Origin of the sequence: Rubripirellula obstinata, from assembly GCF_001642955.1 — a bacterium.
GTDB classification, from domain to species: Bacteria; Planctomycetota; Planctomycetia; order Pirellulales; family Pirellulaceae; genus Rubripirellula; species Rubripirellula obstinata.
Map to the genome: position 1 here is coordinate 1 of NZ_LWSK01000031.1, position 53,000 is coordinate 53,000.

The following is a 53,000-nucleotide window of genomic DNA, read 5'->3' on the forward strand; positions in this document are numbered from 1 at the left end:
GTTGCGCACATTGCCGTAACTCGCTATGGCTCGCTACGGCCTACGTGCTGGCGATCAGGGAAATGTGCCGTTGCCACGATGCTTCACAGCATTCCAGTTTGTGTTGTCTGCCATGGTGCAGCTTGCCCAATTTGCTGCGTTGAAATGACTTTCATCAGGCCAGGCGATGCCCACGCGGCTAAACGAACGAATACGTATTTTCCGGCACCAAAACTCTTCGCGGCGCAGACGAGTAGCCTGCAGCGAAGGCGTTAGTTTTGGCCCCGCAAAATACACTTCAGTTCGTTAGGCCGAGTTACCTGACCAGGAAGGTTTCCTTGAGTTCACTATCGAGCGAACCGCCGACGGTGAGCTCAAATTCGCCCGGTTCGGTGACTCGTTCCATCTCGATTCCGGTGAACGACAGGTCGATCTTTGGCGAAAGCTCAAAGGACAGTTCTTTTGTTTGGCCGGGTTCCAAGAACACTTTTTGGAATCGAACGAGAAGCTTTTCTGGACGCACGACCGAGGCGACTTTATCGCGGAAGTAAACCTGAACCACTTCGGCACCGGCGACCTTGCCTGTGTTTTTGACTTGGACGGAAAACTTGACGGGTTCGTCCATCGCGAACTCTTGGCTTGCCAGTTTTAGATTCGACGTTTCAAACGTCGTGTAAGACAATCCGTGTCCAAACGGAAACAAAGGTCGCGAGGTTTCTTCCCAGTAATCCTTGTAGAACGACGTTGCTTTCTGCGAATAGTAGACCGGCAATTGGCCGACCGATCTTGGCACGCTCAACGGCAACTTGCCGCTCGGGTTGACTTCGCCGAACAACACTTTGGCGACCGCGGTGCCGTTGGTTTGCCCGAGATAAAACGTGTTCAAAATAGCACAGGGCTGCTCTGCGATTTCCGGGATTGAAAAAGGCCTGCCGCCCATCAAGACCACGACGGTTGGTGTTCCTGTTTCGATCACTCGCATCACGAGTTCTTTCTGGTTGCCCAGCAAACCCAGCGTCGATCGGTCTCCGCGAACGCCGGGTCGGTAAAAAGCTTCGCGGGCGCTTTTTGTGTCGCCTCCGACGCAAACGATCGCCACGCCCGAATTCGCTGCCAACTTGACTGCTTTTTCAATCATCGGAAGTTCATCTTTCAAGCTGGCCGACCGGTAACCGGACTTGGGATCAAACGTTCCCAATCCACAACCTTTTTGATATTTGACCGTGGATGAATCGGACGCAAAGTCGGTAATGCCTTTCAGTAGGCTGACCACGTAGTCGTTTTGCATGGTGTAGTTGCCGATCAACTCAGAGGCAGCATTTGGGCCGATGACGGCGATTTGGTCCAGGCTGTCTAGCTGAAGCGGCAAAATGTTTTCGGGGTTCCGTAGCAACGTGATCGACTCAAGAGCCAACTGTTCGGCCAGTGCGACGTGCGATGGTTGTCCAACGATTTTTTCGGCGACGTCAGCGTCCACGAAAGGGTCTTCAAACAAACCCATCATGAACTTCAGCCGCAAGATCCGTGAGACACTTTGATCCAGATAGGATTCCAATTCGGGTTCGTTCTTGATAACGGCAGTTAGTTCCTGGTAGGCGACGCCATCGGGCAGATCCAAATCCATGCCTGCAATCAGCGCCATGCGAGCGGCGTCTTGAACCGTTGCCGCGACGTGGTGGAATTCTTCCAGCCGTTTGATGTCCATGTAATCCGAAACGACCATGCCTTTGAAACCCCATTGGTCTCGCAGCAACTCGGTCAACAACCAGCGATTTCCGTGGGCGGGAACTCCGCCGACGTCACAGTGCGATGCCATCATGCCTTGCGCACCGGCGATTTTGACAGCGACTTCAAACGGCGGCAAAATATCGTCCATCAACGTTTTGGTTTCGATCGGGGTGGCGGCAAAGTTGCGTCCGCCAACCACTTGGCCGTAACCTGCGAAGTGCTTGGGTGCCGAAACGATGTGGTCGCGCCCCGGATCGCCGCTCTTCCCGCCCTGCAAGCCCGACACCACCGCGAGCGCCATTTGGCTGACCAGGTAAGTGTCTTCGCCATAGGATTCTTCGATGCGTCCCCAGCGAGGATCGCGGCCCAGGTCCAACACGGGCGTGTGCGCTTCGTGCGATCCGCGAACTCTCGATTCGATGCCGATCGCGTTGAACGCTTCGTTGACCAGTTCGGGATTCCAACTGGACGCCATGGCCAGCGGAACGGGGAACACCGTGGAATTGTATCCAGCATGACCGTGCAGACATTCGCTGCCGATCAAGGCGGGGATTTTTAGGCGGGTGTTGTCGATCAGGTACTGCTGCATTTTGTTCACCTGTTCGACACTCTTTCGCGGCGGACGGGGATCAAAGGTATTTTCGATCTGGCCGATACCGTTATTCAGTCGCTCCGTGATGGTCTTCTTCATCACGACAAAGCCTTCTTGGGTAGCCGCCGAACCGCGAATGCTGATCGAATTCAATTGAGCAACTTTTTCCTCCAGCGTCATCCGGCCCAACAGATCTTCGACGCGTTCGTCGATCGGCGCTGACGGATCTTGGTAAGCTAACGGATCTTGGTAAGTCAGTGTGGCAGTTTCAGCAGTGGCAGTTTCGGTCTGTGCGTCAGCAACAGTGATCCAACCGGCCAGCAATGCGGCAAGGATTGGCAGGCGTGTGTTGTTCATCTAAGGAAGATTCCCATTTGATAGTTGAGCTCGAAGACGTGGGTATTAATACTAACCAAAACTCGCTTGCTGCTGCCGTTGCCTACACATTCATTGTTCGCATTTTTTAGAATTTTGCCGAATGGCAATTGCGAATTGGCCACGAAGTATTTTTTCGGGAAAAACCGTGGGCCACCCCCAAATTCCGGGGTGATATTTCCACGCATTTAAAAACGCAATCTTGCATCAATGCAGTGCGGTGGTTGGCCCCGTTTGCTTTGCTGGTCTGTTAGAATCTTTTCAATACAAAAACTCGTTGATCAAACGAGTTTGGAATTCTCTTTTCTTACCGATAACTACCATGACAAAAAACGATTCAACCAACGTCGGCTTCGTCATTCTGATCAGCGTTGTGACGACCATCGGTGGCTTCCTGTTTGGGTTCGACAGCGGGGTCATCAACGGCACGGTTGACGGGCTGAAAACGGCGTTTAATTCGGACAGCGTTGGGACGGGTTTCAATGTGGCGTCGATGCTTTTGGGATGCGCCGTGGGTGCGTTCTTCGCTGGCACGTTGGCTGATAAAGTGGGACGCCGTAGCATCCTGATCGTTTCAGCCCTGTTCTTTACCATCAGTGCTTGGGGATCGGGGATCGCCGAATCGTCGGGCGAATTTATTGTCTACCGAATCCTTGGCGGATTGGCCGTCGGTGCCGCCAGCGTTTTGGCACCCGCCTACATCAGCGAAGTCACGCCTGCCAGATTTCGCGGGCGGATGTCATCGATTCAGCAGATTGCAATCATCTCGGGTTTGTTTTTTGCCTTCCTCAGCAACTATGTGATCGCCGGTAAAGCGGGTGGTTCCACGATGGAGTTTGCGATGGGGTACGAAGCTTGGCGGTGGATGTTTTGGGTGGAATTGGTTCCGGCAATCACTTTTTTCATCGCTCTGTTATTCATTCCCGAAAGCCCAAGGTTTTTGGTCGCCAGTGGGAAGAAAGACAAAGCGTTGACGGTACTGAAAAGATTGATGGGCGACGATGCCGAAGGCATGCTGAAACAGATTGACGCCTCGCTTGCGGGGGCCCAGCATCGGCCAAGCTTGAAAGACATTGTCGATAAAAAACTTGGCGTGCGACCCATTGTTTGGGTTGGTATCGGGCTGGCCACTTTCCAGCAACTCGTCGGCATCAATGTCGTGTTCTACTACGGAAGCGTGCTCTGGCAATCCGCTGGGTTTTCGGAAAGCAACGCGTTGTTGATCAATGTCGTCAGCGGAGCGCTTAGCATCGCGGCCTGTTTGGTTGCCACGTTTTTGATTGACCGAATCGGTCGCAAGCCACTGTTGATGATCGGTTCGGTCGGGATGTCGATCACGTTGGCGGTGATGGCGTTTGTGTTCGCACAGGCTCTGGTTCAAGAAGGTGGTTCGCTGAAACTGGAAGGCCGCAATGGTCCGATCGCATTGGTGGCTGCGAACTTGTACGTGATCTTCTTTAACATGTCCTGGGGCCCGGTCATGTGGGTCATGCTTGGTGAGATGTTCCCCAACCAAATTCGCGGGTCAGGATTGGCCGTCAGCGGGCTGGCGCAGTGGACCAGCAACTTTGCCGTGACGATGACGTTCCCGATTTTGCTGGCCAGCATTGGGCTGGGCGGTGCCTACGGGCTGTATGCCGTGTGTGCGGTGATTTCCATCGTCTTCATCGCAAAGTTTGTGCATGAGACCAAAGGCCGAGAACTGGAAGACATGCAAGGTTGATCGAAAGAATCTGTAGCATTGGATCGAACAACAACGAAACACTTTTTTCATAAGTACAGCATCTGGAATCTCCATGAAACGATCACGTTTGACCCATCTGGTTTGCCAACTTGCCGTTCTCTGCACCTGCGCGGGTTTGTTTTGCAGTTCGTGTAGCAGTGTCTACGCCGACGGCATCGCTCCGCATCGATTAGTCGTGGGCGCAGGTTTCGTGAACCCGCTAGGCTTCCACGACGCAACGCCAACGTTTTCTTGGCAATTGCCGGATGGCACCGAAAGCCAAACCGCTTATCAAATTGAAGTTGGCGATGTCCGCAGTGATGAAACGATCTGGGACAGCGGTTGGGTCGATTCGGATCAATCCGTTTTTGTTCCCTACGGTGGTCCGCCGCTAAGTTCGCGGCAACAACTCGATTGGCATGTTCGTTTTCGTGATCAGGATGGCGCTGAATCCGATTGGAGCGTTCCTGCCCAGTTTGAACTTGGTCTATTGTCAGCCGATGACTGGAATGCAAAGTGGATCGCAACGGCCGATGAAAAAGACGCGGATGAGAAAAACGCAGAGCAGGAGCCCGTTGCGTATCTGCGGCGAGATTTTTCCGCGTCGGGTGACGTTAAAAGTGCTCGGCTGTACGTGACAGCACGAGGGCTTTATGAAGCGTATCTCAATGGACAGAAGATTGGCGATGACGCTTTCACGCCTGGATGGACTTCGTACTCAAAGCGAATTGACACTCAGTCTTACGACGTGACCGAGCTGGTCCAAAATGGCGGAAACACTCTGGGTGCAACGCTTGGTTATGGTTGGTACGCCGGGCATTTAGGTTGGAAAGACGGACGAAACTTTTACGGCAAGTCGCCGCAGTTGTTGATGCAGTTGGAAATCACGTATCAAGATGGAAGCAAGGAAAGAATTGTTTCGGACGAATCTTGGCGAGCAACCCTGGATGGACCAATCCGCGCCTCGAGTATCTACGATGGTGAGACTTACGATGCAGCGAAGGAAATGCCAGGCTGGAATCAGTTCGGGTTCGATGAAGCTGAATCCACCGCGCAGTGGAACTCAGTTGTTGCCAATGATGACCTGGGTTCCGCTCGATTGACTCCCAAGCCTTTCGCGGCGGTCGGCGCGACCGAAACATTGGCGACTCAGGCGATTACCGAACCAGAACCCGGGCGTTTTGTATTTGATCTGGGGCAAAACATGGTGGGCTGGCCGCTTTTAAACATTCCGGTCCAGAAAGGCCAAGTCATCACGATGCGGTTTGCTGAAATGCTGAATCAAGACGGCACGATGTACACCGAGAATTACCGATCGGCGAAATCGATCAACCATTACACCGCCGCTGAAACGGGCAACGTCCAGTGGCAACCGACTTTCACCTTCCATGGTTTTCGATACGTTGAGCTATCGGGTTTTCCCGACGGCACTAAGCCCAACGCTGATTGGGTGAAGGGCATGGTGCTGCATTCCAAGCTAAATCAGATTGGCAACTTTGAATCGTCGCACGCCAAGCTGAACCAATTGCAGGAGAACATTGTTTGGGGACAGCGCGGCAATTTTCTTGACATTCCGACCGACTGTCCGCAGCGTGATGAACGGATGGGATGGACCGGCGACGCTCAAGCGTTTTGCCCAACAGCCATGTTCAATTACGATTGCCACGCTTTTTGGAAAAGTTGGCTGGAAACGATGCGAGACGATCAGTTTAGCGACGGTCGCATTCCGCACGTCATTCCTGATGTATTGAACAACCGCGGCGGAAGTCCCGGATGGATGGATGCGGCAACAATTGTTCCGTGGGATGTTTACGTGCGAACTGGCGACACCGAAGTTCTGTCGGATAACTTTGGAATGATGGAGCAGTTGGTGCAGTGGTATCGCTCTAAATCCAAGGGCGGCATTGTGGTCGGCGTCAAAGGTTTTGGCGACTGGCTTCAGCCCTACGCTGATGATAACAAGGGCGACACGCCGCACGACTTATTGGCGACAGCTTTCTACGCCAACAGCGTCCGAATTCTCGCTGATTCTGCTCGCGTGCTGGGTAAGACGGCGGAGGCAAAAAAATACGATGAAGAAGCGGCATCCGTTCGCGACGCTTTTGCGAAGCACTATTTCGACAGCAATGTAAAGCTACAGAATGCACCGGAAACCCAAACGGCTTACTTGTTGGCGATCACGTTTGATTTGATTCCACAAGATCAGCACGAGCAAGCGGCTGAGCATTTAGTTCGCTTAATCGACGAAGCAGGCGGCCACTTGCGCACTGGTTTCTTGGGCACGCCGTTCATTGCCAGCGTGCTTGAACAAACCGGTCATGCTGATATTGGTTTTTCGGTCTTGTTCAAAGAGAGCTATCCGTCTTGGTTTTATTCGATCAACCAAGGTGCGACGACGATGTGGGAACGCTGGAACAGCTACAGCCATGAAAACGGCTTTGGCAACGTCGCGATGAATTCGTTCAATCACTATGCCTACGGCGCGATTGGTCAGTTTATGGTTGAGCGGATCGCGGGAATTGCACCCGATCCCGACCATCCCGGTTACAAGCACTTTTTTGTACGGCCGGTCGTCGGCGGGCCGCTGACTTCCGCCAAAGCGGAGTTGGAAACCGCTTACGGCAAGGCTTCGAGCGCTTGGACGCTGAACGGAAACGCGTTGTCGATGATCGTGACCGTTCCGCCGGGCACCACCGCGACGATCGTCTTCCCGGACGGAACGCCGGCAAAAACCGTGTCACCGGGAAGTCACCAGTTTGAGTGTGAGGTCAACACCGCAGACGCAGCGGCAGCCGAAACTGCTGAACCGGCCGTGGTTCCGTAAGCCGGTTTTCGCGACGAGGTGAAAATTCAACGTGTAGCATGTAGGCCGTAGCGAGCTTCCAGCGAGTTACGGCATTTTCGGGCATTGCCGTAACTCGCTAAAAGCTCGCTACGGCCTACTTTGGAAATGCCAGTTAGGGTTCGGCTCAACGCCGTGAAGAGTTTTGGTCCCGGAAAACACGTGTTAGTTCGTTTAACCGCGTGGGCATCGCCCCGCGCGTTTCGCCCGGCATGAACGCGCGGGGCGATGCCCACGCGGTTAAACGGTTTAGAAACCCTTCACGGCGTTGGGTTCGGCCCGCTGAAAGTTGACACCAACACATCGCCATCAGGCCAGATAGAAGGTGTGTTCGGCTTCGCCCTTCGCCATTCGCTGTACGTAGAGCGCGGCTTCGCGAATATGGTAGTCGCCCCACATGCTGCTTTCACCACAGGGGATTTTTTGTCCTGCTGGAATGTTGTCCCAACCACCGGGGCGATGGTAGATCGAATGCAGGATCAATCCTTGGTGCGAGTCATCGGTGCTGAGGTACGGTTCGTCCAGCAGCGTTCGCAAGATGGTTAGTCCAGCGGCGGTGTATTTGATTGCCGCATCGCTGTCGCCGCGATTACCAAGGTAGGCACCCAAACGCAGAAGTCCTTGGCAGCCGATCGCGGCGGCTGAACTGTCAACGGGTTCGTGTTCGTTGTAAGGATCAGCGGCGCGGTCGAGGTATCCGTCACCCAAGCGATGGAGTTGTGGCGCGCCGGTGTCCCAGTACGGAATCCCATCGGCCGCAGAATGATCGATGTAGAAATCGCAGGTTGCTTGAGCAGCTTTTAGCATGAACGATTCAATCGCCGCGCGGCCGCCGACCGGTTCAAGTTCTGAATCGTCCAGCGTTGCCAGGAATTGCAATTGTTCAGGGAAGCCGACCATGATCCACGCTAAGCCGCGGGTCCAGGTGGAAAACGGAGCATAACCTTGCTGTGAATTTGGACAGCGATACTGTCCGTCGTTCAAGTTGAAAATACTCTCGTGCGCCGTCCGACCAGGGATGTCGTAGGCGTCGCGACCTTCGCCGTAATAGACCGCGAACTCGGCCGTCGTTCGGGCGTGCTGGATCACTCGATGCAATAAATTCACCTTGCGATCGTTTTCTTCCATCAAGTTGTGGCCCAGTTGATGGGCGACCGACAACGATCGAAGTGACCGAATCGTATCAGCGAACAGGGAATGAGGCCCATTGAATGAATAGATGTATCCGGCATCGTTGTTATTCTCCGCTGGGCCGTTGGCTGCGGGAAGCGTCGTCCAACGCTTGGCTTGCACCGCGCCGGAAGCCATCAACGCCATTTCATAAAACCGCTGCTCCCAATCGTTTTGCTCGATCCGACCTTCCTGCATCAGCCGAAGCAGGTTGCCATACGTGCTGACGTTGTTAAATCCGTGATCGTGAACACCAAAGTGGGTGACGTGCGGAGCCATCTTTTCCAGCGTGTTGTTTCGTCCACGCTGAAGCATTTCTGGGTCGCCGCATGCATCGAACTGCAAGATCTCGCTGCCGTATTGGAATCCTTGCGTCCACTCGGTCCATCCGCGTGTTTGGTAGCGTCCATCGACGGTGAACACGGGCGAACCAGCAGAGGGATCGTAATCACGTTCGATGGATTCGATCTTGGATGCCGAAAGATCCCAAAAATGGTCCAGAGATTTTTGTAGCGATACAGGTGTGATTTGATCGTCAATTTTCATGTTGAAATTTGTTTAACAGCGTTGGAGTGAGCTTTGCGTGAAGTTGGGTAATTGGGGGTGTTGGTTTGGAGTCTAATCGATCAGAAGTTGCGCATGTTATGCCCCATCACCGCACATTCCCCTTTGTTCCGTCGGCATCCAGAGCTATATTCCCGCGATATTATTCGCCAATCGAGATGCAAAGCAGGACGCTGATCTTGAAATATGTTGTCACACTAGGACTGTTGCTGCTTGCCAATTGGCTGCTGTGGTCTGGCCACTTCGAAAGCCCATTCCTGATCGGTTTGGGTGTTCTCTCATGCCTTGGTTGTCTTTTTCTCGGCGTGCGAATGCAGATCATTGATGAAGAAGGTGCGCCGGCACAGTTGGGCATTCGGCCCTTCACTCATTACGCACCATGGTTGATCAAAGAAATCGCCGTGTCGAACTGGGAAGTCGCCAAAATCGTGATGTCACCACGGATGCCTCTGAAGCGAAATTTGATATTGGTAAACGCAAAGCAGCAGACGCCATTGGGGCGAGTGATCTATGCCAATTCAATTACGTTGACCCCCGGGACCGTGTCCGTCGAAATGCTTGGCGACAAAGTTCGCGTTCACGCGTTATCGCTAAAAGAAGCGGCCGATGAAATGTCCAGTGACATGAGTGATCGAGTGTGCCGATTAGAAGGATCAAGACCTTCTAGCGACGAATCAAGGAAGGACGTTTAACGATGGTCTTTCTGTTCACCGCCTGTGTCGCCATTTTAGTGACGATGTCGTTCGCGTTGGTTCGCGCGATGTTGGGGCCAACGGTTTTTGACCGCGTTTTGTCGCTCAATATGTTTGGAACCAAAACGGTTTTGCTGATCTGTGTCGTCAGTTTTTTGCAGGGGCGAACTGATTTCTTGGACCTCGCGCTTCTGTACAGCTTGATGAATTTCATCGGCGTGGTCGCTCTATTACGATTCACGACGCAGGGTGAATTTGGCGGGCAAAACCCCAACGTTGATACTCCCTTCGGTGATAAATCGATTGGGAATACGGCACTTAAAAGTGGTGGAGACTAATTCCAATGTTTGGGGGCGAAATCTACGAAACGATTGTGTGGTTGATCAGTGGCGGATTGCTGATCAGCGGCAGTATCTTTGCAATCATCGGGGGCATCGGAATCTGCCGTTTGCCCGAGTTCTTTTCTCGGATGCATGGTGCTGGTTTGACCGACACGATGGGGGCCGGATTGATTTTGGCGGGATTAATGGTGCAAGCCGGACTTTCGTTGGTGACATTCAAACTGGTGATCATTCTGTTTTTTGTCCTGGTCACCAGTCCTTCGTCATGCCACGCATTGGCCAGATCGGCGATCGCACACGGGCTGAAGCCTCAACTAGACGTGCCAAATTCCGACAACCAAAACTCGAATCAAACGTCGGGAGGCGAGTGAGTGATGACCGCCATTGATGTCGCTATTCTGCTGTTCCTTGCAATCACTGCAGTCACAATCGCTCGGATTCGTGACTTGTGGGCCGCGGTCATGTTCACGGGCATCTATAGCTTTCTTTCGGCTAGTTGGATGCTGTTGCTCGATGCACCCGATGTTTCGTTCACCGAAGCGGCCGTGGGTGCAGGTATTTCAACCGTGTTGATGCTTAGCACGCTTGCCTTAACTGGCACCACCGAAAAGGCATCCGGTGCGAAGTTCCGCCCGATCCCCTTTATGGTCGTTGTCTTGACCGGTTGCATGTTGATCTACGGCACGTTGGACATGCCGCAGATTGGTGACCCAAGTGACCCGATCCACATCCACCCAAGCCCCAGTTTTGTTGAACGCACGCAGGGCGACATGCACGGATTACCCAATGTTGTCACCGCTGTCTTGGGCAGCTATCGAGGCTACGACACATTGGGCGAAACGACCGTCGTGTTTACCGCCGGGATCGCCGTGTTGTTGATTCTTCGACGTGGAAAAGAGGAAGACAGCAAGACTGGTGGCCGACCAGGAAGTGCTGCTGCATCAGGAGACAACGCATGAAGACGTTCCCCATCATTCGTGTCGTCACGAAAATTCTGATCCCCTACATCCTGTTGTTTGGCTGTTATGTCCAATTTCATGGCGACTATGGTCCGGGTGGCGGTTTTCAAGCAGGCGTTATTTTTGCGTCCGGTTTAATTCTGTATGGACTGGTGTTTGGGCTCGATGCTGTTCGCACCGTTGCACCGCCACGAGTGATTGAAAAGCTAATGTCGTTGGGCGTCTTGATTTTTGCTGGCACGGGTGTGTTGACGATGTTGTTGGGAGGCAATTTTCTTGATTACGACTATCTGGAACATCATGTCTTGCCGGGCATTTTACCAACCGGCCAGCACCTCGGCCTGTTCCTTGTCGAACTTGGTGTCGGTGTGACGGTCACGGCCGTTATGACGATGATTTTCTATGCGTTCGCTGGACGCGTCCAGGCAAAACATGTCCAGGCAAAACAGGAGCCCACGCCATGACCATGGTGCAAGCACTGGGGCTCTATAATTACTGGGTCGTTGTCTTCTTGATGATGACTGGGTTCTACATCGTTATCGCTCGGCGAAACCTGATTAAATCAATTTTGGGTCTGAATATTTTTCAGACTTCGGTGTTCTTGCTCTACATTTCGATGGGCAAGATTGACGGAGCGACCGCACCGATCGTGCCACCCGATATCGCTGCGGCAGCCGCGCATCACGGCGACCATCACAGCGACCATCACGGGCACGGTGAACACGCAGGTCATGGCGTCGTTGATCACGGTGTCGATCACGGTGTTGATGGGGCAACCGAGATCGCACACGAAGCTGCCCATTCCGCAACGGGATACGTTGCGATGACGGGAATCGATGCTGAAAACATCGTTTACTCCAATCCGCTTCCCAGTGTTTTGATGCTGACCGCGATCGTCGTTGGTATCGCGACCACCGCATTGGCGCTCGCGTTAATTGTTCGGGTCCGCGAGGACTATGGCACTGTTGAAGAAGATGAGATTTTGCAGATCAACCAAGAAGAATGGGCCGCTGGACGAGAGCGGGCGGCGAAGAAGAAAAAGGCAAGTCCGGGGGTATCGGCAAGGTGATCGAAGCAAACCTACCGGTCCTGTTGATCGTGATCCCAATGATCACCGCGCCGCTGTGTGTCTTGGCAGGTCGCGGGCGTATCGCCTATGCGATGTCATTACTCGCATCCGTGTTGGTGTTCGCGATCGCCGTGGCTTTGGTGATCAAAGTGGGCGACAGCGGAACGATTCGCTATGAGCTTGGCGGCTGGGAACCGCCTTACGGCATCGAGTATGTCGTTGATCGCTTGAGCAGCTTTATGGCGATGTTTGTTTCAGCACTTGGAATGATCGTGCTGTTCTACGCTCCGCATAGCGTCAACAAAGAAATACAGCCATCAAAGCACTATCTGTTTTACGCGACTTACTTATTGTGCATGACAGGATTGCTGGGCATCTGTGTCACGGGCGATTTGTTCAATGTCTTTGTGTTCTTAGAAATCTCGTCGCTATCGTCGTACGCGTTGATTTCACTCGGGCGAACTCGCCGCGCACCCTTGTCGGCGCTTCAGTATTTGATTGTCGGCAGTATCGGGGCAACGTTCATTCTGATCGGAATTGGGTTGCTGTATCAGATGACCGGTACGCTGAATATGGCTGACATCGCGTCGCGAATCGACACGATTGATGGTCCACGCACGATCATGGTTGCGTTTGCTTTTCTGACGGTGGGATTGTGCGTCAAGATGGCGGTGTTTCCGCTGCACACATGGTTGCCGGGTGCTTACACGTATGCACCGTCAGTCGTCACGTGTTTCATCGCTGCCACCGCGACCAAGGTTTCTGTTTACGCGTTCATCCGTTTGGTCTACGGCATCATGACGCCGAAGTTTGCCTTTGAATTGCTACCGCTCGATTCGGCATTGATGGTGTTTTCGCTGATCGGAATTTTTGTGGCTTCGACCGCGGCGGTTTTCCAGGACGATGTCAAACGCTTGCTCGCCTACAGCAGCGTCGCGCAAATCGGTTACATGTTGCTTGGCGTCAGTATGTCCAACATTGATGGATTGACCGCCGGGATTGTTCACATGTTCAATCACGCGCTGATCAAGGGTGGTTTGTTTATGGTCGCGGGTTGTTTCATCCTGCGACTGGGTTCATCACGGCTAAGTGATTGGGCGGGTGCCGGTCGAACGATGCCGTGGACCGGATTCGCTTGGGCGATCGGTGGGCTGGGTTTGATCGGAGTTCCCATGACGGCCGGCTTCATCAGCAAATGGTTGCTGTTGACTGCCGCGATGCAAAACGGATGGTGGCCGGTGGCAGCCTTGATGCTGCTTAGTTCTTTGTTGGCAGTGGCCTATGTTTGGAAAGTTGTCGAGACACTGTATTTCTCGGAACCTTCGGATGCGGTCGTTGCGTCCACTGAGGCACCGGCAGGAATGCTGATTCCGACCTATGCGATTATCGGTTGTGTGGTTCTGTTCGGAATTTGGACGACTTATTCAGCGGGTCTTGCCGCAGCCGCAGCCGCTGAATTGTTGGGAGCGACACCGTGACCGATCCCGTCAACTTGATTGTCTTGTCGCTCGTCTTGCCGCTCGTCGCGTTCGTGATGAACTTCGTGCTGGGCAATCGTCCCAACGCACGCGAATGTTCAACGGTCGTGATCGCCACGATTTTGTTCGGTGTGGTTGGCTTGTTGGCCAGCAGCGTTTTTGACGGTCAGCGCCCCGAGTTGTTCGTAAGTGAGATGTTGCCTGGGTTCTCGATTGCATTTTCAGTCGAACCGCTTGGGATGATCTTCGCTCTGGTGGCGTCGGGGTTGTGGATTTTGACCACGATCTACGGTGCGGGCTACATGCGTGGCCATCACGAAAAACACCAGACACGATTCTTTGGCTGCTTTGCCCTCGCGATCTTTGCCGCGATCGCTGCCGCGTTTTCATCAAACCTTTTCACGATGTTTGTGGCCTACGAATTGATGACCGTTTCGACTTATCCCTTGGTGACGCATCATGGAACCGCGGAAGCAAAGTCGGGCGGGCGGATCTATTTGGGGATCCTGCTTTCCACCTCGATCGCGTTTTTCATGATGGCGATCGCCTGGACTTGGTCGTTGTGCGGAACGCTGGATTTCAAGCAGGGCGGGATCCTAAATGTGCCCTACGAAGCGGGTGAGATTTCGACGCTTGCGCTGGGTGTTTTGCTGGGGCTGTTCGCATTCGGTATCGGCAAAGCTGCGTTGATGCCGATGCACCGCTGGTTGCCGGCAGCGATGGTCGCGCCGACGCCGGTCAGTGCTTTGCTGCACGCTGTGGCCGTGGTGAAGGTCGGTGTGTTTTCGCTGCTGAAGGTCGTTGTCTATATCTTTGGCATCGATTTGCTTCAGGCGACGGGCGTCAATCTTTGGCTTGCGTATGTCGCCGGGTTCACGATTGTGGTCGCGTCGATCATTGCGATGACGAAAGACAACTTGAAGGCTCGGTTGGCTTATTCAACGATCGGGCAATTGGCCTACATTTCATTGGGTGCGGCACTGGCGACGCCCGACAGCGTGATCGGTGGCGGAATGCACATTGTGATGCACGCTGTCGGAAAGATTACGTTGTTCTTCTGTGCCGGAGCGATTTATGTCGCCGCTCACAAAAAGAACATCAGTGACATGGCTGGGTTGGGGCGACAGATGCCATGGACGTTCGGTGCCTTTTTAGTTGCTTCGGTAAGCATCATCGGGTTACCGCCCGGCGGTGGTGCGTGGAGCAAGTGGTTCCTGGCGGTCGGCACCGCGGAAACGCATCAGTACGCGTTGACGGCAGCACTGATGATCAGCTCGCTGTTGAACATTGCCTACCTAGTCCCGATTCCAATCCAAGCATTTTTGAAGCCGCGACCGGACCGTGATTCCAATCACGATTCAGACCATTCGCACGACCACGGCGAAGCACCGCTTGCGTGCGTGATTCCGTTGGTGATCACAGCAACACTTTCGATTGTGCTGTTCTTTGCGGCTGAACCTATTTATCAAGCTCTTTTGCCGATCGTGTCCGAGTGAGTCAGCCCGCATGAGTCAAAACGAAGAATCATTGGGCGAACACGCCGACGCCAATCCCGGCTTTTTTGAAAAGCCGCGGAACATCAACGCCATCATCGTTGGATTGGTGGTCCTGTGCGTGCTGCTGGCGTTGGCGGATTTGTTCTACACCAATCCGCATCCACATTTTGCAATCGAAACGTCGTTTGCGTTTCAAGCTTGGTTTGGGTTTGTCGCCTTTGCGTCAGTGGTTTTCCTTGGGCGTTTACTTCGAGTGTTTGTGATGCGAAGTGAAGACTATTACGAACAGTCTATTGATGAAGCGGTTCAAGGCAGCAAGTCGCCAGAGACAAACAAGAAGAACCGGAAGAAAGCCAAGAAGGGGAAACGGCGATGATCCAAGACATTGCACAAAGTTTGCCGCCTGGCATGATCATGATGGTCGGTGCGTTGCTGTTGCCCTTCGTTGGCAAACGCGTGGCACCACCGGCGGCACTGCTGTTGTCCGTGTTAAGCCTGATTCATTTCTGCTTGATTCCCGACGGCAACCACGGGCAGATCGATTATTTGGGCGCGACGCTAAACATCACTCACATTGATTCGATCAGTCGAGTGTTTGGGTTTGTGTTTCATTTGGCTGCCGTGATGGCGTCGATCTATGCGTTGCATGTGGGCGATGTTAAACAACATGTCGCTGCGATTTTGTATGCGGGTGCGGCCATCGGCGCAGCTTGCGCGGGCGACCTGATGACGCTGTTCGTCTACTGGGAATTAACGGCTGTTTCGAGCGTTTTTTTGGTTTGGGCTTCGGGCACGCAGCGTGCGTTCCGATCGGGAATGCGATACCTGGTCATACAAGTCACCTCGGGCGTCTTGCTGCTGACCGGTGCGATTTTGAGGTACGTGGAAACCGGCTCGCTTGAATTTGGCAATCTGCTGGTCGAAACTTCTGCCAATGACAGCGCGTTTGCCGCTCTGACGCCTGCGACATGGTTGATCTTGATCGCCTTTGGAATCAAGTGTGCTTTCCCGTTGCTGCACAACTGGTTGCAAGATTCCTATCCAGAAGCAACACCGACCGGGACCGTGTTCTTGTCAGCGTTCACGACCAAGCTGGCTGTCTATTCGTTGATTCGCGGGTTCGCCGGTTTTGAACCATTGATCGCGATCGGTTGTGCGATGACTTTGTTTCCGATCGTGTTTGCGGTGATTGAAAATGATCTGCGACGAGTGTTGGCCTACAGCCTGAATAACCAACTCGGGTTCATGGTGGTTGGCATTGGCATCGGATCAGAATTGGCGATCAATGGAACGGTGGCTCATGCGTTTTGTCACATCATCTACAAGTCGTTGCTGTTCATGTCGATGGGCGCGGTGTTGCATCGGGTCGGAACCACCAAGGCGACCGAATTGGGTGGGCTGTATAAGTCGATGCCTTGGACCACGGTGTTTTGCATCATTGGTGCGGCGGCCATTTCGGGTTTTCCGCTGCTGAGTGGTTTTATCAGCAAGTCGATGATCATTTCAGCGGCGGCGGAAGATCACCAGTTTTGGGTTTGGATCATTTTGTTGATCGCTTCGGCAGGCGTGATGGAACACTCGGGAATCAAGATTCCGTTCTTCGCGTTCTTTGCCCATGATTCAGGAAAACGAGTCGAGGAAGCGCCAACGAACATGTTGGTTGCGATGGCGATGGGTGCCTTCTTCTGTATCGGTTTGGGTGTCGCCTATCCGTTGCTGTACAAGTGGTTGCCAAATCCAGCGATCGATTATCACCCCTACACAGTCACTCACGTCGTCACCCAGATGCAGTTGTTGATGTTTGCGGCACTGGCGTTCGTTGTGTTGATGAAGTCAGGTTTGTATCCCGATGAAAAGCGATCGACCAATTTAGATACCGATTGGATCTATCGTCGATTGATCCCCAAGATCATGGGCGGCGTCGGCTATTGCGTCAGCAGCATCGATGGGTGGATGCGCAAAGATGCCTTGCTGGTCATCGGGTCAGTCTTAAGCAATGCGAAAAAGAACTTTGACGAAAACGGGTTGTTTGGTCGGACTTGGTCCACCAGCACGATGACATTTTGGTCAACGTTGATGTTGGCCGTTTATCTAATGATGTACTACTTGCAGCGATAGGTTATTCGTAGGACGCCGCTGCGAACCAAGGCGGTGATTTCGAGAGTGGATGGGGTCGAAGCAGGCGGAGCGGATTTTCGGCAATCCAACTTTGAACGACATCACTCTGGATTAGCGGCTGGGCTGATAGAAATGTCCGGGCCGGTTACCGTCGGTGGCTTGTAAACGCTTGCCCCGCTTCAAAAAGTCAGTCGCTCTGTCGCTGATCGCTTGTTATCTGCACTATCGTGCTAATTCAGAGCATAATCGTGAAGGTTTTCGCGATATCATGGGCATACTCTGGTAAGAGCGTTCGATTCTCGCCCCGTATTCGATGATTAGGGGGGCGTGATTCGGCGAAACCCACCCCGCTTATCCCGCCTCTGAATTGACGAATCGTGAAAACTACTTACTGCTTGACCCTCTTTGTGTTTGTCCTCGCTTCCTGTTTGTCGAAGGAAGCAATGTCGATGACAACGTCACAACTACGTTGCGAATACCTGCAAAATCCTGAGGGAATCGACATCCAAAAGCCTCGGCTAAGCTGGCGTGTTGAATCGGACCAGCGAGGCCAAATGCAGACGGCGTATCGATTGTTGGTCGCATCGTCTGCGGAAAAACTCGCCAGCGATGTGGGCGATCTTTGGGATTCGGGACGAGTGGATTCGGATCAGACGCTATTTGTGACGTACGCGGGGCGGCCGCTCGAATCGCGGAGTCAGTGTTTTTGGAAAGTCAAAACGTGGTCGGCCGACGACCAAAATCCAAGCTGGAGCGAGCCCGCGTCTTGGTCGATGGGTTTGCTAGACGAAGCGGATTGGACGGCTGACTACATCGCGTACAAAGATCCAGCCCCCGTTTATGACGATCCAAGATCGTTGCATCTGCCAGCGGCACGCCAATATCGAAAAGAGTTTCCAGCGAAGAAGCAGATCGAGCGAGCGACGATTTATGCGACTGCCTTGGGCATCTACGAATTGCATCTCAATGGCGAACGAGTTGGCGATGCCATGTTCGCGCCGGGTTGGACGGACTACCGGCAACGTGCTTATTACAACACGTACGACGTTACTGAAATGGTTCAGGAAGGTGACAATGCCATCGGAGCTTGGGTGGCCGAAGGTTGGTACAGCGGGTATGTGGGATTCGGTTTGCTGACCGGCATTGGTACGGAAAAGACCGGCCGATCGACTTACGGGAAAACCCCGGCACTGATGGCTCAACTAGAAATTCAGTACACCGACGGAACGCGAGACACGATCGGCACCGATGACACATGGAAAGTGTCCGCCGATGGTCCGATCCAAGAAGCGGATTTGTTGATGGGCGAAGCCTACGACGCACGCAAAGAATTCAAAGGTTGGGCGACGCCTGGTTTTAATGACTCCGATTGGCAGCAAGCGATTTTCGCCAAAGACAACGGCAGCTTCAAAGCTGATTTCTACCAGTTTCGTAATCCTGAAAAGCCGGGCCAAGGAGTTCCCAAGCGTGGTGCCGAAGAAGAGTTCGGGTTCGTTCGCCCCAAGCTGGAATCGTTCCCTGGCGTGCCCGTTCGGGTGACCGAAGATATTTCGGCGAAGAAGATAACCGAGCGAGAACCGGGTACTTACATCTTTGATCTGGGGCAGAATTTTGCCGGAGTGATTCGATTGAAAGTCAAAGGACCGGCCGGTCAGCGGATTCAAATTCGTTACGCCGAAATGCTGCATCCCGATGGTCGGATGATGACGGAGAATCTTCGCAAGGCTCGTGCAACCGATTTCTATACCTGCAGCGGCGATGCAAATGGTGAAGTCTACGAACCGCGTTTCACCTTCCACGGTTTTCAATTCGTAGAAGTGTCAAACTTCCCCGGCGAAGCGACGTTGGATACCGTCACTGGATTGGTCGTTCACAGCGACACGCCGATGACCAGCACATTTGAGTGCAGCGATCCGATGGTCAACCAACTTTACAGCAACGTGCTTTGGACACAGCGATCCAATTTCCTGGATTTACCGACGGATTGTCCGCAGCGAGATGAACGAATGGGTTGGACCGGCGACGCGCAAGCCTACGTCGCGACCGCGGCCTACAACGCTGACATCGGCGCGTTTTATACCAAGTGGTTACGCGAGCTGATGGAATCACAGCGCCCAAGCGGTGTGTTCCCCGGGTACGCGCCCTATCCGTTTCAACATGGATGGGACTTCGGTACCGCGTGGGCTGACGCGGGCGTGATTTGTCCTTGGACGCTTTGGCAAGTCTACGGCGACACCGAAGTGATCGATACTTGCTGGGAACCGATGACCAAGTTCATGCAATGGCGAGAACAAACCAGCATTGACGACTTGGGCATTTCCCACGGGAATCCATGGGGCGATTGGCTCGCGCAGGGTGCCGAAACGCCGTTGGATTACGTCGATACGGTTTACCTAGCGATTTCGGCAAAGATGATGTCTGAAATGGCTGCAGCGACGGGCCGCGATCAAGAAGCCGCCAAGTACCAGGACCAGTTCGACAGGACCAAAGCAGCCTTCGCAGAGAAATACTTACGGCCTGATGGCAGCGTCAACATCAACACGCAAACCGCGCAAGCTCTGGCGTTGCAAGCTGACTTGATTCCCGAAGAACTACGCGATGCAACGGGGCAACATCTTGCCAAGATGCTTGCAGAGAATGGGAACCACATGGCGACCGGTTTCCTCGGCACACGTCCACTGTTGCCAGTGCTGTCTGCATCGGGCCAGCACGACTTGGCAACGTTCTTGCTGCAGTCACGCGAATTTCCATCTTGGGGTTACGAGATCCGAAATGGAGCAACCACGATCTGGGAACGTTGGGACAGCTACACCAAGGAAGATGCTTTTGGACGCCATAACGCCGCGATGAATTCATTTTCGCACTATGCGTTTGGTGCCGTTTGCGAATGGATGTTCCGTACCCTGGCCGGCATCCAATCGGACGGTCCTGGATACAAGAAAATCATCATTCGTCCGACACCTCCCGCGCCGGGAAGCAATTCCATGCACGACCCGATTGATTGGGTTCGCGCTTCGTATGATTCCATTCGCGGAACCATTCGCAGCGATTGGAAACTGGTCGGCGATCGTTTTCATTTAACTGTCACCATTCCAGCAAACACAACGGCAACGGTCTATTTGCCGACCCAAGATGCGTCCAGTATCACTGAGGGCGGAAACGGAATTGATGACAACAGCCTGATTCAAATTGTTGGGAAGGAAGGTGACTACACCGCGCTAGCCGTTCCATCGGGAACTTACGAATTTGTTTGCAACAGCGGCATTGAACCGGCTTCGGTATCGCTGAAAACGTCCAAGCCGAAAGACAATTCCGTCAACCCTGATTCGATCGACTTGGCGGACGCAAAGAAGGTTGTGACTTGGGATTTTTCCAGCCCAACGGATCTTCAAAAATGGAACGAGCGTGAAGATTTGGAAGTCGTCGTCCGCGACGGTAAGACGGTTTTAATTGCAGCAGGCAGCGATTCGCAAATTGCAACAACGCTAAGCGAAAGCGTTTCTGGGAAATTAGTAATCGAGCTTCGCGCCGTGTTTGATAAGGGCGTCACCAGTCAATTCTTTTGGGCACCGCCTAACCAAGGATTCAGCGAGGGCCGTCAGTCGATTCGTCGGCTGAAATCGTCTGAACAAATGAGGAGCTATTTGTACTTGATCAAGGGCGATGGGCCCGTGCAAAAGATCCGTTTTGATCCGTTCCAAACCTATGACGAGTACGCTGATAAAGGGGAAATGGAAATCGAGTCCATTTCGATTTATCAGCTAGCGGAGTAGTAAATGTCGCCTTTCGCTCCGCGAAAGTACGTCAGAGCACACTTTCGCGGAGCGAAAGGTGACTATAAAAAACGATCTGGAATTTCCCTCCTTAGATGTACCAACGATGAATTCAACCATTAAAAGAATCCAGAATTTTTTCCATTGCATGCTGGTGCCGGTCGCGGTGTTCAGCCTGTTGCCTTTTGCGTTTACCTGCGAGGCGAACGCAGCCGAATCGAAACCCAATGTGGTCTTTATCTTGGCGGATGATCTTGGCTTCAGCGACACGACGCTGTTTGGGACGACGAAGTTTTATCGAACTCCCAACATGGAACGGCTTGCCGCTCGCGGGATGTTGTTTTCGCGGGCTTATTCGTCCAGCCCGTTGTGTTCTCCGACGCGCTCGAGCATTTTGACGGGGCTCAGTCCCGCTCGCACCGAAATCACCGCTCCGGTTTGTCACGTGCCAGCCGTTTCGATCAAAGCAACACCGGGTGTGGGGGCACCGCCCAACAAGAAAGCGATCCTGCCAAAATCTGCAACGCGATTCAAAACTGATCACTACACGCTTGCTGAAATGTTTCGGGACAATGGTTATGCAACAGCACACTTTGGTAAGTGGCACTTGGGGCCGGAACCGTATTCTCCGTTACAACACGGGTTTGATATCGACATTCCCCATTGGCCCGGTCCCGGACCCGCGGGCAACTACGTCGCCCCTTGGCGATACGTCGATTTCGATCCGCAGACGCCGAATGAACACATCGAAGATCGCATGGCCGAGGAAGCGGTCGCCTACATGGAAGATCACGTCGATGAACCCTTCTTCCTGAATTATTGGATGTTCAGCGTTCACGCTCCCTTCAATGCGAAACAAGAGCTGATCGACGATTACAAAACCAGAGTCGACCCAAACGACCCTCAGCGAAGTCCGACCTATGCTGCGATGGTCGAGAGTATGGATGATGCCGTCGGAACATTGTTGGATGCATTGGATCGATTGAAGCTGGCTGACAACACGATCATCGTGTTTGCGTCGGACAATGGCGGCAACATGTACAACGAAGTCGATGGTACCACCGCGACCAGCAACGCGCCGTTGAAAGGCGGCAAGGCGACGATGTACGAAGGTGGCGTTCGCGGCCCTGGAATCGTCGTCTATCCCGGTGTCGTGCAAGCGTCATCTAAAAGCGATGAAGTGATTCAAAGCAGCGACTACTACCCAACCCTGTTGGAACTGCTGTCGATTGACGCGCAGCCTGATCAATCGTTCGACGGAATCAGCATTGTGCCAGCGCTTCAGGGTGGTGAATTGGACCGTGAAGCGATCTACACTTTCTTTCCACACAGCCCTGGAATTCCCGACTGGTTGCCGCCCGCGGTCAGTGTTCATCGATCCAACGAAAGCGGTGATTGGAAACTGATTCGATTGTTTTACAACGGCGAAAACGGCAAGCACCGATACAAGCTGTTCAATTTGAAAGAAGACGTTGGTGAATCGAAAGACGTCTCGGCTGAGCATCCCGAAATGGTTCGTGAGCTTGACGCGATGATCGAAGAATTTTTGGTGGATACCGGTGCGGTATTGCCGCGTCCCAACCCCAAATTTGACCCTTCAAAATATGATCCAAGCAAGGAAGGGAAAGCGTCGCTAAAGGGCGGAGCGAACAAGAAACCGGCAAAACAGAAAGGCCCGCCAGCAAAGCCGGTCGCCGGCTGGCAACCGCAAGGTCCGTGCAAGCTTTCATTGGCAGATGGAAATTTACTGGTCCACAGTTCGGGTGGTGACCCACATTTTGTTTATTCGCTGCCGGATTCAGCAGTCGCGAAGAGTTCAGCGGAACGAGACCTAATCCTCCGCTTTTCCATGACCTCCGACTCGAACGGTCAGGGGCAAGTTTTTTGGAGTGAACGGGGCAGCAGACCGGCCTACATCGGCAAAAGAAGCGTTAAGTTTGACGTTGAACACGATGGTGAGTCACATCAATACGCAATTCCTTTCAGCTCGAAACAACCCGTTGTCGGAATTCGGCTTGATCCTTCCGAGGCGAAGGGGAAACTTCTAATCTGCGACATGACTTTGACGACAAGCGATGGAGAGGTTCTTTACGCTTGGAGTTTTTAAAAGACGTAAACTCTTGCCTTGGTAATGTATGACCATTCGACTTATACGCCCGTCGATCGTGCTGGCCGCGTTTATTTTCGCTTCTAGTTTCGTCTCGGCAGCAAAGCCCAGTGTTGCTAGGCCGAACGTCATTGTGTTGATGGCTGACGACTTGGGCTATTCTGACTTGGGTTGTTACGGCGGAGAAATTGAAACTCCCAGCATTGACGCATTGGCGGAGCAGGGAGTTCGATTCTCGCATTTTCGCGCCACGCCGATGTGCGTTACTTCTCGCATCGCACTTCTTTCTGGCATGCCGTTTCATCGGGCGGGCGGAAATGCCTACTCGCACTCGGTGCCGCTGCCTGCGTTGTTGCAGGACGCTGGCTATCGGACTTTGATGACTGGTAAATGGCATGCAGGAACCCCGGATCCGCGATCGCCTGAATTGTTTCATCGCTCGTTTGGTTTTTTGAGCGGCATGTCTGATTGTTTCATCGGAGCGGATGACTGGTTCGAGGGTGACAAGCCGTTTAATGATTTCGATCCTGGCTTTTATTCGACGGATGCGTTTGCGGACAAGAGCATTGAGTTCATGAAGGAGTCGGCGGAGATGGACCAGCCGTTCTTTATGTACGTTGCATTCAACGCTCCTCATCATCCCTGCCAGGCTCCCAAACCCTTGGTGGAACAGTATCAAGCAAGGTACGAGCAAGGTTACAGCAAGATTCGTCAAGCACGGTACCAGCGACAAATCGAAATGGGATTGATTGAACCGACCTGCGAACTAGCGGAAGTCAAGCAAGATGCACGTCACTGGAATGAACTGACCTTGCACCGACAGAAAGTGGAAGCCAGTCGGATGGCGGCTTATGCAGCAGCCGTTGACGGTGTTGATCAAGCCGTGGGGCGGATCATGGATTTTACGAAACAGTCGGGACTTGATGACAATACGCTTGTTGTTTTCTTGTCGGATAACGGGGGCGATTACAACAACGGTGGAATCAACCAGGATGAAAAGCAGATTGCTTGGGCTCCGCATGGAAATCCTTCGTCGAGCAACGGTTGGGCATCCGTCAAAGCAACGCCGTTTAAGTACTACAAACATTCGTGCCACGAAGGCGGTATCGCGGCACCGATGATCGTTCGCTGGCCCGCGGAAGTTCAGCGAGAAAGCGGAACCATCGTTAGAAGTCCGGCGTCGATTACTGATTTCTATCCCACGATTATGGAGCTTTCGGGTGCTGAGTATCCCGAAAGTTTCAACGACCACCAGGTTCGATCTTTGACAGGGACTTCACTAATTCCGCTACTGAAAAATGATGGAAGTCGCAAAGCGAAACCGGATTTCCAGAACTACGACTTTTCAAGAGCTTGGGTTGAAGATGAATGGAAGGTCGTCAGTCTTTACGATGGTCCGTGGGAATTATTTAACTTGAAAGACGATCGAAGCGAGCGACATAACTTGGCTAGCGAAGAACCGCAGCGATTGAAGGAACTGTCGGATCGCTGGATCAAGGAAGCCGTCTACGCCGGTGTTCCCAACGCCTCAGCGGCGCGTCTTTCTCATCAGCATGGTTGGGGATGGCATCGGCTGAAAATGGTTTGCCCTCACTTGGTTTCTTTAACTCCCGAAAATTCTAGCGAGCTTGGATCGACGAAGACTTTCATCAAATTGACGTTCAATAAACCGATCGATTTTACGGCGACCGAGGGCAAGAGCTTGCGTTTGTATTCGGTGTCCGATGAGAAGAATCCCATTTGGCAAGCGAGCCCCGACACTAACCACTCATCCCAGGGAACGATGGAATTAAGCTTTGATGACGTTCCTGAATTGGATCCCGATCAAGCCTACTATTTTCTTTGGGACGCCGGCTGGATCAAGGTTGGTAATCGCCCGGTTGGACGACTCAATGACGGCGCTTTCTGGTGGCGGTTTAGAACACCGGTGCAGTGAAAACGCAGACGTAGCCCGGAACAAGCGAAGCGAAGTTCCGGCAATCCGAGTGCATCTTACGGTTTGCTGAGAATGGCGGTGTTTGCCGGAGTCTAGCTGTGCGGGCTGCAAGCCAAGAAGATTGCAAAGCAATTGCCGGAACTTCGCTTCGCTCGTTCCGGCCTACATCAATCGATCGATCCTGCTAATCCAACGTTGCGACGAACTGTTCTAATTCTGAAACATCGACGGGTTTGACGATGTGATGCGAGAATCCGGCGCGGTCTGTTTCGTCTTGGTTGTCGCGTCCCGTTAATGCCACGAACACCGTGCTGGATTTTCCTTGGGTTTTCTTGATCGCCTCTAGCACCTCGAAACCGGTCATGTCGGGAAGCCCCAAATCCAGCAGAACGATATCGGGACAGAAGTCTTCGGCTACCTCAATCGCGGTTGCTCCATCGTACGCTTTTTCAACGATATGGTCCTCGCATTCGAGCAACATCGCCAGCGAGTCAGCGGCCTGCACCAAATCTTCGACGATCAAGATACGACGGGGTCGCGAGATGCCTGAATCAGTCACCGCGGCTTGGTACGACGCCAACAGATTCAGCAACACGATTCTGTCCAGTGGTTTAGTCAAATAGTCGCTGCATCCAGCCTCGATGCATTTCTGACGATCGCCTCGCATCGCGTGTGCGGTTAAAGCGATGATGGGTTTGTCGAAACCGATTGAACGCAGGTGCCGAGTTGCCTCGTAGCCGTCCATGATCGGCATTTGCATGTCCATGATGATGGCGTCGAAGGGGTCATTTGACGCCTCGGCTTGATCAACCAGTTCAAGTGACGCCCGACCATGTTCGGCCTCTTCGACTCTTGCCCCGGCTGTTTCAAGGATGTGCTTGGCAATGTGGCGAATATCACGACGATCATCGACGACTAAGACTCTTCCAGCCACTTTGGGCATTTCGATGAACGTTTCTTGACTTGGCAGCAAGCCACGAACCGACAAATTTGGTGTGACCATCGGAACGTTCTTTGTCGAGCCAACTGCAATGTAAAGCGAGAACGTGCTGCCTTTTCCTGTTTCACTTTGCACTGAAATTTCACCGCCCAGCAATTGTGCAAGACGCTGGCTGATGTTCAGACCTAAACCAGTGCCGCCAAATTCTCGGTTCAGCGAAGAATCACCTTGCGTGAACGCCTGGAACAGTTTCCCTAATAGTTTGGGATGAATGCCTATCCCTGTGTCCACAACATCAAACGCCAGTAAACCTTTTTCGTCGAGATAGCGAACTCGTAAATCGACGGTTCCGTGTTCGGTAAATTTGATCGCGTTACCAATCAGGTTGACCAGGATTTGCTTTAAGCGTTTGTCATCGCTGCGGATGGTTCGAGGGATTTCGGTATCGAAGCTGATGTCAAGCTGTAATTCTTTTTCGGCGGCTCGCACATCCATCAGTGACCGTACGTCGGCCAACAATTTTTCAGGCTGAAAACGTTTTTTGTGGAGCACCAATTTGCCGGCTTCAATTTTTGAAATGTCAAGAATGTCATTGATGATTTCAAGTAGGAATCGGCTGTTGTGTCGAATGATTGACACACACTTTAAGTCTTCCGGCTGGGTCAAATTTCGAGCCAAGATATCGAGGTACCCAATGATGGCGCTCATTGGCGTACGAATTTCGTGGCTCATGTTGGCCAGAAATTCGCTCTTGGTTTTGTTGGCTGTCTCCGCCAACTTCCTCGCTTCATCGAGCGATTGCTGGTACCGTTTCTGCTCGCTTAAATCGACCAAGAACACCACGTGCTCCTCTTCATCGACGCTAACCGAACGCGAACTGATCTGAACCGGTTGCACGTTTCCGTTGCGGTGCCTGAGAAACAATTCCTGCGGCGGCATGCGTCCAGTTTGGCGAAGTTCGTCGATGATCGCTTTGGCTTTCAGTCGATCGGTTGGACGAATAGAAGTTGTCCAGTTGAAGCCCTCGCGGTCGAATTGCGACCGGGTGATGCCTAGCAGTCGCAGGGCCGCGCCATTGGCCGTCAGCACCTGTCCACGAGTATTGGCAAATGCAATTCCAACGCTGGCCCCATCGACCACACGCTGTAATCGGTGTTCATTCTCAGCGAGCTTCTGTTCGGATTGTTGCTGTTGGGTTACGTCAACAACCAACATGTGAAAACCGACGACTTGCCCTTCATCCTTGATGTCGGGCAGGTAGGTGACTTCTTGAAAAATCTTTGATTGCCGACGACGGTCATTCAGCACGAGATCAAATTCGCATTGCTGGCCGCCGATTGCCAATTGGATCTGCTGTTCGATCTGCTGGTAGTGTTCTTCGCCCAGAATATCTTGAATCGAGCTGCCAAGAATTTCCTCGGCTTCCATACCGATTTCTTCCGCATAGGCTTCGTTGATGAATTGATAGCATTGGTCGGTGTCGATGTACGCAATACGAGTGGACATTGCGTCGGTAATCGCGTTGATTTGCCGTCGTCCGCGATCTAATTCAGATCGTTCAGAATCCAATCCATCATAAATAAGGCCTGTTTGGCTAAGTCCAGTTCGGCTGGTTCGTGAAGACGCACTGTCAGGTGCCGACGAAGGTAATTCTAAATAAGCAACCGTGATCTCTTGTTGGTCATCGCGGCGTTTGATTTCGCGAACAAAACTTTGTCCGTTGATACCTCGCAAAACATGCTTGCTGGGTTGCCCATCCGCACTCAGCGAATCAAGAATCAGCGGCAAATCGGTTCCAGCAAGCGGTCTAAGTTCGTCCAGGCAACGTCCAATATCACAACTCCTAAGGCCGTAAAATTGGGTTGCACCTTCACTGAAGCGAACGACGAGGCCTTCGTCGTCCAAGATAATTTCACCTGCGATTGATCCCATCTGCATTCCCTCGCTCGTTGTATCCGTATGCCGAGTTCATGGCATTTTATCGCATCGATTGTCCTTGGGTATCCATGCCCCAATTAAATCAATCCGAGTTAAATCAATTCCATTTAAATCAATCCGAGTTAAATCAATCCGTGGGGCAATTGCCTGAAATTGACTCACATGATCTGTTCCATCTTCGACAAGTAATCCGAAGTTGGTATCCTTCGGCCCCGGGTATTCAAGCACCTCCAAATTATGGCTAAACGCACCACAATGCCAGCACCATCTCCCAAGCAGATTCCATGCACCGGCCCATCAGTCGATTCTGAGGTCGGTGAACAAAATGAGCAAGAGGACATGTCGCTGCGGAAGCGTAATCATGATCTCCGAAATGAGATTAATTCAGCAAGCCTGGCGATCCATTTGTCTCAAAAACAAATGCAGATAGGGCGAGTTAAGGAAGCGGAAGAATCGCTAAGCTTAGCGATCGAAGCGTTGACCCGCTTGGACAAGTTGATCGACCAACCGAAATAAGAGTGGCGTTATGTCTAGCTTGGTTTTCGGGTAACGGAACTCGCCAAGAGTTTCGGCTACGAGGGGGGGGACGCTGGGCCGATAAATCTTTGGGGTTAAAGTCATTCTTGCTTGCGCTACTTTCTTTCTCTACGCCAACGGCGTTAAACAACATAGCCCAGGGTTAAAGTCGTCAATCGCCTTGGCGATTTGACGCTGCAACCCTGGGTCACGGAGCACCAGCAGCCCCCCTCCCCCGTCCCCGATTTTGACGGCTTCGCCGTCAAAATCGGGGACGGGGGAGACTAATTCGTTAACGTCATCAACCCAGGGTTGCGGTTTGCTTCGCTACGCTCGCAAAACCTTAACCCTGGGCTATGGTGTTCAACGCCGTTGGCGTACTTCGGTAGGGACGGAACAAAACTTGGACCTCCAATGTCCGCGTCAACGCCAAAGATTTAGCGGCCCAGGCGGTGGCCTTCTTGGTTCGCTTCGTTTTGTCATCGCCGGCGAAGGCGGTTTGAATCGCTCCATCGGGATTTTGGAAGTTGGGACGTAGCCAGCGGACGACGCTTCGCGATTCTTCTTTGGCTCGCTCGTGGTTCAGGTCGACTAGTCGCTGCAGGATCGCTTCGTCGTCCAAATCCTCAGGCCATCCGAAGGTGTTGACCACGGCGGCGTCCAGACAATCGTGAATTTGCTTCAGTACCGACACGATCCCTTGTTCATGAATCGTTTTCTCTTTCGCCGTCAGCGTCTCGCCGGTCCGCAGTTTTTCCAGCACGTTGTACATGCTCGTCATCGTCAGCTTCGGATGTTGTTCCACCTCTGGATCAGGAAGTGTACAATGGTGAGACCTTCCCGCTCAGCAGAGACAATTGAATGCTGCACTATACCGACCAAGACGGTTGGAACGCAATTCGGTCGCAAGTGGACTGGATGTTCCGAGCTCAACAGCCACCAAGCGATCATCCATCTGGAGCGTACTTCACAACCCTTCCGCCCGATACAACAAACCTCGCAAAGAAACTTAGGATCCCGCGTCGAAAGATTGAGTTTGTGTTTTGTTTTTCACGAACCGACGAACTCTCGCAGATCGCTGGAGGGCGAGGAGACTTTATTTGGTACTCGCCAAATGACTACGAGGTTAAAAAAGAACAACAAAACGACCATGGCAAGTCAGATGAAGGAGCATGCACATGATTGGTGGCAGTGATCAAATCATCAATACCTCTTTCCCCGCCGAAATCGCCGAACACCTTTTGCGAATTATTCGGATGGAATGGAGTGAAATGGTACTAGAGAACGCGGAGACCGGAGACGATATCGAATTTCTATTTCTTGGATTTCAAAGTCTGCCAAGGGAACTGTTTGTTTATGAGAACGCGAGAATGAAACAACACTGGGATGAAGAGGGTGCCTGCGAAGTCAATGCGAACAAAATGTTCCATATCATTTTGAAGGATCAACAGGTGACTGTTGTGGTCGATGATCCATCGGCGGCAATCAATCAAAACGTGGTCAATGCGGCGGTGCAGCTTTCAAAGGATCTATCCCTTGGTCGTCAGGAGTTTGCTGCGTGACTGAAACAATGGAAATGGAGAAACTCTTAAAGGCTCGTGGTTTTGAGTGGGCAATTCGTGCTTACTCACCATCGGATAAGGCGGTAGCTCACTATACGGAGAAGTTTTCAGAGATTGAGAAATTTATGGTAGATCGGGGAATTGGAAATAGCGCGCCGACGTTGGACGACCTCGCGTCACTGCAAGACTCCAACCCGTTCAAGCTCGATGCTTTTTTGGAAGCGTTGGTCTCCTTAAGATCCTCCGAAATGATCGTGGGAGCCTGGAGAATGATCCAAGGAATGCAACTTCAGTCGCTTGAATTGACCTATGAGAGCGCAGCCAGTTTTGCGTTGAAGGTCTCGTTGAACTCACCGTATGGCGAAACAGAAGTTTATTCGACGAATGATATCGACGACATGAATTTTGTTCGTCACTTGATGAAAAGCAAATCGGGCGATCGGCCAATCATTAACGGTTTTTTTGCGCTCCGCCGACCAAAACCCTGATCCTGCATCGCCGCTGCGTAGGTTGCGTCCCATTGTTGTTGCAGCAATTCGATCACCTTGGGGATGACCAAACGCTCAACGTAAGCCCACGGCGTGTAGTGTGCGCCGGAACTGTGAGTTACAAGTCGAACTCGCAGTAACGCTTACGCAGAAGTGTCCTGCGATCCGGCGTCTAGTGCTTCGGCCAGTGCGACGCACAATGGACCGTAGGTGGCTGTCGCTACTTGCAACTCCGCGACATTGAGGTGTTCTTGGTTGGTGTGCGCGAGGCGGTCATCGCCTGGGCCAAAGCCGACGACGGGAATGCCGGCTTTCATTAGGTGGCCGCCATCAGTCGCGAATTGCCAAACATCGCTTTGCTGATTACCAGTAGAACTTGTGATGACTTGCCCGGCCACTTCAGCCAGCCGGTCGGACGGTTGGGTGACGAACGGTGGGAAGATCGCGGCAAAATCGCGACTTGCACCGGTGTAAGTCTTGAACATTTTTCGTGTCACATTGACAACCGGCGGATCTGAAAAGTCGGCGGTACATGACTGAGCCAAAGTGTCAATTGCTTGCTCGGCTAATTCCGGTGTTTCCGAAGGTGCATTCCGCCAATCAAGAAACAACGTCACTTCAGCGGGGATCACATTCGCACTGACTTGATCGGTCTTGTAAAGGGTTGGTGCAATCGTCGATCGACCAAGCACGGGATCATCGGCAAGCTCGATTTCGCCAAGCCGCGATAGAAATTCAGCCGCGGCAAAATGTGGATTGATGCCCAGGCTTGGTGCGCTAGCGTGTGCCGAGCGTCCAGAAAACTTCACCTGAATTTCGATGCGACCACGATGGCCCAGTCGCAGTTGATTGCTGCTCGGTTCGCCAACAATCCCAGCATCGGCCGTGGTTTCGGTGACCAGGAACTGACTGCCTAAACCGCCAATCTCTTCCATGACCGCGACCGTCATCAAGACATCGCCGATGGGTTTTTTACCGAGTTGTTTAAACTGCGCGGCACCATAAATCATCGCAGCGACCGGCCCCTTCATGTCCACTGAACCGCGTCCCCATAGATTTCCATCGACGATTTCACCACCGTAGGCGGCATGTGGCCAACCGTCGTCGGGACCGGGATCCACCACATCCATGTGCCCATTCAACATGATCGTTGGCCCGCCGTCGCCGTTGATTTTTCCGACCAGGTTGCCGACTTGATCCGTCCAGACTTCGTCATAGCCAAGCGATTTCATTTCAAGCAGAATCAACTTCGCAACCTCACCCTCACACCCCGAAAGGCTTGGCGAGCGAACGATCGACTGAGTAAACGAGACGAGGCGGTCCGAACGCTGCTTCGTCGCCTCTTTTGACATTTCAAGTGTGATCATAAAACTGCAATCTATGAAAATGGGTTGTTTGACCGCGTGGGCATCGCCCCGCGCTCTCGGTTGCCAAACTTGCTGGGCGTCGGCCAGGATCGTGTAGGCCGGAACAAGCTTAGCGCAGTTCCGGCAATTTGCTTGGTACTGCATTGGATTGCCGGAACTGCGCTACGCTTGTTCCGGCCTACATCAAGGAGCCCTATTCTTTGGCAATGGCTCGGTTGCCTTGTGTCGCAGAGCTCTACACGGCCTACTTTTGTGAATCGCCAAAGAATCAGCAACTAAAAACGACGAATCAACCTTCGCCAAATTTCTCTCGCCACTCGGCACCAGTCTGTTCCATCAAAGACTCCGCGCCGGTGCGACGCATACGATGCAACCGCGGCATCCCCAGTTCCCATTCCTGCATCCACCTCGCTGCAAACTCACCTCTTTCGGTTTCATCAAAGATGTTTTGCACCTCGTCATAGTTGACCACTCGTGGCCCGTTGGTTCGGACCGCGAATTCGCAGGTTCGGCTGGACCGGTTCGAGATGTATTCTTCGATACCGATTTCGTCCATCACGTCAACGACCGTCCGCAATGAACGAATGGCTTTGGCATAAGCAAAGTGCGGCGGGTAGCCTCCGGCGACCATCGTGTCGAACGTTGCCTTCATCAGATGAATCACGCCGCCGTACAAAACTTGCTCTTCAAAATTATCGCCTTCAGTTTCCTGTTGAAAGGTCACGCCAACCGAACCAACTCGCAAGCTGCCGACTGACTTCGCCAACGCTAAAACCATGTCAAGGGCGTTACCGGTCACGTCTTGTTCCACTGAAATCGCGCCGTAAATCCCTGACCCGTCAAGGTACTTTTGACGCACGGTGTGCCCGGGACCATTGGGAACGAACAACACAACGTTGACGTTCTTCGGTGGCTTGATCGCGCCATAAAGCACATTGAAACCGTGACAGAACGCGAGCGTGCTGTTGGGTTTTAAATTGTCGTGAATCGAGTCGTAATAGATCGCGGGTTGCGGCGGATCGGCAAGCAAGATGTAAACCAGATCGGCGGCCGCTGTCGCCTCGGCGATCGAAACAGGCGTAAACCCATCGTCAATGGCCGCTTGCCACGATGGCCGAGTCTCGGACCCAATTCCGATCACAAGATCTACACCGCTATCACGCATGCACAACGCCTGCGGACGGCCTTGAATGCCGTAACCAATGATTGCAACTTTCTTGTTCTTCAAAACGTCAAGACTGACAGCATCGTCTAAAAAAATCTGATTTTCCATTTCACCGTTTCCATCAAGTGGTTTGTTAGCGTCTGTTTGTAAATGTTTCGATTCAATCAGCTACCGCGGTACGTCGAATAGCCGAACGGATTCAGCAAGAGAGGAACGTGGTAATGCTGGGCCGGATCAAGCACTGTGAATTCAATCCGAATGCTCGGGTAAAACGCAGTTGCTTGCTGAGACTTGAAGTATTCAGCCACCGCAAAACTGATTCGATAATCCCCCGCCACCACGCCATCTGCAGCCAAGTCACCAACGCGTCCGTCATCGTTGGTAATTCCTTGACCGACATCAATCCAATGCGACGATGGCGCATCCATTCGTTCCAACGTTATCGCAATCCCTACGCCGGGCTTACCTTGCGAAGTATCTAGCACGTGTGATGTGATTCCAGTCATACGATCAATTTCCCCAATCGAAGCTCAGTGATTTTCAGTTGTTCAGCGGCTGCATTCTTCAGTTCTTGATCACGCGATAATACCAAACGTTCTTCGAGAATTTGAAGCATCTGACGCGATGTCTTCCCCGTGGCGCAAACGATAAAGATGAATCCAAACTTGTCGAAGTACTCGTCATTGGCAGCGGATAACCGTTTTAGCACTTCTTCATCAGCATCCTTGACGCCGGCTTGTTCGTTTTCGGCGATGGACTTGGTATTGGCAAATTTGGCACGCAGCGAATCGATGTCGCCGATCCTCGGGTGTGCCGAAAACGCTTCCAGCAGGTCGGGCTCACGCAAACCTTCCCAGGCTGTCTTCGCACGCAGCAGCAAGTCACTGTCGCTGGTAAACTTGCCACCGCCAATCATCCGGTTAACCCATTCCCGCGAACCACAGCATGTTTCAAGCGTCTGAAACAATTCTTGCTCTTCCAACGAATTGAGAAACCCAGAAAGAGGTTGCGGTGATTCGCGTCGAACAAATTTTCCGATTCGATCGCCGATCAAAGATCCGTCTTCATAAATCAATGTCCCACGAAGATAAGTGTGTTTTACGATGCCCTGTAAATTGCATCCTTCGTACGCCGTGACATCACCACGATGAAAAAGCTTTGCTCCTGAAACTTGGAACGTTGCCGAAGGATCCCAAATCACGAAGTCTGCATCGTAACCGGCTTCGATTCGTCCTTTGCTGGACTGTAAACCAAAAATCTGTGCAGGTCGCCAAGACAATCGCTCGGCAAGCAATACGGGTGACCAGCCACGATCCAACGCGATCGTCCACATCACACTCTGTGTCAATTGCAGACTCGCGATACCGCCCCAGGCTTTTGAAAAGTCACCTGAATCGATCGCCTTCAACTCGGATGGGCAAGGCGAGTGATCCGAACCGACGGTTTCGATAATCCCTGCCTCGACCGCGTCTCGTAAGGCGTCTCGGTTTGCCCGATCTCGGATCGGTGGCGCGCATTTGAAACGTGTTTCGCCGTCCTGGATTTGGGCAGAATCGAAATACAAATAATGCGGACACGTTTCGACGGTGATCGGCAGTCCTTCCAATTTCGCATCAACGATCACTGGCAACGCCTTGGCCGTCGCCAGGTGAACGATATGAATCGGGGTTTGGTACTCGCGACACAGATCGATCAACAACTCGATCGCAGCGAGCTCGAATTCGGGCGGCCGAGAATTCGCGTAATCGTGATAGGCTTGTGGATGATCGATTTGGATTTGCTTGCCGACGATCTCAGCATGAGCAAGCAGCGGCACTCCGGTGGACTGCAACTCGCGCAGCCCTTCTCGCAAATCGGACTCGCTAGACGCTGGGAATTCATCCAAGCCCGAATCGCATAGAAAAGCCTTGACTCCCATCACTCCTTCCTCCACGAGCGAAGCGATTTCGTGATGGTTCCCAGGAACAAGACCGGCATAAAACCCCACGTCAACGGCGCACTTCTCCGATGCAGCGGCCTGTTTTTTCTTCAACGCTGCTTTCGTCGTCGTTACCGGGCTACTGTTTAGCGGCATGTCGATGATGGTGGTGACTCCACCGGCCGCCGCGGCAGCAGTTGCCGTTTCAAAACCTTCCCATTTCGTTCGGCCTGGTTCATTGACATGAACGTGTGCATCGATGATTCCCGGTGAAACGACAAGGTCACCCACGTTAATGACCTGCAATCCCGCAGGAACTTCCGCGGGATCCACGACGGCCCGAATCACTTCACCCTCAACGATAATTGCAGCGTTGATTTCTCCCGATGCCGTTACCACTCGCGTGCTACAGATTGCAAAGACAGGTTTCGATACCGCCGGTTGTTGTTCACCCATGCGGCTCAACCATCCCTGCGAATCGTCGCTTCGATTACGCCAAAGGGTTCGGGCGTCGGGACAAAGATGTCGTTGTGGTTCTGCAATCCAAGCTTGGCGATGTCGGCCGGAATGTGGTGCTGATTTGGCATGTTGAGCGTAATTTCGCTGATCGCTGGGCAAGAATCCAAGACGGCTTCCGCCATTTCGTGCAATGTTCGTTGGACCGAGGGGCTGTAACGGTGCGCGAAAATTTCCAGCAATTTCGATCGCACCAAAATTCGAATGGCGGTCCAATCTTCAGACACATTCCCGCAATCCCATTCGGCGGTGATCGTCGTTGCAAAGATCCGATCTTTCGTTTCGGCAAGCGTTGTCAGTTGATCTTTCGAGTAGCCTTCAAAACCAGACTCGGTTGTCTTCAGCACCTTCAATCCCTTCAGCCCGGAATGCATCGTGATTGAATCCGCGGAAGCACTGACGCAACACGTATTCTGTTCGCTTCCACCGCCAGTAAACGCATGTCCGTGCGGCTGACCATCGCAATCAATCCGAGTCCACAATTGTTCGGACACCGACACGGTTGCCGATTCGACCTGGTCATAAGTTTGACAGAAATGAACTGCCAAGTTTTTTGCAAAGTCCTCAATTGAATCAACGCCATGCATCCGAGCGATCGCATAGACGGTGTTCTTCATCGTATCCGTTGGCACAACCTTCGAATTGTCATCGCTCGTGTAGGCGTCGTCGAACTTACCCTCCAGCGATATCTCTGCAGAGAGTTGAATAAAATCATGACGGTCTTCCTTGCGTGAAATATACGACAGACAGACGTGTGATTTTCCGTAGGAATGTTTGCTAAGAGTAACAGCCATGATGAATCCTAAAGCAGTGAAATTTCTTGAAAGACTAGCCGGAGGTGGGCATTGAGAGAGTCGGTTTTAAGTCTCGCTCAATCGCTCGCGATGAATGTCTTTGTAGTACAGATAGCTGGCTGGTTTCTTGCCCATCGCAACGAACCATTGAGGGCAGAAGGATCCCATCCAGATCACATCGCCTTTGGCGACCGGGAAATGATCGGCCCCAAGCCGATAAATACCCTGGCCATCCAGCATGATTAACCCATGCTCCATGACGTGAATTTCGACTTGCGGCAACGTCGCGCCGGGTTGGTAAGTAAACAGATTGACCGCCATGTCATATTCAGGACTGATCGGCAAAAACGTTTTCAACACCGCGTCCGGGTCGCCCATGAACGCTTCGCCGGAGGTTTCATTTGCGTTGCCAACCACCATCGCTGGTGTTTCAAAATCGGGATGCGGCACATACCGTTTGTCAAACATCACCAAGGTCGCGGACTGATCACAAACAATGCGATCTTGGGTGTCCGCAGGCAAAAATACAAAACAGCCCTCGGTAAGTTCACGCTTCGAATCCGAACTCAGCCGAACCGAACCTTGTTGAACGTAGACAAACCGCTCGATTCCCGGACCAGCAGATTCGCTTCGACCGCCGGCCGTCATGAACACCGTGAACTGGGAAAAACGAGCTCCCATTTCAGGCGAAATGTGATGGACCGCTGTCGTGTTCTGCCAACCAACCAGCGGAGAATTGACGTGCGTGTCAGGCGTGATCAGCGCGTAGTTGTGGGTTACACGACTGCGAGTGTTGCCAAAAAGTGGGGGATCGGACGCTTCCATGAAGGTTTCCGTAATAGAACTTTAGTAGGTGGCAATCGAAAAAGATGAAATGGATTAAGCAGTACTCGAAGCACCAACCGAACAACGATGGCCGACTCTTAGAATCGTTTTCACCATCACGTTGATTGCGACTTCGATATCGTCTAGCGAAACGGTCTCGTCGGGATGATGACTGATCCCTTGATGACAACGAATGAACAAAAGACAGGTTGCCGTGAGCTTGGTCAAGATCATCGCATCGTGACCAGCACCGCTGACCATTGATTTCGCTTCTGAAACAACTTCGACCACTGATTGCGAAAGCTCACTCGTTAACTCTTGATCCATTTGAACCGCTGGCGTGTGTTCAACGTTGTCGATACGCCCAGCCAATTGCCGATGACCCGCGATCTCATCAACCAAGCGTTGGATTTGATCAAACGCAGCTTCCCGAACTGGATCAACTTCGTGTCGAAGATCTAGACGCAATTCCGCCGTCCCGGCAATCACGTTGGACAGTCCAGGCTTGGCATCGATGCAACCAATGGTGGCGAATAAGCCATCAGTGTTTTGTCCGAGTGATTCGATTTTCAGAATCAATTCAGCCGCCGCGGCGAGCGCGTCCCGGCGACGATCGTGCGGCACTGTCCCGGCATGTCCGGCAACTCCGTCAAAAACAATGCGAGCTCGAGTTTGCCCGGCGATCGTCGTCACCACACCGACCGGCAAGGAAGCCTCTTCCAAGACGACGGCCTGTTCGATGTGAGCCTCCATGAAGCCAACCAAACGGCAAGCTTCGTAACTTGCCGACGCAAGATTGCCACAACCGCAACCGAACGAATCAAGCGCCGAGCGAACACTGCTGCCATTGGCATCGACACGATCCAGTTCTGATTCAGGCAACGACCCTGTGATTCCGCGTGAACCGATGAAGGGGAAACGATATCGCACCCCTTCTTCTTCAGAAAACCCAATCACTTGCAAACTAAACGGAAGCTCAATTTTGGCCTCATTGAAAACCTCCGCTACGGCCAGCCCCAGCAGGACTCCCAACACGCCGTCGAATCGGCCAGCATTGATCACAGTGTCCAAATGCGACCCGATCAGAAACACTTCGTCGCTCGCGGTCGCCGGGCTCTTGCCGATCAGATTACCAACGGCATCGACCTCGCACTCTAACTTTGCGGCGGTCATCCAAGCTGAAAGCTCCGCATGAAGTCGCTCCATAGCGGGGGAGCAAAACGTCCGCGTGATTCGGCCTTCTTCATCAGAAAATTCCGCCAAACGATCGCAACGGTTCGCGGTTCGTTTCGCAGCGTCTCTTAAAAGTTGCGAATCAATGTCACATGGAGTTAGATTAGCCATCGTTGGATTGTATCGGACACTCCAAAAAGTTGCTCGTTGATGTTCGCAGTTCGCTTGCACTATACCTATAATCAAAGTGCGGTTCAGTGAGTCAGGCGATCACGAACGACGCTGTTACATTCTGATTGAATCCAACGAAGGTCCTGCGATGCGGAATTACTCCTTAATCTTCATCAACGGACGCAAGCACGTTGTTAAGGGACGCGACGCCTTTCTGACTTTGTCAGAGTTTCTTCGCAAAACGCTGAAGCTAGCCGGAACCAAAATTGTTTGCTCCGAAGGTGATTGTGGATCCTGCTCTGTTTTGTGCGGGAAAAACAGCGGGGAAAATAACGGTCAAGAGGAACCCATTCGGTATCAGGCGATTGATTCTTGCATTCGATTTGTGTTCCAACTAGACTGCTGCCACATCATTACTGTGGAAGGACTGGCTGAGGAACCAGATGGCAAGAAACTGACGAAAGAACCCTGCGCCGACCAGTTGTCCAATCTTCAAAAATCCATGGTCGATTGCCACGGTTCACAGTGCGGGTTCTGTACGCCCGGTTTCGTAGTCGCGATGACCGCCGTGCTAGAACAGAATCCCGATCCGTCGATCGAAGATTGGCGACACGAATTGACGGGCAATCTTTGTCGTTGCACCGGATACGCGCCCATCATCGATGCGGCTATGCAGGCGTCCACATTGCCATCGCCGTCGTTGAACCAGCGATATCCCGTCACCAAAATGGCGGAAGCGGTTCGACTTGTCCAGGAAGACACGATTCAGATTCAAGCACAAGACTTTGAAAACGTCATGCAGACCGTTGCCTGCCCCCGAACGATCGAAGAGGCGGTGGAGTTCTTGGCCGAACATCCCGACGCAAAAATTGTCGCAGGCGGCACCGACGTTGGCGTCCAATTCAACAAAGGATCACAGCAGCCGCAATTTTGGCTGGATCTAAATCGAGTCGAATCGTTGACAAAACTCTCCGTCACCGACCAAGCAATCCAGGCGGGCGCATGCACGACTTGGACGGATCTTGAAAACACCGTTGAAACCGTTGCACCGGAATTTCACAAGATCATTTCAGTATTCGGTTCGCCCCAGGTGCGTCATGTGGGAACCATCGGCGGCAACATCATCAATGCGTCGCCGATTGCCGATTCACTGCCTCTGTATTTTGTCTGCGATGCTGAATTGGAACTGACCAGCAAATCGGGCACGCGAGTCGTCAACATCAATGACTTTTACCTTGGCTACAAACAGCTTGACCTTCACCCAGGTGAATTGCTGACGGGCGTCAACATCCCGCTGCCCGGACACGATACCGATTTGCGTTTGTACAAAGTATCGCGTCGCCGAGACATGGACATTTCAACGTTTACCGCCGCCATTTGCATCGAACGAAGTGGAGACACCATTGCGGAAGCTAGAATCGCTTATGGAGCAGTCGGCCCGGTCGTTCTGCGTTTGAAACAAACTGAAACGTTTCTGCAAGGACGAACTTTTGATCTGGAAACGATGCAAGCCGCTGGCGAAATTGCGGTCAAGGAAATCACGCCCATCTCAGATGTTCGCGGCGGCCAAGATTTTCGTCTGCAACTCGCCAAAAATGTCTTGGTCAAGTTCTATCACGAAATGATGACAGAAGGAGCGATCGCATGAACAAGCTTTTTGCGTTAAGGAAAGATGGAACTGCGATTGATCCGCGAGAAAAGGGCTCCGTCGGAAGAACGATTCCTCACGATTCGGCAATCGGTCATGTGGCCGGTTGCGCACCGTTCATTGACGACTTGCCGCGCCGCGAAGACGAACTATTCGTCGGCTTTGTGGGCAGCCCGATCGCCAGCGGAACGATCGAAGCCATCCACATCGAAGCTGCCGAAAAAGTCGATGGCGTCGTGTGCGTGCTGACTGCCAAGGACGTCGGTGAACACAACCAATTCGGCCCGATCATTTGTGACGAACCGTTTTTGGCTGATTCGGAAGTGATCTATGTCGGTCAACCGATTGTTCTGATCGCTGCCGAAACTTCGGATGCGTTGAAGCGAGCTTTGAAGCTGGTCGAGATCGAAACGGTGGCCGCGAAACCAGTGCTGACGATCAAAGAAGCTGTCGAACAAGAATCCCACATTGGCCCGCGTCGCCAAATCCGTCGCGGCGACCCTGATCAGGCCATCGCAAACGCGACTCATCAACTCTCGGGTCAGTTCGAGATCGGTGGGCAAGAACAGTTTTATCTCGAATCACAAGTCGCTGCTTCCTATCCCGCGGAACAGGGCCAGTTGGTCGTTCATTCATCCACCCAAAACACGACCGAAATCCAGGCGGTCGTTGCGGAAGTGCTGGGCATTTCCATGCACCAAGTGGTGTGTGTGTGCAAACGAATGGGCGGAGCGTTTGGTGGCAAAGAAACTCAGGCCGTGATCCCTGCGTTGATGGTCGCTTTGGTGACCCAGGTGACCGGTCGAGCCGCCCGCATTGCGTATGACAAAGACACCGACATGTGTGTCACAGGCAAACGTCATGCCTACCTTTGCAAATGGAGCGTGGGCTTTGATTCGGACGGAATAATCAGTGGCCTGAAATGCAATTACTTCTCCGACGGTGGTGCCACGGCCGACTTGTCCACGTCGATCATGGAACGAACGCTACTGCACACCGACAACGCGTACTACATCGAAAATTTTGAAGCAAGCGGCCAGGTCTGTCGCACCAATAAACCACCCAACACAGCCTTCCGAGGCTTTGGCGGTCCCCAGGGTGTTGCGGCAACCGAGAATATCATCGAACGAATCGCTGAACACCTAAAAATCGATGCCTTCAATGTTCGCGTTCAAAATCTGTACGGAATTGCGGATCGAAACGTCACTCCGTACGGCCAGTATTTCAGCAGCAACCACCTGCCCGAAATTTTGAATACGCTGGCAAGCACATCGGATTACGAGAATCGCGTCGCACAGATACGAACCCGCAATCAAGAAGATCCACTTTTCTTGCGGGGCATTTCGATGACGCCGGTGAAGTTTGGAATTTCGTTTACGTCAAAGTTTTTGAATCAGGCCAATGCATTGGTCAACGTTTACACCGACGGCACTGTGCAAGTTTCCACCGGCGGAACCGAAATGGGACAGGGCCTGAACACCAAAATTCGGCAAATTGTTGCGGACGAATTCGGGATCGATTACACCAACGTCATCGTGATGCCGACATCAACGGAAAAGAACAATAACACGTCGCCCACCGCTGCATCCGCCGGAACCGATCTCAACGGCGCTGCCGCCGCCAACGCATGTGCCAAGATCAAAAAACGAATGGCCGATTTCGCTGCGACTCTGTTTGCGTCCGCAGAAGAAGGCTTGATCCCGTCGCCTCAGCACATCGTTTTCGAGAACGGATGTGTGCGGGATAGTCGTCAGCCAACAGAAACGATTGCGTTCGCCGATCTAGCGAACCGAGCCCGTTTGGAACGCATCGATATCGGTTCGCGAGGATTCTACAAAACGCCTGGCGTTGACTTCAATCGTGACACTGGACGTGGAAACCCGTTTTTGTATTTCACTCAAGGTGCCGCGGTGGCTGAGGTCAAGATCGATCGTTTTACGGGCGACCTAGCGGTGACACGAGTCGATTTGTTGATGGACATTGGCAAATCGATCAACCCCGGTGTCGATATGGGACAGATCACTGGCGGATTTATTCAGGGGATGGGTTGGGTGACGGCGGAGTGCTTGGTGTACGACGAACGGGGAGCCTTGCTTTCGCATTCACCGACGACCTACAAGATTCCTGCGATCACCGATGTCCCGCCCGATTTCCGCTGCGAGATGTTTCCCAACAACGACAACCTTCATACCATTCGGCGAAGCAAAGCCGTTGGTGAGCCACCGCTGTTGCTAGGCGTTGCCGCGTGGGCCGCCGTTAAGAATGCGTTGTCTTACTTGCCTCGCACGACCGATCCACAGCTTTGCCTGCCCGCCACGGGCGAAGAAATCCTGCGTTGCATCAGTCAACAAACAGCCGGCGTATCAAGCACGTGACACATCCAGTTTCGTATATCGAAGCGTTATCCAATCTTGCGCAAACGAGTGTGCCTTTTGTTTCCGTCACGATGGTGGAAGCAACCGGCAGCACCCCGCAAGACGCGGGTTCAAAAATGCTGGTTGATGCCTCGGGCCGACTGCATGGGACCGTCGGTGGCGGCAAGGTTGAACACCGGGCGATTGAACATGCGAAAGAGTTGCTTTTAGATCTTTCGCGATCGCGGGAACTTGTCGATTGGAACTTACAACGCGACATCGGCATGACTTGCGGCGGCTTGGTCAAGCTGTTTTTCGAGGTCTATTGCCGCGACCAGTGGGACGTTGTCGTCTTCGGAGCTGGACATGTCGCCGGAGCATTGGTGAAAGTTCTCTGCACACTCGATTGCCACGTCACTTGCATTGATACGCGTCGCGAGTGGATCGATTCGATTGACGATCACCCCAGACTAACCAAGCTTTGCGTCGATGACTTGTCGGCGGAAGCTGCGAAAAGAAAGTCCGGTGACTACGTGATTTGCATGACGATGGGTCATGCTACCGATCGCCCGGTACTTTCGACGCTCTTCAAAAACGGTATCAAACCAGCTTACCTGGGCGTGATCGGCAGCAAGTCCAAACGAGGCGTTCTGGAACGAGAGTTACGATCCGAGGGCATCGATCCAGAAACTGCTTCAAGCTTTCGATGCCCAATCGGATTACCAATCGGTTCGAACCAACCGGCGGAAATTGCGATCAGCATCGCGGCTCAGTTGTTGCAGCATCGCGACGAGACCAAAAAAAATCCTTGCATCGCCGGTCAAGAAACTGCGACGTAACAAAGCGAATCAGTGCTTGGAAACGGGCATTTTCTTTGTGAGCCGCTGGCGGTTCCTACCTTTCGCGAAACAGTTCGCTAATCGATTGGTCGTGGTGAATCCGTTTCATCGCTTCGGCAAGCAAGGGAGCGACCGATAGCTTCACCAGCTTGGGAATTTGCTTTTCCCCTGGGATCGGAATGGTGTCGGTGACGACTAGCGAATCGATGGGAGCGTTTCGCAGTTTCTCCACGGCCGGCCCGCAAAGGACCGCGTGAGTGGTCGCGATGTGGATCTCTCTCGCACCAGCTTGGTGGACCAACTCGGCTGCACCGACGATCGAACCGGCCGTGCTGATCATGTCATCGAACAACAATGCCACTTTGCCTTCGATCGGACCACCGATGATCGTCTTTTGCTTGACATCCAAGGCGCTACTGCGGCGTTTGTCGACGATTGCCAAGTTGCCGCCGAGTCGTTTGTTGTGGCCCAACGCGCGTTTGATGCTGCCTTCGTCGGGGCTGACGACGACAATGTCATCGCCCGTGAGCCCGAGCTTTTGGAAGTGCTCGTTTAGTACCGGTGCGGCGTAGAGGTGATCGACGGGGACGTCAAAGAAACCCTGGATTTGAGCCGCGTGTAAATCCATCGTTAGCACTCGGTCGGCACCGGCGCGAGTGATAATGTTGGCGGCCAGCTTGGCCGTGATCGGCACACGGCCTTCGTCTTTGCGATCCTGGCGTGCGTAACCAAAGTACGGAATCACAGCGGTGATCCGTTCGGCGCTGGCACGTTTGCAGCAATCGATCATGATCAACAGTTCAAGCAAATGATCGTTGACCGGTGGCGAAGTTGGCTGCACCAGAAACACGTCGCGACCGCGGACGTCTTCGTCAAGCTTGCAATAGTTTTCACCGTCGGGAAATTTCCCAAGCGTTATTTTCGCTGGTTCCAAATGCAAATGGTTGCAAATGTCCTGCGTCAGTTGGACGTTGGCTCGGCCGCTAAAGATTTTTAGTTCACGCATAACCCATCGCTCGCATTTTTTCGTCAACCATTTTTAGTTCGGCCGGATTGTTAATCGACAACGATTCACATTCCTGCAGGACTGGTAATGCTTCGACTGGTTTACCCGCCTTACGAAGCAGTGCCACGCAATCGGTTAGGTAGTATTCGCCTTGGGCGTTGTTGTTATCCAATTGGCCCAGAACCGTCAGCAAATCCGCTGTCTGGAACAAGTAGGTACTCATGTTGACTTCGCAAATCTTCAACTGATCTTCGGTCGCATCTTTGTGTTCGACGATGCTGGTGAAGTCACCCGCTTCATTGCGAACGATCCGGCCAAGACCGGTTGGATCATCTTTTTCTAACGTTCCCATCAAAAGTGATGGCTTGGCCGTTTTGAGGTGATCGAACAGCTTTTGCAGGCTGGTCGCCTGAATGAGCGGTGAATCGCCAGCGACAACAATGGTCGGGCCAGTCTGTTTTTCAAGAGCTGCCGCACACATTTGAACCGCGTGTCCGGTCCCCAATTGCTCGGTCTGTTCGACAAATTCAATCTCGCTATCACGCGATGCCAAGGCTTCTCGAACGGCGTCGGCTTCGTAACCAACGACCACAATCAGCCGCTTAATGCCAGCTTTTTCGAGCGAATCGAGGACAAAGTGGATCATCGGGCGATCCACGACGCTGCACAGCACTTTGGGGAGATCGCTGTTCATCCGGGTCCCTTTGCCGGCAGCCAAAACAATGGCACAGGGATCCGAATACGAGGGATCCGAGTTAGAAGGTGAAGCCATGAGGTGAAATTCGCCTAATTGAGCTTGAAGTTTTTGCGTTTTCGGGGTGTGGAGCGGCATCGTCGCGCCAGTAGGGCAATCTGTCTAGCCCTTACCGCCACCTGACTTGTAAAGTGCATGGTAATCAAAGCCGTTTAGATGTCGGCAAGTTTCACAATTCATGCACACGCCCGCGCCCTCCATGCCCCCAACTCAGGAATCCTCCACCGAGCCCCCGCCGCTTTGGCCCGATGCCGGCCCGATTTCGCTGGCGATCGACTTCGCCGCCTACAGCGTGGTTCGGATGTTGGTTGCGGTGATCGGCACCCTGCCAGTGGACATGGGCGATTCGATGTGCCGGTTCATTGCTTGGCTTGCCGCCGGACCGCTTTCCATTCGGAAAAAACAAACGGACCACAATCTGGACCTGATTTTTCCTTCGGCCACCGCGGATCAGCGAAAGCGTTTGACGTTCGCGATGTGGCACCACTTGTTGCTGATGGTGTGTGAAATCGCTTGGGCACAACGCCGACTGCATTTGAGTAATTGGCACGAGCATGTGACGTTCCGAAACAACAAACAGATGCTGCGTTACATGCTGTCCGACCGGCCGATGGTGATGGTGACGGGACACTTTGGGAATTTTGAGATCGGTGGCTACACGTCGGGATTGATGGGGATCAACACCCTGGCGATCGCTCGCCGATTAGACAACCGATTCCTGCACCGCTGGGTCGAACAGTTTCGAAGTGCAAAGGGCCAATTGATGGTCGATAAAGTGGGATGTGCCCAACGAGTCGACCGCCATCTTGCCGATGGCGGAATCCTTTCGCTGTTAGCCGATCAGCATGCAGGCGAAAAAGGTTGCTGGGTCGATTTTATGGGGGCCCCCGCATCGTGCCACAAAGCTCTCGCCCTATTCTCGTTGACCCAACAAGCACCGATGGTCGTCGTTTCGACGCGGCGCGTCGGCGGTAAACCGATGCAATTCGAGGCCAGTTGCATCGCGATCGCGGATCCAGAAATCGATACTGAAATATGCAGCGGGATGAAGTCGTTAACGCAGTGGTACAACGCTCAGTTGGCCGAAGCGGTCGCCGAAGCTCCCGAGCAATACTGGTGGCTGCACCGGAGATGGCGAAAGCCGCCCGCCAAAGTCGCCAAGCGGTTGGCGAAAGCTGCCGCATAGGGTGAAACGCGACGGATTGTCCAAGTTAGAAAAACCATGCTCGCGAAGCACCCGGCAAACGGCTTTCACCGCTACGCGGCTTCGTCGAACAGTCCGCCCTGACCCGTCGGGCGATGCTGTGATCCGGCGCTGTCTTTCTTGTAGGTTTCCGGAGTTTGCGATCCTGAAATGGTTTTCAGAAGATCGCTGGTCAAATCAGCGAGATGGAATTGGCAGACGAACAACGCGGTCGCTCGTTCGTGAGTCAGCTTGACTTTCTCGCTCACTTCTTCACAGCGTCGGGCTAGCCTGGCATCATCGATGTGGAAGGTGGACTTCAGTTTTTCGGTGAGCGTTGTGCCGTTTTCAGGCGCGTCTGTTGCTCTTAGCAAGTCGTCTCGCTTGGCAACCATTGCTTCCAGTTCAACCAAGGCGACTTCCAACTGAGCCGTTGACTCGTTGATCTCCTGCGACTTTGCTCCCAGTGTCCCCATGCGGGTTTCATCCAGGATCAAATCTATTTTTTCGGAGAGCTGATCGAGCGTTTCGACATAGTGCTCGACTCGGCTAATCCACTTTTGCTGGTTCGGCATTACGCTCTCCTTTGCATGTTGAACAATTCAAACATGGGATCCGAAAATCTGTCCGCGGACGATTCGGTCATGTCATCAACAATGTGCTGATCGAGTTGCTGTTGAAAGACTTCTTCGGTCCGACCACCGTGCATGTAGGCGGGTTTGCCGACCGTTTTTCGCATCGACGACAACATGCTGCCGAACAACGTCTGGCCGACGAAATCGGTGAACGCTTCTCGCAATTCGGGTGAGGATGCATCAGGATCGCTAAGCGAAGCCGGCAGTTTACCGTCTTGGCTCAAGCCGTTCTTACCGGACGCATTCTGCAGCGCCGCGGATTCATGCAGCATCGGCGATTGCATTGCTGCGTTGGGCAGCATGGATCGATTTTGAATATTCATTTTACGTTTGTTGGTTTATGGAAAGACCACTTCACTGGAACACGACTTCACCATACAGATCACCTTTTCGCTTCAGCGTCTTGATGATGGCGATCAAATCTTCGGCGGGAACATCGAGCGCGTTAAGTGCGTCAGCGAGACTCTTCAGTTTTGCGTTCGCGGGAACATCATTCTTGTCACCCACGGCCACAAACCCTCCGCCACCGCCGGCTTCGATTCGCAGGTTGCGGTGTGTCACCAGAACGGGTGCGACTTCGACATCTTTGCCGATCACGACCACGCCATCACGTTCATTGATGACGACGCGTGACGAGTGGTTGTTAATCTGAATCGTCGTGCCCAGCAGGAACGAGATGAACTTGATTGGATTGTCGCGATACAGTTCGGGGATCAGCACCTCGATGTGCAGTTGATCGATCGCACGGGCAGACGTTCGCCCTGATTTTCCTGTACCGGTCGCGTCACCAAGCGTCAGTGAAGACAAACCATTGATCTCGTCTTCGATTCGCTGGGCGGTGTCGAAACTGGCGAAGTCTTTTTCCAGAATCAGCGTGATCTTGCCGTCTTTTTGGTACTGGGCGGAAACACTCGCTTCCATCTTGGCACCACCTTGGATCTTTGCCGTCGTTGCTGGTCCATCCAGTGACACGTTCAGTGCGCCTTGGGCCATCGCATAGACGGTTGGATTGTCGGATCGCGGCCCCAACAAGGGTGTCAGCATCAACGTGCCACCTTCAAGACTCTTGGCGTTGATCGCGTTGATCGTCACGTTCAGCGAGTCACCGGCTTGTGCGCCGACGGCCGGTACCGTGGCGGTTACAAACACCATGGCAACATTTTTTGCGTCGGCGACGTCGTCTAGGTTTAGTTGTCCCGTTCGGTCGATCGAAATTGGACCGCCCATCAATTGCATCATTCGCGCGAGTGCTCGAGCGGTCGGGGCAGCGCCCGAATCGCCGGTGCCACGAAGACCGACAACGAGTCCTAGACCTTGCAGCGTGTTGGTTTCCTGTCCTTTGACGCGGCAGATGTTTGCGAGCCTCATGCCTGCAGCGTCAACGCTTGTTAGCGAAGTGATGAAAACCGTTAAGGCGAGAATGAGACGAATCATTTGATTCACAGCAATGAAAGAATGGTCGTTGATAGTTTCAGCAAAACGTTACGGAATTGTCCCAAAACAACTTTCCGACTTCCCAACCCGAACGCGTAAGCGAGGGATCTTGTTTGACTCGCGGATCCCTCGCTTACGCGTTCGGGTTGAGATTAGGATTGGGTGGAGGATCATTCACTTGAAATCAATAGGGTCAGTTCTTAAAACGGTTGCACTCGGTCGAACCAACGTTGAAACCAGCCACGTTTGTATCCGTCTCGCAAATGACCGCGATCGTCTTTGCGGATTTCTAGATCGATCAAGTCTTTACTGAGCACGACGTTGTCAGGTGCGATGTCTTGCCCCCGGCATATCCCGGTCAAAGAGGTTTCCCAGAGATTGTCGTTGACGCGAATTTGTTTGCGTGCTTCGAGTACTAACAAACCGTTGGGCCGGATGTCCACCACGGTTGCAGCGATGTTGAAGGTCATCGATTCGCGAGATTCAACGGTGGACTCGGCTCGGTTGTTGTTAATCGACTGGGTGCCCACCGCAGGGTCGCCGTTGGCTTGTTGGTCGGGACGCAGCCGAAAATCTCTCAGGCTAATCCAGTCCGTCAACACTGCCTGATAGAGCGAGATTTTGCGTGATTCAGCAGAACCTTCGGCCATCACTCGAGTGATTTCATCGACGCGAATCGTCACGACATCGTTTTTGCTATAGGTGCGAATCGCGGGTGCTGGTTGGTGTGTCCAACTAACGCGATCCAGCATCAAAGGTTGGTTCTGGTTGCCACCTACCGGGCTGGCTGCTGGACCGGTCTGTTCTATCTGTCCCGGTTGGAATACACCTGGCTGAAGACCATTTTGCACCGGGGTCGCCGGTCTTGGCGGGATCGCACGCAGCAGTGAACTGTCTTGTGATTCAGCAGGCGAGGCCATGCTGATCAGCACGAAGGTCGCAATGGCTATGGAATAGGTTGTCGTGAATTTGTTCATCGAACTACGGGTGCTCTGGTAAGGATTTCGGCAACCCCGATATCTGCCACTCGGGCGACAAGCCGCTTTCTTGGGTTCATGGTTTCCAATTCGATCAGTTCGCCTTTGGCACCATTGCCCATCGCTTTGGCGTTGGTCGAAACGCTGACGCCACCGCCTAGCACGCGAATTTCGATTAGGTCACCGCGATGAATCAGAATCGGTGACCCGACATCTGATTGCGAAATCGGTTGCCCAGAACGCAGCGGGGCACGAGCTTCTTTGCCGACCAACTGAACAATCTCAGTTGCAGCATCACTGGGCATCTTGTCCGCCTGAATCGGTTTGAGTTCTAAGTCGGTTCGTCGGAGCAATTCGCCGCGACCGAGTGTGCGACTGGCGACGACAATCATCGGGTGAGCGGTCAGATTGATGGTGATCTCGCAACTGACCGGTCCCGCCAATTTTCGAGCATCGATTTTGAATCGGCACTCGCCTTCGCTGATCTCAGTGACTGGCGTAAGCCCGTTGACGCGGACGATGTGCCTGAGCGATTCAAGCGAACGTTGGTCGGTTGGAATTTCCACTTCGTAAGCGTGATCGATGTCTGGGTGAAATCTTCTTATCGCCAAGTCAATCCAATGCAGTACTTGTCGAAATTCGCTTGCGGAAAGCGGGTCAGATTCTTCGACGACTTCTGTTTCTGTCGCGACGGTTTCACCGGGAATCGCCGGGGTTTGATATGCCGTTTGCTGAAGCGGATTGGCGACCGGTTTTGCCGGAATGTTGTTGGAAGCGGCGCTGGCGTGGTAGTGAACGTGAATCGTTTCCGGCCCCATCCAATCAATCGAATGAGGCGTGGCTTCTGCACCCAGGATGATGGATGTCAAACGATCGCGATCAATGGTCATCGCTTGCCCGCCGACCGGGACCAGACCAATCGGTGATTGCGAAAGACGCTGCCATGCGGCCAAGCCAGGATTGATCGGCTTGATCACATCACCCAGTCGGACAATCGGCGACGAAACAACCACCGACGCACGAGTTTCGAACGCCCATCGCGTTGTCGCAGTCGTTCGTGATGCATTGGTTGGCACGACGAAATCGGACCGACCTCGTTGCGCGCACGCATCATCCGCCAATCCAATCAAGCTTGCAAAAAGGATGATGGAAACGAAGGGGCGTAAAGCTTGGGTAAATCGAATGATTGAATTCACGGAAAGGGGTTTAACTTAGAAACGTCTTAGGTTTGAAATGTTCTGCATGATTTGGTCACCCGCCTGCACTGCCTGACTGTTCAATTCAAAGGCTCGCTGAGTGGTGATCAAGTCGATCAATTCTTGAACGGGTTCGACATTGGATGCTTCCAAACTTCCTTGGCGAATCACACCGAGCCCCTGTTCACCTGGGTTGGACAATTGCTCGGGGCCGGACGCGTCGGTTTGCGAGTACATGTTCTCACCATTTTTCAGCAACCCGTCCGGGTTGATGAAGGTGGCCATTTGGATCTGACCTTGGATCGCAAGTTCGACCTGTCCCGGCACTCGCGTCATCACTTCGCCGTTTGCGTTGATCGAAATCGCTTCGGCGTCGTTTGGAATCGTGATTGGTGGATCGATCAATCGCCCAACCGCGGCTGAACCGATGACTAGCTGGCCGTTGGCGTTGATGTCCAGGTTTCCGGCACGCGTGTACATCGGCAATTGAGTCGATGGGTCCAGGACCTTCAGGTATCCCTTGCCTTGGATTGCAATGTCTAGTTCGCGGCCGGTTGCTTGAAGGGTTCCTTGTCGCTGATCGGTTTGCGTGCTGGTGACTCGCACACCCAAACCGGTTTGCGTACCAACAGCGGTCGGCGTTTGCGTTGCATCTTGAACACCGGGATAGACCTGAGTTCGATAGAGTAGGTCTTCGAAGTTGGCGCGATCTTTCTTGAAACCCGTGGTGTTAATGTTAGCCAGATTATTGGCGATCACATCCAACTTGGTTTCCATCGCCTCCATGCCGGTGGCGGCGGTGTAAAGTGTTTGTACTGACATCTGAAAAGCCTTTAGCGGTTAGCGGTTAGCTGATAGCTTCATTAAACGGGTTTGGTGAGGAAGGTCAGAGAAGAAAAGCTAATAGCGAAACGCTCATAGCTAATCGCTCTCTCACTGTTGCAATACTCTTGAAATCAGGGTGCCCATAACCGAATCTTGGTTTTGGATCATGCGCACGTTGGCCTCGTAGACACGCGAAGTTTCGATCAGTTCCATCATCGCGCCGGTGGGACTGACGGCCGATTGTTCCAGCATTCCCGAGACGACTTTTCGCTGTCCAGGCTGAACGACATCAAATTCAGCCAACGCCTTGAACTGGCTGTCGCCAAGATGCGTTAGGTCGCCCAGGTTCTTCGGTTTCGCCAACATCAATTCGTGAGTCGTTTCGCCCTGTTGAATCCGTCCGTCGGGGCCGACGTTGATCGGAATGCCGGGTTCGATTTGAATGGGTTGTCCATTGGTTGCCAAAACTTTGTCGCCATTTTCGTTGATCATGCGACCTTGCGAATCGAACAAGAAATTTCCGGCTCGGGTCAGCCGTTGTTCGTCACCTCGGCTGACGACAAAAAATGATTCTTCGTCGTTGATGGCAAAGTCAGTTTCACGGCCGGTCGCCTTCATCGGGCCTTGGGCGTACTGAGTTTCTGACGGCCGAATGGTGACACCGCCGCCGATGTCATCCGCCCCGCCCATGCCTGGGACGACGTTGCCTTGTTCGATCATTTCGGCGAATCGGGCCTGCAAAACCGACTGTTGCGGCTTGAAACCAGGCGTTTCCACGTTAGCCAGGTTATTGCTCAGCACCTTCATGCGATGGCTTTGCGCATGAGCCCCCGAGGCAGACATGTAGACACCGTATGGCATTGCGTGGATTTCCTATCAGGAGTTTTTGCGAATCTTTTGCAAGATTCATTCAAGCGACCCTTTGGCGATAACACTTCCGGGGAAACCAAGACAAGAGCGATCCGGTGTCGTGTGCAAAAACGCCTATCGGCGGAACGCTAAAAGTAGGCCGTAGCGAGTGAGACGAGTTACGGCAGAGCTGCACAAAATGCCTTTACTCGCTCCGCTCGCTACGGCCTAAAAAAAGCCAGCCGACCAACTTTCCTGCCACCCGATTGCTTCGCTGTCATTGGGGGGTGTTGCCTTGATCAATCTTGATGCCAAAAATAATGGCCGGTCGCGATTCTGCGACGCCGAAACCCTTTCCCACGATCGAGAGATTCAACGGTGGACGAATTGATTCAACAACTGACAGCGAAACTTGGTATCGATGAATCGGTTGCTCAGGCGGCGACAGGCAAAGCGATGGCGATGGTCAAAGCAAATGTCGGCGAAGATCTGTTTAGCAAAATCTCCTCGGCCGTTCCGGGTGCTAGCGATGTGGCTGACGCCGGTGCAGAGGAAGCCCTGCCAAGCGAAGGCGGCGGCGGAATGCTTGGATCGCTGGCCGGTATGGCGTCAAAAGCCTTGGGCGGATCCGCTGGCAGCGGGCTTGAATTGGGCGCAGCTCTCGGTGACGCCGGTTTGCCAACCGATCAAATGGGCAGTTTTGTTTCCACGATCGTTGAGTTTCTAAAAGACAAAGTCGGTGACGAAGTCATGGACCAAGTCTTGGCAAAATTCCCAATGCTGAAAACACTGATCGGCTAAGCGAATGCTTGTTCCGGCCAACGTTGGCATCAACTACTTTAAAGCCGGGCCGCGACGCGTAAGCGGCAGGGCCAACCGGATTGCCCGAGGCTAGCCCGATAAAATCATTGCAACGCAGCAAATTGGGCAAGCTGCACCATGGCCGACAACACAAACTGCAACGGTGGGAAACATCGTGGCGACA

44 protein-coding genes are annotated in these 53,000 nt (G+C 52.9%); 24 read left to right on the forward strand and 20 right to left on the reverse strand.

Features of this window, described 5'->3' with window-relative positions; genetic code table 11:
* Window positions 1-295: 295 nt before the first annotated feature.
* Window positions 296-2,656, reverse strand: coding sequence for a glycoside hydrolase family 3 N-terminal domain-containing protein (locus tag RC85_RS10005; RefSeq protein ID WP_084422531.1), 2,361 nt, complete (start codon window positions 2,654-2,656; stop codon window positions 296-298).
* A gap of 340 nt (window positions 2,657-2,996) precedes the next feature.
* Between RC85_RS10005 and RC85_RS10010 the strand changes: the two genes are divergently transcribed.
* A complete protein-coding gene (locus RC85_RS10010) occupies window positions 2,997-4,397 on the forward strand; it encodes a sugar porter family MFS transporter (RefSeq protein ID WP_068261945.1) in 1,401 nt (466 codons plus the stop codon).
* Window positions 4,398-4,470: 73 nt separating this feature from the next.
* Complete coding sequence (locus RC85_RS10015; RefSeq protein ID WP_084422532.1) at window positions 4,471-7,221, forward strand: alpha-L-rhamnosidase; 2,751 nt, start codon at window positions 4,471-4,473, stop codon at window positions 7,219-7,221.
* Between the two features lie 327 nt (window positions 7,222-7,548).
* Here the strand turns inward: RC85_RS10015 and RC85_RS10020 are convergent, their stop codons facing one another.
* On the reverse strand, window positions 7,549-8,955 hold the full coding sequence (locus RC85_RS10020; RefSeq protein WP_068261948.1) for a glycosyl hydrolase: 1,407 nt from the start codon (window positions 8,953-8,955) through the stop codon (window positions 7,549-7,551).
* Window positions 8,956-9,131: 176 nt separating this feature from the next.
* Between RC85_RS10020 and RC85_RS10025 the strand changes: the two genes are divergently transcribed.
* The 13 genes from RC85_RS10025 (at window position 9,132) to RC85_RS10085 (ending at window position 24,942) form a co-directional block, all read left to right on the forward strand.
* Window positions 9,132-9,665 (forward strand): Na+/H+ antiporter subunit E, encoded by a 534-nt coding sequence (locus RC85_RS10025; protein ID WP_238383117.1) that lies wholly within the window; start codon window positions 9,132-9,134, stop codon window positions 9,663-9,665.
* 2 nt (window positions 9,666-9,667) lie between these two features.
* Window positions 9,668-10,003: an MrpF/PhaF family protein gene (locus RC85_RS10030; protein WP_068261950.1), complete on the forward strand. Its 336-nt coding sequence runs from the start codon at window positions 9,668-9,670 to the stop codon at window positions 10,001-10,003.
* Between the two features lie 5 nt (window positions 10,004-10,008).
* The gene (gene mnhG, locus RC85_RS10035) at window positions 10,009-10,377 is read left to right on the forward strand and encodes a monovalent cation/H(+) antiporter subunit G (protein WP_068261952.1); all 369 of its coding nucleotides are present in this window, start codon (window positions 10,009-10,011) and stop codon (window positions 10,375-10,377) included.
* A 3-nt stretch (window positions 10,378-10,380) separates the two neighbouring features.
* A complete protein-coding gene (locus RC85_RS10040; protein ID WP_068261955.1) occupies window positions 10,381-10,965 on the forward strand; it encodes a DUF4040 domain-containing protein in 585 nt (194 codons plus the stop codon).
* Window positions 10,962-11,429 (forward strand): Na(+)/H(+) antiporter subunit B, encoded by a 468-nt coding sequence (locus tag RC85_RS10045; RefSeq protein ID WP_068261958.1) that lies wholly within the window; start codon window positions 10,962-10,964, stop codon window positions 11,427-11,429. The genes RC85_RS10040 and RC85_RS10045 overlap by 4 nt, the downstream gene beginning before the upstream one ends.
* Window positions 11,426-12,034, forward strand: a complete 609-nt coding sequence (locus RC85_RS10050) for a sodium:proton antiporter (RefSeq protein ID WP_261340470.1) — start codon at window positions 11,426-11,428, stop codon at window positions 12,032-12,034. Before RC85_RS10045 ends, RC85_RS10050 begins: the two co-directional genes overlap by 4 nt.
* Window positions 11,968-13,512 carry a monovalent cation/H+ antiporter subunit D family protein gene (locus RC85_RS10055; RefSeq protein ID WP_084422533.1) on the forward strand — a complete coding sequence of 515 codons (1,545 nt, stop codon included), beginning with the start codon at window positions 11,968-11,970 and terminating at the stop codon, window positions 13,510-13,512. Before RC85_RS10050 ends, RC85_RS10055 begins: the two co-directional genes overlap by 67 nt.
* Window positions 13,513-13,568: 56 nt before the next feature.
* Window positions 13,569-15,008: a proton-conducting transporter transmembrane domain-containing protein gene (locus tag RC85_RS10060; RefSeq protein WP_420821390.1), complete on the forward strand. Its 1,440-nt coding sequence runs from the start codon at window positions 13,569-13,571 to the stop codon at window positions 15,006-15,008.
* A 10-nt stretch (window positions 15,009-15,018) separates the two neighbouring features.
* Window positions 15,019-15,384 carry a hypothetical protein gene (locus RC85_RS28440; protein WP_235033221.1) on the forward strand — a complete coding sequence of 122 codons (366 nt, stop codon included), beginning with the start codon at window positions 15,019-15,021 and terminating at the stop codon, window positions 15,382-15,384.
* Window positions 15,381-17,126, forward strand: coding sequence for a Na(+)/H(+) antiporter subunit D (locus RC85_RS10070; RefSeq protein WP_068261965.1), 1,746 nt, complete (start codon window positions 15,381-15,383; stop codon window positions 17,124-17,126). Before RC85_RS28440 ends, RC85_RS10070 begins: the two co-directional genes overlap by 4 nt.
* Before the next feature lie 443 nt (window positions 17,127-17,569).
* Window positions 17,570-20,899 (forward strand): family 78 glycoside hydrolase catalytic domain, encoded by a 3,330-nt coding sequence (locus RC85_RS10075; RefSeq protein ID WP_476748592.1) that lies wholly within the window; start codon window positions 17,570-17,572, stop codon window positions 20,897-20,899.
* A 106-nt stretch (window positions 20,900-21,005) separates the two neighbouring features.
* Window positions 21,006-23,006 (forward strand): sulfatase, encoded by a 2,001-nt coding sequence (locus tag RC85_RS10080; protein ID WP_084422534.1) that lies wholly within the window; start codon window positions 21,006-21,008, stop codon window positions 23,004-23,006.
* 28 nt (window positions 23,007-23,034) lie between these two features.
* A complete protein-coding gene (locus tag RC85_RS10085) occupies window positions 23,035-24,942 on the forward strand; it encodes a sulfatase-like hydrolase/transferase (RefSeq protein WP_068261968.1) in 1,908 nt (635 codons plus the stop codon).
* 184 nt (window positions 24,943-25,126) lie between these two features.
* Here RC85_RS10085 and RC85_RS10090 read toward each other — a convergent pair whose 3' ends face one another.
* A complete protein-coding gene (locus RC85_RS10090; RefSeq protein ID WP_084422535.1) occupies window positions 25,127-27,820 on the reverse strand; it encodes a hybrid sensor histidine kinase/response regulator in 2,694 nt (897 codons plus the stop codon).
* A 255-nt stretch (window positions 27,821-28,075) separates the two neighbouring features.
* Between RC85_RS10090 and RC85_RS10095 the strand changes: the two genes are divergently transcribed.
* A complete protein-coding gene (locus RC85_RS10095; RefSeq protein ID WP_068261974.1) occupies window positions 28,076-28,336 on the forward strand; it encodes a hypothetical protein in 261 nt (86 codons plus the stop codon).
* Between the two features lie 343 nt (window positions 28,337-28,679).
* Here the strand turns inward: RC85_RS10095 and RC85_RS28245 are convergent, their stop codons facing one another.
* The gene (locus tag RC85_RS28245) at window positions 28,680-29,141 is read right to left on the reverse strand and encodes an SDR family oxidoreductase (RefSeq protein WP_149752719.1); all 462 of its coding nucleotides are present in this window, start codon (window positions 29,139-29,141) and stop codon (window positions 28,680-28,682) included.
* A gap of 56 nt (window positions 29,142-29,197) precedes the next feature.
* Between RC85_RS28245 and RC85_RS27445 the strand changes: the two genes are divergently transcribed.
* The 3 genes from RC85_RS27445 to RC85_RS10115 are packed head-to-tail and all read left to right on the forward strand — an operon-like array spanning window position 29,198 to window position 30,386.
* Entirely contained in the window at window positions 29,198-29,518 is a 321-nt protein-coding gene (locus tag RC85_RS27445; protein ID WP_068261978.1) for a hypothetical protein, read from the forward strand.
* Complete coding sequence (locus RC85_RS10110; RefSeq protein ID WP_068261979.1) at window positions 29,515-29,898, forward strand: hypothetical protein; 384 nt, start codon at window positions 29,515-29,517, stop codon at window positions 29,896-29,898. Before RC85_RS27445 ends, RC85_RS10110 begins: the two co-directional genes overlap by 4 nt.
* Window positions 29,895-30,386 carry a hypothetical protein gene (locus tag RC85_RS10115; protein ID WP_149752718.1) on the forward strand — a complete coding sequence of 164 codons (492 nt, stop codon included), beginning with the start codon at window positions 29,895-29,897 and terminating at the stop codon, window positions 30,384-30,386. Before RC85_RS10110 ends, RC85_RS10115 begins: the two co-directional genes overlap by 4 nt.
* A 143-nt stretch (window positions 30,387-30,529) precedes the next feature.
* Here the strand turns inward: RC85_RS10115 and RC85_RS10120 are convergent, their stop codons facing one another.
* From RC85_RS10120 to RC85_RS10150, 7 genes are all read right to left on the reverse strand, one after another.
* Window positions 30,530-31,753: a M20 family metallopeptidase gene (locus tag RC85_RS10120; RefSeq protein WP_160148104.1), complete on the reverse strand. Its 1,224-nt coding sequence runs from the start codon at window positions 31,751-31,753 to the stop codon at window positions 30,530-30,532.
* Window positions 31,754-32,042: 289 nt separating this feature from the next.
* Complete coding sequence (gene ilvC, locus RC85_RS10125; protein WP_068261984.1) at window positions 32,043-33,026, reverse strand: ketol-acid reductoisomerase; 984 nt, start codon at window positions 33,024-33,026, stop codon at window positions 32,043-32,045.
* A 56-nt stretch (window positions 33,027-33,082) separates the two neighbouring features.
* On the reverse strand, window positions 33,083-33,424 hold the full coding sequence (gene uraH, locus RC85_RS10130; RefSeq protein WP_068261986.1) for a hydroxyisourate hydrolase: 342 nt from the start codon (window positions 33,422-33,424) through the stop codon (window positions 33,083-33,085).
* On the reverse strand, window positions 33,421-35,292 hold the full coding sequence (gene allB, locus RC85_RS10135; RefSeq protein WP_068261989.1) for an allantoinase AllB: 1,872 nt from the start codon (window positions 35,290-35,292) through the stop codon (window positions 33,421-33,423). Before allB ends, uraH begins: the two co-directional genes overlap by 4 nt.
* Before the next feature lie 5 nt (window positions 35,293-35,297).
* Window positions 35,298-36,146 carry a factor-independent urate hydroxylase gene (gene pucL / locus RC85_RS10140; RefSeq protein WP_068261993.1) on the reverse strand — a complete coding sequence of 283 codons (849 nt, stop codon included), beginning with the start codon at window positions 36,144-36,146 and terminating at the stop codon, window positions 35,298-35,300.
* 66 nt (window positions 36,147-36,212) lie between these two features.
* A complete protein-coding gene (gene allE, locus RC85_RS10145) occupies window positions 36,213-36,971 on the reverse strand; it encodes a (S)-ureidoglycine aminohydrolase (RefSeq protein WP_068261994.1) in 759 nt (252 codons plus the stop codon).
* 54 nt (window positions 36,972-37,025) lie between these two features.
* Complete coding sequence (locus RC85_RS10150) at window positions 37,026-38,315, reverse strand: Zn-dependent hydrolase (protein WP_068261995.1); 1,290 nt, start codon at window positions 38,313-38,315, stop codon at window positions 37,026-37,028.
* A 148-nt stretch (window positions 38,316-38,463) separates the two neighbouring features.
* Here RC85_RS10150 and RC85_RS10155 point away from each other — a divergent pair, with 148 nt between their 5' ends.
* Genes RC85_RS10155 through xdhC form a run of 3 tightly spaced genes read left to right on the forward strand, consistent with a single transcriptional unit; the run spans window position 38,464 to window position 43,156 of the window.
* Window positions 38,464-39,963 carry a xanthine dehydrogenase small subunit gene (locus RC85_RS10155; protein ID WP_149752717.1) on the forward strand — a complete coding sequence of 500 codons (1,500 nt, stop codon included), beginning with the start codon at window positions 38,464-38,466 and terminating at the stop codon, window positions 39,961-39,963.
* The gene (xdhB, locus tag RC85_RS10160; RefSeq protein ID WP_068262006.1) at window positions 39,960-42,338 is read left to right on the forward strand and encodes a xanthine dehydrogenase molybdopterin binding subunit; all 2,379 of its coding nucleotides are present in this window, start codon (window positions 39,960-39,962) and stop codon (window positions 42,336-42,338) included. The genes RC85_RS10155 and xdhB overlap by 4 nt, the downstream gene beginning before the upstream one ends.
* Entirely contained in the window at window positions 42,335-43,156 is an 822-nt protein-coding gene (gene xdhC / locus RC85_RS10165) for a xanthine dehydrogenase accessory protein XdhC (protein WP_068262008.1), read from the forward strand. Before xdhB ends, xdhC begins: the two co-directional genes overlap by 4 nt.
* Before the next feature lie 55 nt (window positions 43,157-43,211).
* On the opposite strand, the gene RC85_RS10170 is transcribed toward xdhC, so the two are convergent.
* Both RC85_RS10170 and RC85_RS10175 read right to left on the reverse strand, forming a co-directional pair.
* On the reverse strand, window positions 43,212-44,162 hold the full coding sequence (locus RC85_RS10170; protein ID WP_068262011.1) for a ribose-phosphate diphosphokinase: 951 nt from the start codon (window positions 44,160-44,162) through the stop codon (window positions 43,212-43,214).
* Complete coding sequence (locus RC85_RS10175; RefSeq protein WP_068262014.1) at window positions 44,155-44,934, reverse strand: sugar phosphate nucleotidyltransferase; 780 nt, start codon at window positions 44,932-44,934, stop codon at window positions 44,155-44,157. The genes RC85_RS10170 and RC85_RS10175 overlap by 8 nt, the downstream gene beginning before the upstream one ends.
* A gap of 181 nt (window positions 44,935-45,115) precedes the next feature.
* On the opposite strand from RC85_RS10175, the gene RC85_RS10180 reads away from it, so the two are divergent.
* Complete coding sequence (locus RC85_RS10180; protein WP_084422536.1) at window positions 45,116-46,102, forward strand: lysophospholipid acyltransferase family protein; 987 nt, start codon at window positions 45,116-45,118, stop codon at window positions 46,100-46,102.
* Between the two features lie 71 nt (window positions 46,103-46,173).
* On the opposite strand, the gene RC85_RS10185 is transcribed toward RC85_RS10180, so the two are convergent.
* From RC85_RS10185 to RC85_RS10215, 7 genes are all read right to left on the reverse strand, one after another.
* Window positions 46,174-46,674, reverse strand: a complete 501-nt coding sequence (locus RC85_RS10185; RefSeq protein ID WP_068262017.1) for a hypothetical protein — start codon at window positions 46,672-46,674, stop codon at window positions 46,174-46,176.
* Window positions 46,674-47,057 (reverse strand): rod-binding protein, encoded by a 384-nt coding sequence (locus RC85_RS26235; protein WP_084422537.1) that lies wholly within the window; start codon window positions 47,055-47,057, stop codon window positions 46,674-46,676. The genes RC85_RS10185 and RC85_RS26235 overlap by 1 nt, the downstream gene beginning before the upstream one ends.
* 31 nt (window positions 47,058-47,088) lie before the next feature.
* A complete protein-coding gene (locus RC85_RS10195) occupies window positions 47,089-48,168 on the reverse strand; it encodes a flagellar basal body P-ring protein FlgI (protein ID WP_068262020.1) in 1,080 nt (359 codons plus the stop codon).
* 200 nt (window positions 48,169-48,368) lie between these two features.
* Entirely contained in the window at window positions 48,369-49,145 is a 777-nt protein-coding gene (locus tag RC85_RS10200; RefSeq protein WP_068262023.1) for a flagellar basal body L-ring protein FlgH, read from the reverse strand.
* Window positions 49,142-50,341: a flagellar basal body P-ring formation chaperone FlgA gene (gene flgA, locus RC85_RS10205; protein ID WP_068262026.1), complete on the reverse strand. Its 1,200-nt coding sequence runs from the start codon at window positions 50,339-50,341 to the stop codon at window positions 49,142-49,144. Before flgA ends, RC85_RS10200 begins: the two co-directional genes overlap by 4 nt.
* 15 nt (window positions 50,342-50,356) lie before the next feature.
* Window positions 50,357-51,163: a flagellar basal-body rod protein FlgG gene (gene flgG / locus RC85_RS10210; protein WP_068262029.1), complete on the reverse strand. Its 807-nt coding sequence runs from the start codon at window positions 51,161-51,163 to the stop codon at window positions 50,357-50,359.
* Between the two features lie 111 nt (window positions 51,164-51,274).
* Window positions 51,275-52,027, reverse strand: a complete 753-nt coding sequence (locus RC85_RS10215; RefSeq protein ID WP_068262032.1) for a flagellar hook-basal body protein — start codon at window positions 52,025-52,027, stop codon at window positions 51,275-51,277.
* Window positions 52,028-52,393: 366 nt separating this feature from the next.
* Between RC85_RS10215 and RC85_RS10220 the strand changes: the two genes are divergently transcribed.
* Window positions 52,394-52,816, forward strand: coding sequence for a DUF2780 domain-containing protein (locus RC85_RS10220; protein WP_068262035.1), 423 nt, complete (start codon window positions 52,394-52,396; stop codon window positions 52,814-52,816).
* The last annotated feature ends 184 nt before the right edge of the window (window positions 52,817-53,000 follow it).

Bases quoted from the DNA above. Each gene is read 5' to 3' on its own strand.
- RC85_RS10005 (WP_084422531.1), bottom strand. From the start codon at position 2,656: ATGAACAACACACGCCTGCCAATCCTTGCCGCATTGCTGGCCGGTTGG.
- RC85_RS10010 (WP_068261945.1), top strand. From the start codon at position 2,997: ATGACAAAAAACGATTCAACCAACGTCGGCTTCGTCATTCTGATCAGC.
- RC85_RS10015 (WP_084422532.1), top strand. From the start codon at position 4,471: ATGAAACGATCACGTTTGACCCATCTGGTTTGCCAACTTGCCGTTCTC.
- RC85_RS10020 (WP_068261948.1), bottom strand. From the start codon at position 8,955: ATGAAAATTGACGATCAAATCACACCTGTATCGCTACAAAAATCTCTG.
- RC85_RS10025 (WP_238383117.1), top strand. From the start codon at position 9,132: ATGCAAAGCAGGACGCTGATCTTGAAATATGTTGTCACACTAGGACTG.
- RC85_RS10030 (WP_068261950.1), top strand. From the start codon at position 9,668: ATGGTCTTTCTGTTCACCGCCTGTGTCGCCATTTTAGTGACGATGTCG.
- mnhG (WP_068261952.1), top strand. From the start codon at position 10,009: ATGTTTGGGGGCGAAATCTACGAAACGATTGTGTGGTTGATCAGTGGC.
- RC85_RS10040 (WP_068261955.1), top strand. From the start codon at position 10,381: ATGACCGCCATTGATGTCGCTATTCTGCTGTTCCTTGCAATCACTGCA.
- RC85_RS10045 (WP_068261958.1), top strand. From the start codon at position 10,962: ATGAAGACGTTCCCCATCATTCGTGTCGTCACGAAAATTCTGATCCCC.
- RC85_RS10050 (WP_261340470.1), top strand. From the start codon at position 11,426: ATGACCATGGTGCAAGCACTGGGGCTCTATAATTACTGGGTCGTTGTC.
- RC85_RS10055 (WP_084422533.1), top strand. From the start codon at position 11,968: ATGGGCCGCTGGACGAGAGCGGGCGGCGAAGAAGAAAAAGGCAAGTCC.
- RC85_RS10060 (WP_420821390.1), top strand. From the start codon at position 13,569: ATGAACTTCGTGCTGGGCAATCGTCCCAACGCACGCGAATGTTCAACG.
- RC85_RS28440 (WP_235033221.1), top strand. From the start codon at position 15,019: ATGAGTCAAAACGAAGAATCATTGGGCGAACACGCCGACGCCAATCCC.
- RC85_RS10070 (WP_068261965.1), top strand. From the start codon at position 15,381: ATGATCCAAGACATTGCACAAAGTTTGCCGCCTGGCATGATCATGATG.
- RC85_RS10075 (WP_476748592.1), top strand. From the start codon at position 17,570: ATGTCGATGACAACGTCACAACTACGTTGCGAATACCTGCAAAATCCT.
- RC85_RS10080 (WP_084422534.1), top strand. From the start codon at position 21,006: ATGAATTCAACCATTAAAAGAATCCAGAATTTTTTCCATTGCATGCTG.
- RC85_RS10085 (WP_068261968.1), top strand. From the start codon at position 23,035: ATGACCATTCGACTTATACGCCCGTCGATCGTGCTGGCCGCGTTTATT.
- RC85_RS10090 (WP_084422535.1), bottom strand. From the start codon at position 27,820: ATGCAGATGGGATCAATCGCAGGTGAAATTATCTTGGACGACGAAGGC.
- RC85_RS10095 (WP_068261974.1), top strand. From the start codon at position 28,076: ATGCCAGCACCATCTCCCAAGCAGATTCCATGCACCGGCCCATCAGTC.
- RC85_RS27445 (WP_068261978.1), top strand. From the start codon at position 29,198: ATGCTGCACTATACCGACCAAGACGGTTGGAACGCAATTCGGTCGCAA.
- RC85_RS10110 (WP_068261979.1), top strand. From the start codon at position 29,515: ATGATTGGTGGCAGTGATCAAATCATCAATACCTCTTTCCCCGCCGAA.
- RC85_RS10120 (WP_160148104.1), bottom strand. From the start codon at position 31,753: ATGATCACACTTGAAATGTCAAAAGAGGCGACGAAGCAGCGTTCGGAC.
- ilvC (WP_068261984.1), bottom strand. From the start codon at position 33,026: ATGGAAAATCAGATTTTTTTAGACGATGCTGTCAGTCTTGACGTTTTG.
- uraH (WP_068261986.1), bottom strand. From the start codon at position 33,424: ATGACTGGAATCACATCACACGTGCTAGATACTTCGCAAGGTAAGCCC.
- allB (WP_068261989.1), bottom strand. From the start codon at position 35,292: ATGGGTGAACAACAACCGGCGGTATCGAAACCTGTCTTTGCAATCTGT.
- pucL (WP_068261993.1), bottom strand. From the start codon at position 36,146: ATGGCTGTTACTCTTAGCAAACATTCCTACGGAAAATCACACGTCTGT.
- allE (WP_068261994.1), bottom strand. From the start codon at position 36,971: ATGGAAGCGTCCGATCCCCCACTTTTTGGCAACACTCGCAGTCGTGTA.
- RC85_RS10150 (WP_068261995.1), bottom strand. From the start codon at position 38,315: ATGGCTAATCTAACTCCATGTGACATTGATTCGCAACTTTTAAGAGAC.
- RC85_RS10155 (WP_149752717.1), top strand. From the start codon at position 38,464: ATGCGGAATTACTCCTTAATCTTCATCAACGGACGCAAGCACGTTGTT.
- xdhB (WP_068262006.1), top strand. From the start codon at position 39,960: ATGAACAAGCTTTTTGCGTTAAGGAAAGATGGAACTGCGATTGATCCG.
- RC85_RS10170 (WP_068262011.1), bottom strand. From the start codon at position 44,162: ATGCGTGAACTAAAAATCTTTAGCGGCCGAGCCAACGTCCAACTGACG.
- RC85_RS10175 (WP_068262014.1), bottom strand. From the start codon at position 44,934: ATGGCTTCACCTTCTAACTCGGATCCCTCGTATTCGGATCCCTGTGCC.
- RC85_RS10180 (WP_084422536.1), top strand. From the start codon at position 45,116: ATGCCCCCAACTCAGGAATCCTCCACCGAGCCCCCGCCGCTTTGGCCC.
- RC85_RS10185 (WP_068262017.1), bottom strand. From the start codon at position 46,674: ATGCCGAACCAGCAAAAGTGGATTAGCCGAGTCGAGCACTATGTCGAA.
- RC85_RS26235 (WP_084422537.1), bottom strand. From the start codon at position 47,057: ATGAATATTCAAAATCGATCCATGCTGCCCAACGCAGCAATGCAATCG.
- RC85_RS10195 (WP_068262020.1), bottom strand. From the start codon at position 48,168: ATGATTCGTCTCATTCTCGCCTTAACGGTTTTCATCACTTCGCTAACA.
- RC85_RS10200 (WP_068262023.1), bottom strand. From the start codon at position 49,145: ATGAACAAATTCACGACAACCTATTCCATAGCCATTGCGACCTTCGTG.
- flgG (WP_068262029.1), bottom strand. From the start codon at position 51,163: ATGTCAGTACAAACACTTTACACCGCCGCCACCGGCATGGAGGCGATG.
- RC85_RS10215 (WP_068262032.1), bottom strand. From the start codon at position 52,027: ATGCCATACGGTGTCTACATGTCTGCCTCGGGGGCTCATGCGCAAAGC.